General features: G+C 64.7%; 49 protein-coding genes (2 of these 49 cut by a window edge). 43 read left to right on the top strand and 6 right to left on the bottom strand.

Annotated elements, in window-relative coordinates:
- The 3 genes from mltB to FFY45_RS11205 all read left to right on the top strand — a co-directional run.
- Positions 1-477, top strand: partial view of a lytic murein transglycosylase B gene (gene mltB, locus FFY45_RS11215; protein ID WP_176340492.1) — the 3' portion only. Its footprint begins 663 nt before the window's first position; the window shows 477 of its 1140 coding nt (coding positions 664-1140); its start codon lies beyond the left edge, outside the window; its stop codon occupies positions 475-477.
- Positions 474-1874, top strand: a complete 1401-nt coding sequence (locus FFY45_RS11210) for a septal ring lytic transglycosylase RlpA family protein (protein WP_176340491.1) — start codon at positions 474-476, stop codon at positions 1872-1874. Before mltB ends, FFY45_RS11210 begins: the two co-directional genes overlap by 4 nt.
- 286 nt (positions 1875-2160) lie before the next feature.
- A complete protein-coding gene (locus FFY45_RS11205; RefSeq protein WP_074058295.1) occupies positions 2161-3366 on the top strand; it encodes a D-alanyl-D-alanine carboxypeptidase family protein in 1206 nt (401 codons plus the stop codon).
- Positions 3367-3510: 144 nt separating this feature from the next.
- On the opposite strand, the gene FFY45_RS11200 is transcribed toward FFY45_RS11205, so the two are convergent.
- Positions 3511-4572 (bottom strand): lipid A deacylase LpxR family protein, encoded by a 1062-nt coding sequence (locus FFY45_RS11200; protein ID WP_074058294.1) that lies wholly within the window; start codon positions 4570-4572, stop codon positions 3511-3513.
- Positions 4573-4862: 290 nt separating this feature from the next.
- On the opposite strand from FFY45_RS11200, the gene FFY45_RS11195 reads away from it, so the two are divergent.
- The 5 genes from FFY45_RS11195 (at position 4863) to FFY45_RS11175 (ending at position 10395) form a co-directional block, all read left to right on the top strand.
- Positions 4863-5846, top strand: coding sequence for a CsgG/HfaB family protein (locus tag FFY45_RS11195; protein ID WP_176340490.1), 984 nt, complete (start codon positions 4863-4865; stop codon positions 5844-5846).
- A 139-nt stretch (positions 5847-5985) separates the two neighbouring features.
- Entirely contained in the window at positions 5986-6264 is a 279-nt protein-coding gene (locus FFY45_RS11190) for a YbeD family protein (protein ID WP_006449336.1), read from the top strand.
- Positions 6252-6950 carry a lipoyl(octanoyl) transferase LipB gene (gene lipB, locus FFY45_RS11185; protein WP_176340489.1) on the top strand — a complete coding sequence of 233 codons (699 nt, stop codon included), beginning with the start codon at positions 6252-6254 and terminating at the stop codon, positions 6948-6950. Before FFY45_RS11190 ends, lipB begins: the two co-directional genes overlap by 13 nt.
- 15 nt (positions 6951-6965) lie before the next feature.
- Entirely contained in the window at positions 6966-7979 is a 1014-nt protein-coding gene (gene lipA, locus FFY45_RS11180) for a lipoyl synthase (RefSeq protein ID WP_176340488.1), read from the top strand.
- Between the two features lie 256 nt (positions 7980-8235).
- Positions 8236-10395, top strand: a complete 2160-nt coding sequence (locus FFY45_RS11175) for a carboxy terminal-processing peptidase (RefSeq protein WP_176340524.1) — start codon at positions 8236-8238, stop codon at positions 10393-10395.
- Positions 10396-10925: 530 nt separating this feature from the next.
- Here the strand turns inward: FFY45_RS11175 and FFY45_RS11170 are convergent.
- On the bottom strand, positions 10926-11792 hold the full coding sequence (locus FFY45_RS11170; protein WP_176340487.1) for an endonuclease/exonuclease/phosphatase family protein: 867 nt from the start codon (positions 11790-11792) through the stop codon (positions 10926-10928).
- A gap of 170 nt (positions 11793-11962) precedes the next feature.
- Between FFY45_RS11170 and FFY45_RS11165 the strand changes: the two genes are divergently transcribed.
- The 8 genes from FFY45_RS11165 (at position 11963) to gnd (ending at position 20512) form a co-directional block, all read left to right on the top strand.
- Positions 11963-13018, top strand: a complete 1056-nt coding sequence (locus tag FFY45_RS11165) for a bifunctional nicotinamide-nucleotide adenylyltransferase/Nudix hydroxylase (protein WP_176340486.1) — start codon at positions 11963-11965, stop codon at positions 13016-13018.
- Between the two features lie 128 nt (positions 13019-13146).
- Positions 13147-14550, top strand: coding sequence for a nicotinate phosphoribosyltransferase (locus FFY45_RS11160; RefSeq protein ID WP_176340485.1), 1404 nt, complete (start codon positions 13147-13149; stop codon positions 14548-14550).
- Between the two features lie 22 nt (positions 14551-14572).
- Entirely contained in the window at positions 14573-15673 is a 1101-nt protein-coding gene (locus FFY45_RS11155; RefSeq protein ID WP_176340484.1) for a hypothetical protein, read from the top strand.
- Positions 15666-16730 carry a DNA methyltransferase gene (locus FFY45_RS11150; RefSeq protein WP_176340483.1) on the top strand — a complete coding sequence of 355 codons (1065 nt, stop codon included), beginning with the start codon at positions 15666-15668 and terminating at the stop codon, positions 16728-16730. The genes FFY45_RS11155 and FFY45_RS11150 overlap by 8 nt, the downstream gene beginning before the upstream one ends.
- A gap of 74 nt (positions 16731-16804) precedes the next feature.
- Positions 16805-17617, top strand: coding sequence for a DUF2242 domain-containing protein (locus FFY45_RS11145; RefSeq protein WP_176340482.1), 813 nt, complete (start codon positions 16805-16807; stop codon positions 17615-17617).
- A gap of 124 nt (positions 17618-17741) precedes the next feature.
- On the top strand, positions 17742-18122 hold the full coding sequence (locus FFY45_RS11140; protein ID WP_115037735.1) for a glycine zipper 2TM domain-containing protein: 381 nt from the start codon (positions 17742-17744) through the stop codon (positions 18120-18122).
- Positions 18123-18248: 126 nt separating this feature from the next.
- Positions 18249-19550, top strand: a complete 1302-nt coding sequence (locus FFY45_RS11135; protein ID WP_176340481.1) for a hypothetical protein — start codon at positions 18249-18251, stop codon at positions 19548-19550.
- 20 nt (positions 19551-19570) lie between these two features.
- Entirely contained in the window at positions 19571-20512 is a 942-nt protein-coding gene (gene gnd / locus FFY45_RS11130) for a phosphogluconate dehydrogenase (NAD(+)-dependent, decarboxylating) (protein ID WP_176340480.1), read from the top strand.
- Positions 20513-20567: 55 nt separating this feature from the next.
- Here gnd and FFY45_RS11125 read toward each other — a convergent pair whose 3' ends face one another.
- Positions 20568-21638 (bottom strand): oxidoreductase, encoded by a 1071-nt coding sequence (locus tag FFY45_RS11125; RefSeq protein ID WP_176340479.1) that lies wholly within the window; start codon positions 21636-21638, stop codon positions 20568-20570.
- 150 nt (positions 21639-21788) lie between these two features.
- On the opposite strand from FFY45_RS11125, the gene FFY45_RS11120 reads away from it, so the two are divergent.
- The 5 genes from FFY45_RS11120 (at position 21789) to folK (ending at position 26804) form a co-directional block, all read left to right on the top strand.
- Positions 21789-22160 carry a BON domain-containing protein gene (locus tag FFY45_RS11120; protein ID WP_176340478.1) on the top strand — a complete coding sequence of 124 codons (372 nt, stop codon included), beginning with the start codon at positions 21789-21791 and terminating at the stop codon, positions 22158-22160.
- Between the two features lie 280 nt (positions 22161-22440).
- Positions 22441-24252, top strand: coding sequence for a sensor histidine kinase (locus FFY45_RS11115; RefSeq protein ID WP_176340477.1), 1812 nt, complete (start codon positions 22441-22443; stop codon positions 24250-24252).
- Entirely contained in the window at positions 24249-24689 is a 441-nt protein-coding gene (locus FFY45_RS11110) for a response regulator (RefSeq protein ID WP_006452631.1), read from the top strand. The genes FFY45_RS11115 and FFY45_RS11110 overlap by 4 nt, the downstream gene beginning before the upstream one ends.
- A 3-nt stretch (positions 24690-24692) precedes the next feature.
- Positions 24693-26195 (top strand): ATP-binding response regulator, encoded by a 1503-nt coding sequence (locus tag FFY45_RS11105; RefSeq protein WP_176340476.1) that lies wholly within the window; start codon positions 24693-24695, stop codon positions 26193-26195.
- A gap of 93 nt (positions 26196-26288) precedes the next feature.
- Positions 26289-26804, top strand: coding sequence for a 2-amino-4-hydroxy-6-hydroxymethyldihydropteridine diphosphokinase (folK, locus tag FFY45_RS11100; RefSeq protein ID WP_176340475.1), 516 nt, complete (start codon positions 26289-26291; stop codon positions 26802-26804).
- Between the two features lie 172 nt (positions 26805-26976).
- Here the strand turns inward: folK and FFY45_RS11095 are convergent, their stop codons facing one another.
- Complete coding sequence (locus FFY45_RS11095; protein ID WP_176340474.1) at positions 26977-27714, bottom strand: pteridine reductase; 738 nt, start codon at positions 27712-27714, stop codon at positions 26977-26979.
- On the opposite strand from FFY45_RS11095, the gene FFY45_RS11090 reads away from it, so the two are divergent.
- Positions 27713-28966, top strand: coding sequence for a class I SAM-dependent methyltransferase (locus FFY45_RS11090; RefSeq protein ID WP_176340473.1), 1254 nt, complete (start codon positions 27713-27715; stop codon positions 28964-28966). The two genes, FFY45_RS11095 and FFY45_RS11090, sit on opposite strands and share 2 nt — an antisense overlap.
- Positions 28954-29367, top strand: a complete 414-nt coding sequence (locus tag FFY45_RS11085) for a VanZ family protein (RefSeq protein ID WP_176340472.1) — start codon at positions 28954-28956, stop codon at positions 29365-29367. Before FFY45_RS11090 ends, FFY45_RS11085 begins: the two co-directional genes overlap by 13 nt.
- A gap of 239 nt (positions 29368-29606) precedes the next feature.
- On the opposite strand, the gene FFY45_RS11080 is transcribed toward FFY45_RS11085, so the two are convergent.
- Positions 29607-30464 carry a 2OG-Fe(II) oxygenase gene (locus FFY45_RS11080; protein ID WP_176340471.1) on the bottom strand — a complete coding sequence of 286 codons (858 nt, stop codon included), beginning with the start codon at positions 30462-30464 and terminating at the stop codon, positions 29607-29609.
- 187 nt (positions 30465-30651) lie between these two features.
- Here FFY45_RS11080 and FFY45_RS11075 point away from each other — a divergent pair, with 187 nt between their 5' ends.
- From FFY45_RS11075 to gspN, 14 genes are all read left to right on the top strand, one after another.
- The gene (locus FFY45_RS11075) at positions 30652-32130 is read left to right on the top strand and encodes a beta-helix domain-containing protein (protein ID WP_043889440.1); all 1479 of its coding nucleotides are present in this window, start codon (positions 30652-30654) and stop codon (positions 32128-32130) included.
- A 78-nt stretch (positions 32131-32208) separates the two neighbouring features.
- Positions 32209-34872: a TonB-dependent receptor domain-containing protein gene (locus tag FFY45_RS11070; protein ID WP_176340470.1), complete on the top strand. Its 2664-nt coding sequence runs from the start codon at positions 32209-32211 to the stop codon at positions 34870-34872.
- A gap of 159 nt (positions 34873-35031) precedes the next feature.
- Positions 35032-35844 (top strand): type II secretion system protein N, encoded by an 813-nt coding sequence (locus FFY45_RS11065; protein ID WP_176340469.1) that lies wholly within the window; start codon positions 35032-35034, stop codon positions 35842-35844.
- Positions 35841-37913: a type II secretion system secretin GspD gene (gspD, locus tag FFY45_RS11060; RefSeq protein WP_176340468.1), complete on the top strand. Its 2073-nt coding sequence runs from the start codon at positions 35841-35843 to the stop codon at positions 37911-37913. Before FFY45_RS11065 ends, gspD begins: the two co-directional genes overlap by 4 nt.
- Before the next feature lie 4 nt (positions 37914-37917).
- The gene (gene gspE, locus FFY45_RS11055; protein WP_176340467.1) at positions 37918-39405 is read left to right on the top strand and encodes a type II secretion system ATPase GspE; all 1488 of its coding nucleotides are present in this window, start codon (positions 37918-37920) and stop codon (positions 39403-39405) included.
- Complete coding sequence (gene gspF / locus FFY45_RS11050) at positions 39392-40588, top strand: type II secretion system inner membrane protein GspF (RefSeq protein WP_176340466.1); 1197 nt, start codon at positions 39392-39394, stop codon at positions 40586-40588. Before gspE ends, gspF begins: the two co-directional genes overlap by 14 nt.
- A 28-nt stretch (positions 40589-40616) precedes the next feature.
- Positions 40617-41081 carry a type II secretion system major pseudopilin GspG gene (gspG, locus tag FFY45_RS11045; protein ID WP_176340465.1) on the top strand — a complete coding sequence of 155 codons (465 nt, stop codon included), beginning with the start codon at positions 40617-40619 and terminating at the stop codon, positions 41079-41081.
- A 66-nt stretch (positions 41082-41147) separates the two neighbouring features.
- Positions 41148-41606: a GspH/FimT family pseudopilin gene (locus FFY45_RS11040; protein WP_176340464.1), complete on the top strand. Its 459-nt coding sequence runs from the start codon at positions 41148-41150 to the stop codon at positions 41604-41606.
- A complete protein-coding gene (gene gspI / locus FFY45_RS11035) occupies positions 41590-41970 on the top strand; it encodes a type II secretion system minor pseudopilin GspI (protein ID WP_176340463.1) in 381 nt (126 codons plus the stop codon). The genes FFY45_RS11040 and gspI overlap by 17 nt, the downstream gene beginning before the upstream one ends.
- The gene (gene gspJ, locus FFY45_RS11030; RefSeq protein WP_176340462.1) at positions 41967-42590 is read left to right on the top strand and encodes a type II secretion system minor pseudopilin GspJ; all 624 of its coding nucleotides are present in this window, start codon (positions 41967-41969) and stop codon (positions 42588-42590) included. Before gspI ends, gspJ begins: the two co-directional genes overlap by 4 nt.
- Positions 42587-43579, top strand: a complete 993-nt coding sequence (gene gspK / locus FFY45_RS11025) for a type II secretion system minor pseudopilin GspK (RefSeq protein WP_176340461.1) — start codon at positions 42587-42589, stop codon at positions 43577-43579. The genes gspJ and gspK overlap by 4 nt, the downstream gene beginning before the upstream one ends.
- Positions 43576-44664, top strand: coding sequence for a type II secretion system protein GspL (gspL, locus tag FFY45_RS11020; protein ID WP_176340460.1), 1089 nt, complete (start codon positions 43576-43578; stop codon positions 44662-44664). The genes gspK and gspL overlap by 4 nt, the downstream gene beginning before the upstream one ends.
- Positions 44661-45137, top strand: a complete 477-nt coding sequence (locus FFY45_RS11015; protein WP_176340459.1) for a type II secretion system protein M — start codon at positions 44661-44663, stop codon at positions 45135-45137. The genes gspL and FFY45_RS11015 overlap by 4 nt, the downstream gene beginning before the upstream one ends.
- Positions 45138-45169: 32 nt before the next feature.
- On the top strand, positions 45170-45850 hold the full coding sequence (gspN, locus tag FFY45_RS11010; protein ID WP_176340523.1) for a type II secretion system protein N: 681 nt from the start codon (positions 45170-45172) through the stop codon (positions 45848-45850).
- 46 nt (positions 45851-45896) lie between these two features.
- Here the strand turns inward: gspN and FFY45_RS11005 are convergent, their stop codons facing one another.
- A complete protein-coding gene (locus tag FFY45_RS11005) occupies positions 45897-46157 on the bottom strand; it encodes a hypothetical protein (protein ID WP_176340458.1) in 261 nt (86 codons plus the stop codon).
- A gap of 420 nt (positions 46158-46577) precedes the next feature.
- On the opposite strand from FFY45_RS11005, the gene FFY45_RS11000 reads away from it, so the two are divergent.
- The 6 genes from FFY45_RS11000 to FFY45_RS10975 form a co-directional block, all read left to right on the top strand.
- A complete protein-coding gene (locus FFY45_RS11000; RefSeq protein WP_176340457.1) occupies positions 46578-49286 on the top strand; it encodes a TonB-dependent receptor in 2709 nt (902 codons plus the stop codon).
- A gap of 165 nt (positions 49287-49451) precedes the next feature.
- Entirely contained in the window at positions 49452-52346 is a 2895-nt protein-coding gene (gene galA / locus FFY45_RS10995) for a beta-galactosidase GalA (RefSeq protein ID WP_176340456.1), read from the top strand.
- The gene (locus tag FFY45_RS10990) at positions 52343-54754 is read left to right on the top strand and encodes an alpha-N-acetylglucosaminidase (protein WP_176340455.1); all 2412 of its coding nucleotides are present in this window, start codon (positions 52343-52345) and stop codon (positions 54752-54754) included. The genes galA and FFY45_RS10990 overlap by 4 nt, the downstream gene beginning before the upstream one ends.
- Before the next feature lie 121 nt (positions 54755-54875).
- The gene (locus FFY45_RS10985) at positions 54876-56042 is read left to right on the top strand and encodes an acyltransferase family protein (RefSeq protein ID WP_176340454.1); all 1167 of its coding nucleotides are present in this window, start codon (positions 54876-54878) and stop codon (positions 56040-56042) included.
- 257 nt (positions 56043-56299) lie between these two features.
- Entirely contained in the window at positions 56300-57022 is a 723-nt protein-coding gene (locus FFY45_RS10980) for a GntR family transcriptional regulator (RefSeq protein ID WP_172839323.1), read from the top strand.
- Positions 57023-57067: 45 nt separating this feature from the next.
- Positions 57068-57671, top strand: partial view of a sugar MFS transporter gene (locus FFY45_RS10975; protein ID WP_176340453.1) — the 5' end (the start) only. The gene runs 671 nt beyond the window's last position; 604 of the gene's 1275 nt are visible here — the first part of the coding sequence; it begins with the start codon at positions 57068-57070; the stop codon falls past the right edge of the window.

Raw genomic sequence — 57671 nt, 5'->3', positions numbered from 1 at the left:
ACCACGCTGATCGGCAGCTATGCCGGCGCGATGGGCATGGGCCAGTTCATGCCGTCCAGCTACCGCCAGTTCGCGGTGGATGGCGATGCCGACGGCAAGCGCAATCTGTTCACCGACCACAACGACGTGTTCGCCTCGGTCGCCAATTACTTCGTCAAGAAGGGCGGCTGGGTGCGCGGCGGTCAGGTCGCGGTACCGGCCACGCTGGCCGCCGGCCACGAGGAATTCAATCCCACCGATTGGTCGCCGGTGTACACGCTGGCCGATCTGTCCGCGCGTGGTTACCACCCTAATGCGCCCGTAGTGGCCGGCAGCACGGCGACGCCGATCACCCTGGACGATGCCAACGGCAAGCAGTACTGGCTCGGCTTCCAGAATTTCTACGCGATCACCCGGTACAACATTTCCAAGATGTACGCGATGGCCGTGTTCCAGCTGTCCGAGGCCATCGCCGGCAAGGAGTTACCCCCGGCATGAACAGCATGACAGGCCCCAAGTGGCTGATCCCGATGGCGCTGATGCTCGGCCTGGCGGCCTGTAGCAGTGCACCGAAGAAGAGCTCGGGCAGCGCAGGCAGCGGCGCGATCAAGGGCGTCAAGGTCGAAGGCAAGGGGCCGGCGTATGTCGCCACCGGATGCCCGTCGAGCTCGCCGTATGCGGCAGCGAAGGAAGATCCGTCCACGCGTGGCGATTACACCGCCGGCGGCCTGTACAAACCCGGCGTCAAGGACACCACCCCGGACCATGTTCCCAACGTGGCCTGCATTCCCGAGCCGCTGGTCAGCAACGAGCCGCGCTCGGCGGTGGGCAATCGCTCGCCGTATGAAGTGCTGGGCAAGCGCTACGTGGTGATGGACAACCCCGGCGACTATGTCGAACGTGGCACCGCCTCGTATTACGGCAGCAAATTCCACGGCCGGCTGACCTCCAACAAGGAGGTCTACGACATGTACGCCTTCACCGCCGCCCACAAGACCCTGCCGCTGCCCAGCTTTGCGCTGGTGACCAATACCGACACCGGCGACTCGGTCGTGGTGCGCGTCAACGACCGCGGTCCGTTCCACGATGGCCGCGTGATCGATCTGAGCTACGCCGCTGCGGTGAAGCTAGGCATCACCGGCAAGGGCACCGGCAATGTCGAAGTGCGCGGCCTGACCGAAGCCGACAACGGCAATCTGCTGGCCAAGCGCCGCAATGGCGTGGCACCTGTCGCTACCGGCGTTGCCGCAGCGCGGCCGGCCTCGGGCGGCAGCCAGATCGATGGTCTGGTGCAGCGTCTGCCCAACGGCACGGTTGCTCCGCGCGCGGTGGCGGCAAGTTCGGCTGCCGTGCCGGTGGCGACATCGATCGCCGCCGCGCCGGTCACGGCGGCCGGCGAGCGCTGGCGCTACAACGTTGCCGAGTCGCGCCAGCCCGGCAATCCGGACAATTTCGATGCGTGGATGAAGTCGCAGGGCGTGCGTGTTGCGACCGGCAAGCCGGCGGCGGTTGCGCCGCGGCCGGCATCGGCCACGGCATCGACGCCTGCACCTGCCGCACCGGTTGCGGTCGCGGTGGTCAAGCCTGCAGGCAGTGCGCCGCTACGTGCGACCAAGCCCGAACCGGTGCCTGCCAAGGCACCCAGCGTTGCCGAGACCGCACTCGGCGACATTCTGTTGCAGGTCGCCAGCTTCGCCAGTCGCGAAAACGCCAATCGTGCGCTGTCGCAGCTGGCCTCGGCCGGCATCGCCGGTGCCAGTGTCAGCGACATCGTCAGTGGCGGGCGCACCCTGTGGCGCTTGCGCGTCAACGCACGCGACCACGCCAATGCCTCGGAAATCGCCCAGCGCATTGCCGGGCTGGGCTTCGGGCGCCCACAAATCGTCGCCAATTAAGCGTTGCGTCTTAAGCGCAGGGATCAAGGCAGCCGCCCAGTCGTCGACTGGCGCGGCCGGCAGGGTTGGCGCACGGAATCGGCTCGCCCACTCGCTCACTCTGGATGCAGCGTCGTCTGCCTCGCTCGATCCCGACGCGCGCTGCTGCAGGAATTCTCGGCCCCCTCGGTTACGCCAACGCTGAACTCTGCAAGCGTGCATGCCCTGCGGCGCGTCGCCTTGATCGCCATCGCACCTTACAATTTCGCATTACCCAGCCTTCGGGCCCGTCAGGAGTCGTTCTTCAATGAAATTCCGCTTCGCCGCCGCTGTCGTGGCCACGTTCGCCTTCGGCCTGGTCTGCGCCCAGACACCTGCGCCGCAGCCGACTCCCGCAGTGGCTGCTGCGCCGGCCGCCGTGCCGGTTCCGCCTGCACCCGCGCCGGCCGTGTCCAAGTCCTGGATCCTGATGGATTACGCCACCGGGCAGGTGCTGGCCGGTGAAAACATCCACCAGCAGCTGGCGCCGGCCAGCATCACCAAGGTCATGACCTCCTACGTGGTCGCTGCCGAGATCAAGAACGGCAAGGTCAAGCGCGACGACCAGGTCATGATGAGCGAGCGCGCCTGGCGCGAGGGCGGCGCCGGCACCGACGGCAGCTACAGCGGCTTCCCGGTCAACCAGACCGCGCGTCTGGAAGATATGGAAAAGGGCATGGCGATCCAGTCCGGCAACGACGCCGCGATCGCCCTGGCCGAGCATGTCGCCGGCAGCGAAGAAGCCTTCGCCTCGCTGATGAACAGCTACGCCGCCAAGATCGGCATGAAGGATTCTTACTTCGTCAACGCGCACGGTCTGAGCGCCGAAGGCCATCATTCCACCGCCTACGATCTGGCCATGCTGGGCCGCGCGATGGTGCGCGATTACCCGGAGACCTACGCCTACAACAAGATCAAGGAATTCCAGGTCGGCACGATCAAGCAGAACAACCGCAATCTGCTGTTGTGGCGCGACCCGGCGGTGGACGGCATCAAGACCGGCCACACCTCCGAAGCCGGCTATTGCCTGCTGAGCTCGGCCAAGCGCGGTGATCAGCGCCTGGTGGCGGTGGTGATGGGCGATTCGTCCGAGCGCCAGCGTGCCGACGACAGCCTGGCACTGCTCAACTGGGGCTTCCGCTTCTTCGAGACCCACAGCCTGTACGCGCCCGGCAAGGTCGTGACCAAGCAGAAGGTGTGGAAGGGTGAGCAGGACGAAGTGCAGCTGGGCGTGGCCCAACCGCTGCTGGTCAGCCTGCAACGCGGTCGCTACAACGACCTCAAGCCCAGCATGGAAGTGGCCAAGAACCTGCAGGCCCCGATCAAGAAGGGACAGCAGATCGGCACCGTCAAGGTCAGCCTGGACGGCAAGATCATCGCTCAGGCCCCGTTGGTGGCGATCAACGCCGTCGAAGAAGGCGGGTTCTTCAAGCGCCTCTGGGATGCGTTCTGGATGTGGTGGGAATCTGAGTGAGCAAAGAAAAAGCCGGCTTTCACCGGCTTTTTCTTTGCGGGGATTGGGGATTGGAGATTCGGGATTGGCAAAGGCGAGAGCAGGAGCGAAGCACCAGCAGCCCGCTCTTGCGAATCCCCAATCCCAACTCCCCAATCCCAGCCCTCAAAGCATCCGGCTGATCGTGAAACTGCCATACACCGGCGTCTCGCGCTGGGTATCGAATTCGCGGGTGCGGTGATAGCGGGCGATGGCGAATTTCCAGCGGCCGTACATCACCGCCAGGCCGTAACCCACGTCGCCGACGAACGCGCGCTTGTCCACGCTGTGGCTGCTGCGGAAGGTGTTGCCGTCCAGGGTGATGTCGCGCAGCACCCAGCGCGCATCGGTGGTCACGAACAGATGGCCGGACCAGCCGCTGGCACGTCCCAGGCGGCTGGGCGCGGTGTTTTCGCCGGCCGGCCGGGTCGGGGTGCTGCCGAAATCGTCCGGCAGCTTCCAGCCAAAGCGCGCTTCGCCGCCGGCATTCAAGTGCGTGGCCATGTTGCCGACCGCGCCGCCCCAGTGCGAAATGAAATCCCAACCGAAGCCGTCTGCATTGACCGCCGCATCGCCCGGCCAGCGACGCATGCGCTCGTGCACCAGATTGATCAGCGGCTCGTTGTGCAGCTGGTTGTCCCAGCCCTGGAATTTCTCATCGCCCAGCGCATCGTGGATCGCATCCTGCGCTTCCTGCGCAAACGCCCACGGGCCGACCACGCCGATCTGCAACTGAGTCGTGCGCAGGTGTGCATCGTTGCGCGCGTTGTAGCCGAAGCTCGCCAGCAGGATGCCCGCATACGGGCGATCGTCGGGAATCACATCGCGCCGGGTGGAATCGGTCGGCGTGAAGATTCCCTGGCCAATCGAGAACACCATGTTCTGCTGGTCGAACTCGCCCGGATGCAGACGTTCCAGATAACCGTTGACCCAGCGCGCGGTGCGCGGCAGGCAGGGATCGTCGGTGTAGTCGACCAGGTTGGGCGACACCAGCGTCAGCACCGCGCCATTGGAATAGCCCTGGTCCTGATCCTCCCCGCCGAACAGATCGTTGTCGACCCGGAAATTCACCGCCGGTGGGGTCCGTCCCAGCCTGCTGGAATCGCATTGATCAGCCGCCAGGGCCGGCATCGACAGCCCGGTGAGAGAAAGCAGCAGGGCAGCAGACAACGCGCGCGGTCGAAGCATGGAGGGCCTGGAAAGGTAGGAAAGGACGGTGTTCGGCAAAGGTGCCTGCGGCCGCTGCTGCGCCGCGTGAATGTGTGCCGGCATCATGCCCGAGCAATCTTGGGCGGCGGTTGAGGCTGCCGGCACCAGTCCGTTCCATTTACGGCATGCGCAGCCATGAAAAGCTCGCGCGAATAGCATATGATCCGCCCCCGGGGGAACCAGCCCCAAGGAACGGCGGCCTTTCGCAGGCTATTTCATTACCAACGGATCGCGTTTGCCGACGGCAGCGCAGGTGTCAGGGGAACTACATGAGCAAGACGATTTCTGTGAGCGCAGCGCTGTTGTCCAGCGTGTTGGGTATTGCCTTGGCTGGCGTCAGCGCGCCGGCATCGGCCGGGCTGAAGGATGCCTTCAAGGGCTCGGCCCAGGATCAGCGCAAGGACGGCGTCGCACAGATTCCGGTGTGCGCCAAGCCGCTGGGCAGCCTGTCGGTCATCGAGCCGGAAGATGCAGTCAACTGGTGGTCGGGTCAGCAGCTGCCGGCGCCGTCCAAGTTGATCAAGGTGTTCGTCAACAAGTCGCGCTGCTTCACCCTGGTGGACCGTGGCGCGGGCATGGCGGCATCGCAGCGCGAGCGCGAGATGGCGGCGAACGGCGATCTGCGCGCACGTTCCAACGTGGGCAAGGGCCAGATCCGCGCGGCCGATTATGTGATGACGCCGGACCTCATTTCGCAGAATCACAATGCCGGCGGCAGCGCCATTGCCGGCATGCTGGGCGGCCTGGTCGGCGGCAATGCCGGCAACCTGGTCGGTGGCCTGAATCTCAACAAGAAGACCGCCGACGTGGTCCTGACCATCACCGATGTGCGCTCGTCCGAACAGGTTGCCATGGCCGAAGGCAACGCCAAGAAGACCGACCTGGGCTGGGGTGCGCGTGGCAACCTGTTCACTGGCGGCGATTTCGGCGCGGCCGGTGCCGGCGGTTATGCCAATACCGAGATCGGCCAGGTGATCACGCTGGCCTATTTGCAGGCCTATACCGATGTCGTCAGCCAGCTCGGCGGTTTGTCCGGTAATGCGGCGGCTTCCAATTCTCAGCAGGCGGTCACCGTCACGCGTGCAGGGCGTCTGTTGGGCAATGCCAAGGGTTCCGGCGCGGCTGTGCGCACGCTCGAGCCGGGCATGATGCTGTACCCGACCGGCAACAAGGAAGGCGTCATGTGGGAAGTCGAGGACGAGATGGGCAACCGTGGCTGGGTGTCGTCGGCCATGCTGGAACTGTCCAAGTAACTCTTTGGCAAGACGCAGGTCAGGCGTGATGCGTCTGGTCTGACACAACGGGGCTCATGTGGCCCCGTTGTGCTATCTGCGACACGTCAGAGTGGCAGACGGGCTTGGGTTTGCCCGCCAGCGGCCCGATAATGGGCGGATGGAAATCAGCTCCGACAACCCCGATCACGGCTTCCAGTTTCCCGGCACCTTCGAGCTCACCGCCATGGGCGCGGCCGAACGCGGGCTGGAAACCGAACTTCCGCGTCTGCTCGCCGCGACTGGCGTCGAGTTGCTGGAAGAAAGCATCAGCTGGAAGCACTCGTCCACCGGCAAATACGTGTCCATCCGGATCGGCTTTCGCGCAGAGGACCGGGCGCAGTTCGATGCCGCCCATCAGGCGCTGCGCGAACACCCGGAAGTGAAGTGGACGCTGTAGCGGCCGAGCCTGTGCTGGCAGCGGTTCCGATCCTGCCGGCGCAACTGCGCGATCTCGGCCGCCAGGACTACGCGCCGGTGTGGCGTGCGATGCAGCGTTTCACCGATGCGCGCAATGAGCACACTGCCGACGAGGTGTGGGTGGTCGAGCATGCGCCGGTGTTTACGCTGGGCCAGGCCGGCAAGCCCGAGCACGTGTTGGCAGCTGGCGACATCCCGGTGTTGCAGGTCGATCGCGGTGGGCAGGTGACCTATCACGGCCCCGGCCAGTTGGTGGTCTATCCGCTGCTGGACCTGCGCCGGCTCAAGATCGGCGTGCGCGATTACGTGTGCAAGATCGAGCAGGCGCTGATCGACACCCTGGACGAATGGAACATCGTCGCCGCGCGCCGCGAGGGTGCGCCCGGCGTGTACGTGGGCGGGGCCAAGATCGCCGCGCTCGGGATCCGGGTGCGGCGCGGCTGCACCTTCCACGGTCTGTCGTTCAACGTGGCGATGGATCTGGAGCCGTTCCACCGTATCAACCCGTGTGGCTACCAGGGCCTGCAAGTGACCTCGGTGCTAGACTTGGGCGGCCCTTCCGGGATGGACGCCGTCAAGGCGGTGCTGCTCGATCAGCTGGCGCGCCAGTTCGGTCTCGTGTTGCAGCCTGTTTCCGCATTGCCCGACCTTTCGCTTCCGGCCTGAGCGCCCGTTATTGCCATGACCCAGCCTATCGCCCGTTCCATCCCCTTGCAGGTCGTCTCCGGCGACACCGCCGCGCCTGCGCCGCTGCAGACCGGCGTCAAGCAGATCGGTGGCGACAAGATCAATCGCTCGCCGGTGCAGTTCGTCGATGCGCCGGTGCTGCGCAAGCCGTCTTGGATTCGCGTGCGGATTCCGTCCGGCAACGCGGTGCAGAACCTCAAGGCCAAGCTGCGCGAAAACCGCCTGGTCACGGTCTGCGAAGAAGCCAGTTGCCCGAACATCCACGAGTGCTTCAGCCATGGCACCGCCACCTTCATGATCCTGGGCGAGGTGTGCACGCGGCGCTGCTCGTTCTGCGATGTGGCGCACGGCCGGCCAAAGCCGCCCGACGCCAGCGAGCCGGCCAGCCTGGCGACCACCGTGGCCGACATGGGCCTGAAGTACGTGGTGGTGACCAGCGTGGATCGCGACGATCTGCGCGACGGCGGTGCCCAGCATTTCGTGGACTGCATTTCGGCCATCCGGGTCAGTTCGCCCAAGACCCGCATCGAGATCCTGACCCCGGATTTCCGTGGCAAGGGCCGCATGGACCGCGCGCTGGAGATCCTGGCGCTGAGCCCGCCCGACGTGTTCAACCACAACATCGAAACCGTGCCGGACCTGTATCCGAACGTGCGTCCGGGTGCCGATTACCAGTGGTCGCTGACCTTGCTGCAGCGCTTCAAGGCGCAGCACCCGTCCATCGCCACCAAGTCCGGCATCATGCTGGGCCTGGGCGAGACGATGGAGCAGGTGCAGGCCACCTTGCGCGACCTGCGCGCGCACGATGTGGACATGATCACCATCGGCCAGTATCTGCAGCCGACGCCGCACCACCACCCGGTAATGCGCTACTGGACGCCGGAGGAGTACAAGGAGCTGGAAGACTACGGCAATGCGCTGGGCTTCAGCCATGTCGCCTCCGGGCCGATGGTGCGCTCGTCGTATCACGCCGACCGGCAGGCAGCCGGCGCTGGCGTCGCGGCCTGAGGTCAGCACTGGCAGTCGAGCAAGCCACACGGCCCTGCGCTCAGCGCGGGGCCGTGTCGTATCCGGCCCATGCGCAGTCGGCTGCAGGGTACGGTCGCGTTCACAATCCGCTACAGACCCGGCGCTAGGCTGATTCAGCAGCGGATGACAAGGCCAGCAACTTTCGGCACTGTCATGCTGTCTGATCCGTTCACCGCCTTCCTTTCATCGGCCCCGTGCCGAGAGCCATTCGATGACCTACAACGTTTCTACGTCCATGAAGGCCGGCCTGCTGGCGCTGGTGTTGACTACTCCGATGGCCTTGCTCGCACGCGCCGATACGGCGTTGCCGGCCGCAGCCACGCCCGACCAGGCCACCGCGACCAAGCTGGTCTACGGTCTGCTCTCCGACAGCCGCTATGCCTATCGTCCGCGCACGCTGGACGAGGCGATGTCCAAGGACGTCTTCAAGCGCTATCTGGAAACGCTGGACGGCAGCAAACAGTTCTTCACCCAGGCCGACATCGATAGCTTTGCGCCGTTGCAGACGGGCGTTGGCGATGCGTTGCGTGGCGGCAATCTGGAGCCGGCGTTCCAAGTGTTTTCGGTCTACAAGAAGCGCGTCGATCAGCGCGCCAAGTACGCGCGCGATTTGCTCAAGCAGGACTTCGATTTCTCCGGCACCGACAAGTTCGAATACGACCGCAAGGACGTGCCGTGGGCGGCAGACGACAAGCAGCTGGACGTGCTGTGGCGGCAGTCGGTGATGAACGATTGGCTGCGCCTCAAGCTGGCCGGCAAGAAGCCTGACGACATCCGCAAGACGCTGGACAAGCGTTATGTCTCGCTGGCCGACTCGGTCAAGCAGTTGAAGGGCGAGGATGTGTTCCAGTTCTTCGTCAACGCTTACACCAATGCAGTCGATCCGCACACGGATTACTTCACCCCGCGCACCGCCGAGACCTTCAATCAGCAGATGTCGCTGTCGCTGGAAGGCATCGGCGCGCAGCTGCAGAAGCAGGACGACATGGTGGTGATCCGCGAGGTCATCCCGGGCGGTCCGGCGGCGGTGGATGGCACGCTCAAGCCGGGCGATCGCATCGTCGGCGTGGGCCAGGCCAAGAACGGCGCGATCGAAGATGTGATCGGCTGGCGCATCGACGATGTGGTCGCCAAGATCCGCGGCAGCAAGGACACCCAGGTGCGTCTGGAGTACATCCCGGCCGAGTCGGGTATCGATGGCAAGCACCGCACTGTCACCTTGACCCGGCAGAAGGTGCGTCTGGCCGAGCAGGCCGCCAAGGGCGAAACCATCACGTTGCCTGCCAAGGGCAGCGAGCCGGAACGGCGTATCGGCATCATCAAGTTGCCGGGCTTTTATCAGGATTTCGAAGGCCGTCGTCGCAACGCGGCCGACTATGCCTCGGCAACGCGTGACGTCGCCAAGCTGCTGGCCGGCTTCAAGACCGACAAGGTCGACGGCGTGGTGCTGGATCTGCGCAACAACGGCGGCGGTTCGCTGGACGAAGCCATCGAGCTCACCGGCCTGTTCATCCAGCAAGGCCCGGTGGTGCAGGTGCGCGAATCCGGCGGCCGCGTCACCGTCAACGGCGACAGCGATCCCAAGGTGGCATGGGATGGTCCGCTGGGCGTGTTGATCAATCGTGGTTCGGCATCGGCATCGGAGATCTTTGCCGGCGCCATCCAGGACTACGGTCGCGGGTTGGTGATCGGCGAGACCAGCTTCGGCAAGGGCACGGTGCAGAACATCGTTGATCTGGATCGTTGGCCGGCTGCCGAAGGTCAGCGCTATGGTCAGGTCAAGCTGACGATTGCGCAGTTCTTCCGCGTCAGTGGTTCCAGCACCCAGCACAAGGGCGTGGTGCCGGACATCGCATTCCCGGCCAGCGTGGATGCCACCGAGTTCGGTGAGAGCACCTACGACAACGCGCTGCCGTGGACACGCATCGCCGCCGCGCCGCATACCCAGTACGGCAACTTCGCGCCGCTGTTGCCCAAGTTGCAGGGCCTGCATACCGCGCGTATCGCCACCGACAAGGAATTCCAGTGGTGGGAAGAAGACGTCAAGCAGTTCCGCGATGAGAAGGCCAAGAAGTTCATCTCGTTGAACGAAGCCGAGCGCGTTGCCGAGCGTCAGAAGCAGGATCAGCAGCGCAAGGATCGTCAGCAGGTGCGCAAGCAGCTAGGCCTGCCGCTGGACCCGCTTGCCGAGGACAGCGACGACGGCCTGACCGGCAACGAGCGCGACATCGTCAAGGACACTGCACGCGAAAAGGCTGCAGAAAAGCGCCCGGATCCGTTGTTGCACGAATCGGCCGCGATCATTGCCGACGCGCTGGGTCTGCTGTCGCAGGACCAGCCGTTATCGGCGCAGGTGCTGCCGCAGTCGACTGCGCCGGGACGTTGGGCTGATTGATCGTCTTGGGTTGTTTGTAGTGCAAAAAAGCCACCGCATGCGGTGGCTTTTTTTGATGCTGACTAAGAGCGGATGACCTGTGGCTTGGCTGCAGGGCCCTTGCCCGCCCACCCTCGCGGGACACGCTGCAAGTACGTCCTTGTAAGCTCTTACGCGGCATCCATGCCGCGTAAGGTCCCGCGAGGGTGGGCGGACAAGGACCAGTGGAGATGGTCGGTGTGCAGAGTTGCAAGCAAGGCATGACGCGTTGTCTGGATAACTGCGCATCCGATCAGCTTCGCAACGCAACGAAATCACCAGCCGGCTTTCAACATAGCAGCCGAATAACTCTCTGGTGCGGTGTCCTCGCTGCTTGCGGGACCGTGTGGCGGCATGGATGCCGCCACCGAGCCCCCAGGGAGGGGTTCACGGCGTGTCCCGCGAGCGGTGAGGGCACCGAGCCCTCGACGACCTGAGCTTTGATTGTTGATCTGTTGCTTGGCTGCAGGGCCCTGCCCACCTAGCATCGCGGGACACGGGCTGTCGCGAAGTCACTGCGGCCAGGCAAGTTCGGCCAGCACCGGATAGTGGTCTGACGGCAGCACGCCGCCGGGGCGCTGATCCAATGTGGAAAAGCGCGTGGGTGTGAGGCCGCGGAACAGGATCCAGTCGATGCGTCGGGTCGGGTGGGTGGTGAAATCCTGGAAGGTTTTCTCCGGGCCTTGCCGCTTGGTCGCATGTGCCCGTGCATCGCCAAGTACAGCGGTGAGCGTGCGGTAGGTGCCGTTGTCGGGATCGCTGTTGAAGTCGCCGGTCACTACCACCGGAATGTTGGCAGGCAACGTTGCGATGCGTGACAGGATCACGCGTGCGCTGTGCTCGCGCGCTGCTTCGTCCTGGTCGCGGTGAGCGAAGTGGGTGTTGAACAGATAGAAGCGGCGCTTGTCGCTGCGGCGTTCGAACAGCGCCCAGGTGGCCATGCGCGGCAGGTCGGTGTTCCAACTGCTGCTGCCGGGAATTTCAGGCGTTTCGGACAGCCAGAAGTCGCCTGATTCCACCACGCTCAGGACACGGCTGTCGTAGAACACCCCCATGTGTTCGTCGCTGCCATCGGCGCTGCGGCCTTTGCCGAACCAGCGGTAATCGGGTAATTGTGCTGCCAGATACTGCGCCTGTTCTTTCACCAACTCTTGCGTGCCGAAGACGTCGGGGTGCGCTTGTTCAATCAGCGCGACCATCGCCGTGCGGCGTACCTCCCAACGTTTGTCGCCGTCGGTATCCACCGGCACGCGCACGTTGAACGACATCACGCGCAGTGGCGCGGGCGCAGGCGCGGCCAATGCAGGTACTGCGATGCACAGCACTGCGAGTGCAGCGAGCAAGCAACGTGACACAACGCGAAGGGATTGGCGCGGCATACAGGCGAATTCCTGATAAGGACAGGCTGCCAAGTTTAGTCAGCTGCCATGACAGATAGATCACTGTGCATCGCTGCATCGCAGGCTTGACGCCGCCGCACATCGGCGTAGCATTTGCACCAAGCCAACGGATAGACCGCTGGCTGACCACTCAACCGTGAGGGATTCTCATGGCACCGCAGTACGACTATCTCGTGTTTATCGGGCGTTTCGAGCCCTTTCATAACGGCCACGCCGCCGTCGCCCGCCACGCGCTGGGCAAGGCGAACAAGCTCATTGTGTTGATCGGCTCTGCCGACACGCCCCGTACCATTCGCAATCCGTGGACCGTTGCCGAACGCGCGGTGATGATCGAGTCCGCGTTGCCGGGCGAGAGCGACCGGTTGATAGTGCGGCCGTTGCGCGACCATCTTTATAACGAAAGCCTGTGGATCGCCGACGTGCAGCGCCAGGTGGCGGAAGCCGTGCAGGCCGATGGCGGCACGCTCGATGCACGCATCGGCCTGATCGGCATGGACAAGGATGCCAGCAGCTATTACTTGCGTGAGTTTCCGCAGTGGCCGCTGGAAGATGTGCAACACACCGCCACGCTGTCGGCCACCGAGTTGCGCCGCTATCTGTTCGAAGCCGGCGAAATCGGTTTCCACGGTGGCTTGCTGATGTTGCGCGGCAATGTGCCGGCGCCGGTGTACGACATGCTGGAGGCGTTTCGACGCAACTCCCCGAGCTATGCGCAGTTGGTGGCCGAGTACCGCTTCATCGAGCAATACCGCGCCGCGTGGAAGGACGCGCCGTATGCGCCGACCTTCGTCACCACCGATGCGGTGGTCGTGCATTCGGGTCATGTGTTGCTGGTGCGTCGTCGCGCCGAGCCGGGTAAGGGGTTGTGGGCGTTGCCGGGTGGTTTCATCGGCCAGGACGAAGGTCTGCTGGACGGCTGTCTGCGCGAGCTGCGCGAGGAAACCCGGCTCAAGGTGCCGGTGCCGGTGCTCAAGGGGTCATTGCGGGGGCGCCAGGTGTTCGATCATCCCGAGCGCAGCCTGCGTGGACGCACCATCACCCATGCATTCCATTTCGAATTTCCGGCCGGCGAGTTGCCCGCGGTACGCGGCGGCGACGATGCCGACAAGGCGCGCTGGATTCCGATCGCCGAAGTGATGGCGATGGCCCCGCGCTTGTACGAAGACCATCTGCATATTCTTGAATTTTTCCTGGGTCGTGGCTGAGAGCGACACCACCTGCTGTGTGCTGCTGCTGACGATCAAGCAGCCGCTTGCACCGTGTGTCGGCTTGAACCATGACCTCCCGCCGGCGGATAGACCGCTGGTTCACTCGACGCGAAGGAGCTTCCGTCATGCATTACCTCGATAACCTGTTGCTCAACACCGACAGCTACAAGGCCAGCCACTGGCTGCAATACCCGCCCGGTACCGATGCGGCGTTTTTCTATGTGGAATCGCGCGGTGGCGTGTACGACCAGACCGTGTTCTTCGGCCTGCAGTCGATCCTGAAAGAAGCGATCAACCGGCCGGTGACGCACGCCGATATCGACGATGCGAAGGAACTATTGGCCGCGCATGGCGAGCCGTTCAACGAAGCTGGCTGGCGCGATATCGTCGACCGCCTTGGCGGGCAGCTGCCGATCCGCATCCGCGCCGTGCCCGAAGGCGCAGTGGTGCCCACGCACAACGTGTTGATGACCATCGAATCCACCGACGCCAAGGCATTCTGGGTGCCGTCGTATCTGGAAACGCTGCTACTGCGCGTGTGGTACCCGGTGACCGTGGCCACGGTGAGCTGGCAGGTGAAGCAGATCGTGCGCGATTACCTGGAGCGCACGAGCGACGACCCGGAAGGGCAGCTGCCCTTCAAGCTGCATGACTTTGGCGCGCGTGGCGTGTCCAGTCTTGGCTCGGCCGCCCTCGGTGGCGCGGCGCATCTGGTGAACTTTCTCGGCACCGATACCTTGTCGGCGTTGTTGCTGGCACGCGCGCATTACCACACGCCGGTGGCGGGGTTTTCGATTCCCGCCGCCGAGCACAGCACCATCACCAGCTGGGGCCGCGAGCGCGAGGTGGATGCGTATCGCAATATGCTGACCCAGTTCGCGCGCCCCGGCTCGCTGGTCGCAGTGGTGTCGGACAGCTACGACATCTACCGCGCCATTCGCGAGCATTGGGGCACCACCTTGCGCGAAGAGATCATCGCCTCCGGCGCGACGGTGGTGATCCGCCCCGATTCCGGCGACCCAGTGGACGTGGTCGAACAATGCCTGCTGCTGCTGGACGACGCCTTCGGCCATCAACTCAACGGCAAGGGCTACAAGGTGCTCAACCATGTGCGGGTGATCCAGGGCGATGGCATCAATCCGCAATCGCTGCACGCCATTCTCGAACGCATCACTGCCGTCGGGTATGCCGCCGACAACGTCGCCTTCGGCATGGGCGGTGCGTTGCTGCAGAAGGTGGACCGCGACACCCAGAAGTTCGCGCTGAAGTGCTCGGCGGTGCGTGTGGACGGGCAATGGATCGATGTCTACAAGGACCCGATCACCGACAAGGGCAAGCAGAGCAAGCGGGGGCGTCTGACCTTGCTGCGCGACCGCGGCGATGGCAGTTATCGCAGCGCCTTGCTCGACGAAGTGGCCGCCAGCGCCGACAGCGAAGATGCGCTGGTGACGGTGTGGGAAAACGGCGTCATGCAGCAGGAGTGGACCTTGGAGCAGGTGCGCGCGCGTGCCGACGCCGCGCGTCGCTGACGTTCGGCGCGCAGGCAGCGGCATGGACGCTTCCATCGACGAGGCTTCGTTGCTGTCTGCATCGCCACTGTTGGCCGGGCTGCGTGCTGCGGCGCCCAGCCTGCGGCGGCGCGTGCCGCAGCAGAGCGAGACAAGCCGATGGCATGCGCTGCGCATCGGCGAGCGCGCGTATCGGGTGGCGTTGCCGATCACCTTTACGCCGTATGCGTCGGTGCGGCCGTGTTCGGCGCGCTGCGGTTTCTGTTCGGAAAACCTGCGCCGGCACGGCGGCGGCCTGGCCGCAGCGATGTTGCGTCCGGGGCCGGACTATTTCGCACAGTTGAGCGCTGCGTTGCAGCTGCTGCACAAGGTGCCGTTGTCGTATTCCTTGTCCGGGTTGGAGATGACCGACGATGCGGATTGGTTGCAGGCCTTGCTGCACACCTTGTCAACAACGCCCAACGGCCCGCGTGTGGAGCAGCGTGTGCTGTACAGCAATGGTGCCGGGTTTGCGCGTGCGCAGGGTGCGCAGTTGATCGATGCCTTGGTGGACTTCGGCCTGTCGTGGATCGAGCTGTCGCGTCACCACCCGCTGCAGGCGGGCAACGACGCGATCATGCGCTTTCGCCCCGGCGAGCCGATTGCCGATACGGCCACTTTCGCGCATACGGCACGAGGCATTGCGGCGCGCGTGCCGGTGCGACTGGTCTGCATCGTGCAACGCGGTGGTGTGGACAGTGCCGATGCCGTGGCGCAGTACATCGCGTGGGCGCGCAGTTGCGGCGCCAGCCAGGTGATCTTTCGCGAGTTGTCGCGTCTGGACGATGCGTACCGCAGCAATGGCACTTGGCGCCATATCGAGCAGCATCGCATCGGCATGGAAACCTTGTTGGCGCAGTGCATGCAGCAGCCGTGGTGGTCGCGTTGGCAAGCGGACGGCATGACCGAGGGCTATTACTTCTGGAATCTGCGCATGCGCAGCGAAGACAGCCTGGAGGTGGTGTTCGAAAGCGCCGACTACGCGGCCATGCACGCGCGGCATGCCACCGGCGACCTCTACAAGCTGGTGTTCTTCGCCAACGGCCGTTTGTGCGCGGGCTGGGATCCGGATGCCGATCGGCTGTGGGACCCATCCGATGGATGAGCTCGATCAACACAGCTGGTGGACGCCGACGCCGGACGACCCCGCGTGGGCACTGCCCGATGACCTGTGCGCAACCGATCCGCTTGGCGGGCGCGACTGTGGATGGGTCAACCAGATGCGCCCCTTCGTGCGGCATTTCAGTACGCCGGGGGAGCAGGTGTTCGATCCGTTCTGCGGTTTCGGCAGCACGCTGCTGGCTGCGGCGCTGGAAGGGCGCAACGCGCATGGCTTGGAGATCGATCCCGCACGTGCGCACCTGGCGCGCACGCGCTTGCAACGGCATGGTGTGCACGCGCCGGTCGTGGTCGGCACGTTGGCCGACACCGCGCCCGCTGCGGCGATCGATCTGTGTCTGACCAACGTGCCGTATTTCGGTTGCCACTGGCGCGGTGAAGCACTGCCTGGGCAGCTGTATGCCAGTGCCGATTACGCGGGTTATCTGTCCGGCATGCGCGCGGTGTTGCATGCATTGCGAAAGCGGCTGCGGCCGGATGGCTTCGGCGTGGCGATGGTGGAAAACGTCGTTGTTGGTGGGCGGGTGATCCCGCAGGCGTGGGATCTGGTGCGGATCCTCGCCAGCCTGTTCACGCTGCGCGAGGAACGGGTGCTCTGCTACCAACGGCCGGGCGCTGCGCTGACGCATGCCGGCACGCAAAGCAACCGCAGTCACGAGTACGCGTTGATTTTTCAGCATTGCCGTCCGCGGCTGGACCTGCAGCAGGCGGCGCAGTTGCTGCAGGCGGTGCGGGCGCAAGGCCTGCCGGTGGTGGTGCACGGGAGCTACGCGCGTTGGTTGGAGTCGCCGGACTTGGTGCCCCAGGGTCCGGCCGATCTGGACCTGATCCTGCAAGCCGAGCAGCCACTGTGGGACCGCCTCACCGGTTGGCTGCAGGCGCAGGGATTCGCGTTGAGCCTGTGGGGCGAGCCGTGCCGGGTGCCGGTGGCGCTGGCTGCGGTCCGCGCGCACCACTATCTGCGCGCCGAGCGCATCGGCGCAGACGGCAGCTGCCTGCAGCTGGACCTGCAATTGCCGGCGGATGAACCGCCGTTGCCCTGATCCGGCAACGCCACGCCACGCGCACATGGGTTGCGGCTATGCTCGTTGCCGGTTTTGGATGCCGGAAATTTTCTATGTCTTGTTCTTCCCTGATCGCGCGCACTGCGCTGCTTGGCGCGCTGGCAACCCTGGCTGGCTGCGGTGGCAGCAAGGGCGACACGATGCTGATGCGCGAGTCGTTCAACTCCGACGATACCTATTCGCGCAGTGTGGCGGCCACCTCGATGCAGGCTTGCGAGGCCGCGCGGCGCGTGCTGTTGAGCCAGGGCTATGCGGTCACGCGCGCCGATGCCGCGGGCGTGGAAGGCAGCAAGAACTTCCAGCTCAAGGAAGCCGACCAGAGCGAGCAGCTCAATCTGCGCATTTCCTGCGCCACGCAGGAGGGCGGCAAGGCGCAGGTGTTCGTCAGCGCGCTGCAGGATCGTTATGCACTGAAGAAGAGCTCGACCTCGGCCAGCGTGGGTGTTGGCGTGCTCGGCTCGTTGTCGCTGCCGGTGGGCAGCACCGGCGATTCGCTGGTGCGTGTGTCCACCACCACGGTGCAGGACGCGGCTTTCTACAAGCGCTTTTTCGAGCGCTTGAACTCGTATCTGCCCAATGTGACCCAGGCCGTGCCTGCCGCTGCGAGTGCGGCCCCCGCGCCAGTTGCACCGCCACATCCGGCTGCGGCTACACCTGCGGCGGCGGCACCCGTGCCGACCGCAGCGGCTGCAACGCCCGCGACTGCAGTGCCGGCCGCTGCCGCAACGTCTGCTTCCACAACAGTCGAACAGCCGCCGGTTGCGCCGCTACCGGTCGAGGCCCAGGATCCGCCCCCTGCACCTGCACCTGCACCTGCATCCACGCCGATGAACGTGCCGCAGACCGAGCCCGCAACTCAGCCGTGACGTTAGAGTTCACGCTTCGCTCCGGAACCTGAATAGCCGGCTGCGCGCTTCACGTTGCGTTCTCGACCGAGCCGCGAGAGTGCAGCCATGACTCGCCGAGTGGGCGAGAACGACGGAGACCACGATGAAGATGCGCAATTCCCTGCTGGGTATTTCCTTGATCAGCCTGATGGCGACGAGCACCTTCGCGCAGGCCCAGACCCATTCGCGTCAGCACCGTTATACGGAAGCAGACGAAGGCCGCAAGTTCAATGACGGCACGCGCGTGCGCTGCCACAATGTCGAAGTGCAGAAGAATTCGACCGACCCCAATCGCGTCGGCGGCACCGTTGCAGGCGCAGTGGTCGGTGGTCTGCTGGGTAATCAGGTCGGTGGCGGTAACGGCAAGAAGCTGGCAACCGTGGCTGGTGCAGTCGCCGGCGGTGCTGCGGGCCGCACCATCCAGGGCAATCGTCAGCAAGCCAACGGCAACCGTCAGGTCGAGCGCGTCTGCGAACGCCGCTGAAGGTGATGTATTGATTTTCACGAGCCCCGGTCATGCCGGGGCTTTCTACGTTTGAGGGTGCAGCGCCGTGTTGTCGATTCACACCACATCGCAGCGATGAGTTTTTTTCGCACTTGCCGCAACGGAATGTTTGCTTTGGCCTTGTTGGCCGCGCAATTGCTGCAGGTCGCCGTCGCCGCGCCAAGTGAGGCAGCAAACGCTGCAGGGGTGGACTGCGTCGAAGCATTGCTGCGGCGCCTGGGCTGGTACATTCGCAGCGCTGCGGTCAGTGCGCCGGTGATCCAACGTGGAGAACCGTGTACGCGCGGCTCGCTCGCGCAGGCACGCGCCGCCGGCGACCTGCAGCTGACGCTTCCACTAAATTGGAACGCGCAACAGCGCGGCGCATCGCTCAAGGCCTTGCTGGACGATTCCGCCACGCAGTGCGCCTATGCGTTCGAAGTCGGCGCGGCCACGCGGCGTGCAACGACGCAGCTGCAAGACAACCCGCACTATCGGTTTTCGGCCGTGCAACTGGGCTGGATCGGCTTCGGCTGGCGTGGCGCGGCGGCGCAGGGCTGGAGCGGTTTTCGCAGTTTCGGGCGCGGCTATCAGCCGCGTGGCAGCAATGCGCAGGCGCTGGATGCGTTCTACAGCGGCCAGGTGCGTTCCGAATGTGGGGTGGGGCGTCAGGTGGCGCAGCTGGCCACGCAGCGCGAGCTGTACGGCGATGCCGGATTCGATCAGGTGTTTACGCCTGGCGAGTTGTCGATCGGTACCTTTTTGACCTTGCACGACACCGACAGCATCTTGCTGGGTGCGCATGCCGGCGAATTCTTTGCCGACGGCAAGGCCGTCAAGACGGCGCAACTGGGGCGCCAGGCGTTTGTCGGCGCGCCGGGATTCATCGCGCATGTGTTCGACAAGGCGTATCTGGACGATATCCATAACCAGGCCGAAAACTTCGTGGTGGTGGATGTCAGCGATGCGGCGGCGCAGGCGTTGGCGCAGCACGGCGGCTTTGCGCATTACGACGCGCTCAATCGACAGATCTGGGAACTGGCCAAGGACTTGCGCGGGCGGGGCAAGCGCCGCTTCGAGCGTTTGTTGTACGAGCGCGATGCGCAGCTGCGCGCCACGCTCGATGCGCAACAACACGCGCAGCTGCAAACGCTACAAGCGTTACTGGACGATCCGTTCTATCAGGGCTTTCTGGTCTACGTGCATCCCAAGGGCGTCAAGCCGATCGGCTATCACGTGGCGCGACTGCTCGACCGCAATCCGCGCACGCCGTATGCCATCGAGCTGACCTTGCACAATCTGCGCAGCACGTTGTACTGGCGCTGGATCGATTGGCAGCTGCAACAGTGCAGCGCCGGCACCGCTGCGGAACGATCCATTGAGAATTCCGCCACGCCAGCGTACGCCCGGCGTGGCACCCTGCACTGATCAGATCATGAGGAGCGATTATGGAACTGGGTATGGTGGGTTTGGGCCGCATGGGCGCCAACATGGCCGAGCGTCTGGTACACGGCAGGCATCGCGTGCACGGCTACGACCCGGGCGAGGGCGCGCGTAGCAGTGCGCAGGCCAAGGGCATTGTCACTGCCGATGCGCTGGCAGCGTTGGTGTCGGCACTGCCTAGCCCGCGGGTGCTGTGGTTGATGGTGCCGGCAGGCAAGATCGTCGATGACACCCTGGCGCAGCTGCTGCCGTTGTTGCAGGCCGGCGACATCGTCATCGATGGCGGCAATTCGTATTACAAGGATTCGCAACGCCGCGCCGCGCTGTTGCAGGCCAGCGGTGTTTCATTTGTCGATTGCGGCACCAGCGGCGGCGTCTGGGGTCTGCAGGAAGGCTATAGCCTGATGGTGGGCGGCGACGAGGCGGCAGTGACCACGCTGCATCCGGTGCTGGCCACGTTGGCGCCGGCAGCGGACAAGGGCTGGGGACGCGTTGGCCCGAGCGGTGCGGGCCACTTCACCAAGATGGTCCATAACGGGATCGAGTACGGAATGATGCAGGCCTATGCCGAAGGCTTTGCGCTGATGCAGCACAAGACCGATTTCGCACTGGATCTGCACCAGGTCGCCGAGATCTGGCGCGATGGCAGCGTGGTGCGTTCGTGGTTGCTGGATCTCACCGCCGATGCGCTGGCGCACAACCCGAGCATGGCGGGTATCGCCCCGTTCGTGGCCGATTCGGGCGAAGGCCGCTGGACGGTGGCCGAGGCAATCGATCTGGAAGTGTCAGCGCCGATCATCACGCTGTCGCTGATGGAGCGGTTGCGCTCGCGCGACAAGGATTCGTTCACCGACAAATTGCTGGCGGCGATGCGCAACCAGTTCGGTGGGCATGCGGTGATGACCACCACCGCAACACCGCCGACGATCGGCAGCAAGGACGCGTAACGCGTCAGCGAGTGAAGCAGTTTCTGCGCGCCTGCCTTGCGGGCGCGCAGTCGTTTCAGCGGTCGCCAGACGTGGCGCCGGCACCATCCAGCCACTGCACCTGTCCCGACGCGGCACTGCGTTGCGCCAGCTCCAGCAGCTCCATCAATTGCACGGCGTCTGCACCACTGACCGGTGCCGGGCCGGTACCGGCCAATGCATCGCGAAATGCGGCGTAGCAGTTGCGATAGTCGCCGGGCAGGGTGTCGGGTTGATGGGTGTGCACGCGGCCTTCTTCATCGACACGGGTGACGGTGCCGGGCAGCGGGTCGACACCCCAACCGGCGGTGCCCGGGCGACGCCCGGCGCGTAGTTGGTCTTCCTGCGTATCCAGCCCGTGCTTGAGATAACTGCCGCGGGTGCCGTGGACGGCAAAGCGCAGGCTGCTATCGGCCACCAACGAGCCGGCATGCAGAATCACGCGCAGGCGCGGGTAACGCAGGGTCACATGGAAATAATCGTCGCTGCGTGCCTGGCTGCGTTGGCGCTGCAGATCTGCGCTGATCGCTTGCGGGGTGCCGAACAATTGCAGTGCCTGATCGAGCAGATGCGGGCCCAGGTCGTACCACAGCCCGGCGCCGGGGATATCGCTCTCGCGCCAACGGTCGCGCACCTGCGGGCGGTAGCGGTCGAAGTGCGAATGGAATTCCACCACCTCGCCCAGCTGTCCTTCGTCGATCAGCCGGCGCACGGTGAGAAAGTCTGCGTCCCAGCGGCGGTTCTGAAACACGCTGACGATGCGCCCAGCCGCTGCGGCAGCATCCACCACCTCGCGCGCCTGTGCGGCATCCAGTGCGAAGGGTTTGTCGACCAGCACGTGCTTGCCGGCGGCCAGTGCCTGCAAGGCGAACGGCGCATGGGTCTGGTTGGGCGTGGCAAGCACCACCGCATCGAGCGCGGGGTCGGCCAACGCGGTTTCCAGATCGGCAAGCACGGCCACATCAGGGAAGTCGGGCTGCGCTTGTTGCGGCTTGGACGACACCACGCTGTGCAACTGCAAACCCGGCGTGCTGGCAATCAGCGGGGCATGAAAGGTGCGGCCGACATAGCCATAGCCGACGACGGCCAGATTGAACGGTTTAGGCATTGAAAACGGTTCATCGCAACGACTGGGGAAGCGTCCATGGTATTGCACACGCCCGTGTGCGCCAGGTTCACAACCTCTGCATCCGGCAGTCACACCTGCACGACGAACGCCACTGCAGACTGCGGCCACATTCACTGGAAGGGGTATCGGATGAAGAACATGACGCATGCACGCAAGTTGCTGGCTCTGTCGCTGTCGCTCGGCCTGACGCTGGGTGCCTCGCAGGCATTCGCGGCGCCGCAGGAACATGCCGATCACAAGGACCACGCTGCCAGCATGGACGAGTCCAAGAAGCCGGTGACCGACGCCTGGATCACCACCAAGGTGAAAGCCGATCTGCTGGCCACCGACAACGTGTCGGGTACCGACGTCAAGGTCGAGACCAAGAACGGCATCGTGACCTTGACCGGTTCGGTCGCGACCAAGGCCGAGCACGACAAGGCCGTGGCTGTGGCCAAGGGCATCGAAGGCGTCAAGAGCGTCAAGTCGGTGGGTCTGAAGGTTGTTGCTGCGAAGAAGTAATCGCAGCCACAGATGCCGGGCCGTCGCGACGAGGCGGTTGGCCTGAGCACGAAGGCGCACTCTACGGAGTGCGCCTTTTTTGTTGGTGTGTCGCAGGCCAGCCGACAGACGGCGGGCCGCTCTCGCCATTTTCACCTTTGCTGCACTTATGATATATGCCCATTCAGCTATGTCACGGATCGGCGTGACAAATCTGAATCATTAATCTCACCTTGGGTCTGGTCGGGGATAATACCGGCTCGCCTTCGGGTCCTTGCAGCGAGCGGATACAGATCGAGTAATGCAGACAACGGTCCAAGCAGACAGATGGGATCGCTGGCGCCTGCCTTTGCTGGCAGTTGCCGTGTTCCTGATTGTGGTGGTGCCCTCGTTGCTATTGCAGCAGATGGCGCACAACGCCAATCAGGCCGCGGTGTGGGTCTCGCATAGCCAGGACGTGCAGGAGACCGCGCAACGTCTGGAAGCGGCGATGCGCGACACCGAATCGGCGGCGCTGATGCGCTCGCATGGTGTGGTGCGCCCTGCCTTGCTGGAGCGCATGCGGCGTGGCCGGCGTGAAGCGCTGGCGGCGGTACATCAGCTCATCGTGCTGACCAAGGACAACCCGGCTCAGCAAGTACGGATGGGGCGCATCCAGAGCACGATCGAGCGCCGCTTGCTGCTGGCCGAGCGTATCGCGGTGACCACCGATCCGGCGCAGATCCGTGCGTTGATCGACGACATGACCTTGAGCAACCCGATCCGGCTGTTGATCGACGAGTTGCAAAGCGCCGAAAGCAAGTTGCTGGAACTGCGCAGTACGCGCGCCACCAAAGAACGCACGCATTACGCGGTGTTGAGCTGGGCGACGCTGGCCGTGCAGTTGCTGCTGTTGGGCACGGTGATCTGGTTGCTGCAGCGGCAGATCCGTCGCCGCCTGGCGGCCGAGCAGGAATATCTGCGTGCCAATGGCCGCGCCAGTTCGGTGCTGCAGACCGTGCGCGAGCCGATCGTGCTGCTGGATGACAAACAGCGCATCATGCTGCACAACCCGGCCTTCGCCGAGTTGTATGGCCTGGAAGAGCGCGGTAACGAATCGATGTCGCTGGAGGACGTGGGCGAGGGCGTGTGGCGCGATGCGCAGATTCATCAGCGACTTGCCGACGTGCTGCTGCGCGACCGCGAGTTGTGGGATTACGAACATGAGCAGCGCGGCGCCGATGGCGTGCTGCGCACCATGTTGATCAACGCGCGACGCATGCCGTTGCCCGATACCAACGACGAAGACGTGGTACTGATGACGGTGAGCGACATCAGCCTGCAGAAAGCCTCGCAACAGCGCATCCAGGAACTCAACCGGCAGATGGAAGGCAAGGTCGATCAGGTGTCCGAGGTCAACCGCGAGCTGGAAGCCTTCAGCTATTCGGTCTCGCACGATCTGCGCGCACCGTTGCGGCATGTGGCCGGTTTTTCGGACAAGCTGGCGCGTCACCTGGGCGATGCGGCGGACGAAAAATCGCGTCACTACATGGAAGTGATCAGCAGCTCGGCGCGGCGCATGGCGTCGCTGATCGACGATCTGCTGGTGTATTCGCGCCTGGGCCGCAGTGCGCTGCGTCTGCAGGCGGTGGACATGCAATCGCTGGTGTCGGAGACGCGCGCGATCCTGGATTCCAGCGTGCAGAGCGAAAACACCGGCCACCGTGTGGAATGGCACATCGCCCCGCTGCCGGTGCTGGTGGCCGACGAAAACATGATGCGCCAGCTGTGGATGAACTTGCTGGGTAATGCGGTCAAATACAGCGCCAAGCGCGAGGTCGCCAAGATCGAAGTCGGCTACCGGCCGCTGCCGGACGGCGGCCATCAATTCAGTGTGCGCGACAACGGTGCCGGCTTCGATATGGAGTACAGCGCAAAGTTGTTCGGTGTGTTCCAGCGTCTGCACAAGGCCAGCGAATACGCCGGTACCGGCATTGGCCTGGCCAGCGTCAGGCGCGTGTTGACGCGCCACGGCGGCCGGGTCTGGGCCGAGGGTGTCGTCGACGAAGGCGCCACGTTCCATTTTGTGCTTCCCCCTGCGCATGAAGCGCCCAACCAAGAGTTCAATGCATGAGTGCCATCCGTACCATTCTTCTGGCAGAAGACAGCCCGGCCGATGCAGAAATGGCGGTCGACGCCCTGCGTGAAGCCCGCCTGGCCAACCCCATCGTGCACGTCGAAGACGGTGTGGAAACCATGGACTACCTGCTGCGTCGTGGCGCGTTCGCCGATCGCGAGGAAGGCTTGCCGGCGGTGTTGCTGCTGGACATCAAGATGCCGCGGCTGGATGGCCTGGAAGTGCTCAAGCAGGTGCGCGGCGACGAGACGCTCAAGCGCTTGCCGATCGTGATCCTGTCGTCCTCGCGCGAAGAGAGCGACCTTGCCCGCAGCTGGGACCTGGGCGTGAATGCCTATGTGGTCAAGCCGGTGGATGTCGATCAGTTCTTCAATGCAGTCAAGACGCTCGGCACGTTCTGGGCAGTCATCAATCAGGCACCGGAGCTGGACTGAACCATGCTGCAAGAGGGTGGCAAACTGGAGCAGCTGAAGATCCTTCTGGTGGAAGATTCACCGGAAGATGCCGAGCTGTTGTCCGATCAGCTGCTGGATGCCGGCATCGACGCGGCGTTCGAGCGCGTGGACAGCGAACGCTCGCTGCGCAGCGCGCTGGATGAATTCCAGCCGGACATCGTGCTGTCGGATCTGAGCATGCCCGGGTTTTCCGGCCATCAGGCATTGCGTCTGGTGCGCCAGAACGGCGCCACGCCCTTCATCTTCGTCTCCGGCACCATGGGCGAGGAGACGGCGGTCAAGGCGCTGCAGGACGGCGCCAACGACTACATCATCAAGCACAACCCGACCCGCTTGCCGAGTGCGGTGATCCGCGCGATCCGCGAAGCGCGTGCCGACCTGGAACGTCAGCGCGTGGAGAGCGAGCTGATGCGCGCGCAGCGGCTGGAAAGCCTGGCGATGCTGGCGGCCGGCTTGAGTCACGACTTGCGCAATATCCTGCAGCCGTTGTTGATCGTGCCCGACCTGCTGGCCGGGCGCACCGACGACCCGCAGCTGCGTCAGTTGGCCAAGGTGGTGGCCGAGTGCGGCCGGCGCGGGCATGAGATGGCCGAGTCGATGCTGTCGTTCGTGCGCGGCTCCAACAAGCCGCGCGAGCAGGTGTCCGTCGCCAGTCTGTTCCAGGGCGTGCAGATGCTGCTCAGAAGCAGCCTGCCCGATGGCGTGCTCCTGCAGATGGAGACGATCGCCCTGGATCTGACCATCGAGGCCAATTACACCGAACTGCAGCAATGCCTGCTCAACCTGGGCTTGAACGCGATCCAGGCGATGCCGGGTGGCGGCACATTGATTCTGTCGGCCGATCGCCATGACGATGCGCGCGTGCGCATGAGCGTGGCCGACACCGGCGTGGGCATGAGCGATGAAACCCGCGCACGCCTGTTCAGCCCCTTCTTCACCACCAAGGCCGACGGCACCGGGCTGGGGCTGATTTCGTGCAAGCGCATCATCGAAAGCTACGGCGGCAGCATCCTGGTCGACAGCCGGCTGGGCGAGGGCACGCGTTTCGACATGCTGGTGCCGATGCGCTCGAACGCGGTGGCGGTTGCCGACACCGAGCCGCCGCTGCCGCTGGGCCAGGGGCAACGCATCCTGCTGGTGGACGGCGAAGCCACGCGCCTGTCGCTGCTGGGCAATGCACTGTCCAGCCAGGGCTATCAGCCGCAGCTGGCCACCGATGGCGCGGCCGCGCTGCAACTGGTGCAGCCACACGCCATGCCCGACCTGGTGATCATCGACAGCGACATCATTCTGCTCTCAGCCGTCAGCGTGCTATTGAGCATGCAGGAGCTGGGCTATCAGGGCCCGGCGATCGTGCTGGAAGATGTCGGCGCGCCGCTGCAGCGGATGCACTTTCCGGCGGATATCCCGGTGCATGTGCTGCGCAAGCCGCTGGAAATGCGCCGGGTGTTCCGTGCCGTGTCGCACGCGCTCGAAATGGCCTGATCCAGGGGTTTTCGCGCGTTGCGGGCGTGCTTGTTCAAGTGCAATGCGATTGCAACAGTTGACGCCCACGCCGGCCGCATGCGCGAATAACGCATGACCACCGTGCTTCTCAGCCTCGGCAGCAATGTCCAGCCGACCCACTACCTGCGCTTGGCCGTCGACGCCTTGCGCGCACGCTTTGGCCAGCTCGACGTGTCGCCTGCGTACCGCACGCCGGCGGTGGGCTTCGATGGGCCGGACTTCGTCAACAACGCGGTGGTGCTGGACACCGATCTGGATCTGCACGCGCTCGATCATTGGCTGCATGCGCTGGAAGACGCGCACGGCCGCGACCGCAGCGGCCCGCGTTTCAGCGACCGCACGCTGGATGTGGATGTGGTGTTCTTCGGTGATTGCATCATCGAAGGCCCCGGGCATCTGCGTATTCCGCGGCCGGAGCTCAAGCATGCGTTCGTGTTGAAGCCGTTGGCCGATATCGCGCCCGGCTTTGTCGACCCGTTGAGTGGGCAGACGTTGGCGGCGCTATGGCAGGCGCATCCGCAACACGGCACCGCGTTTACGACGGTGGAGCTGGATGCGGCCCCCGTCGCGGCGGCTGTGGCGCAGTAGCGCAGCGCTGCAGTACCGGCAGGGCGTGACTGACAACGCGTGCGGATCGTCGTAGGCAGGCGTGGAAGGAGCCGCCCGGAACCGTCATGGCCGAGTCTGCAGGCAGCGCGTCATCCGCAGCGCACATGGAGCGAGGGTGCGCGGCAGCGCGCCTGGCCGCCTGGACAGTTGCTCAACTGAGCTGGCGGCCACCGTCCACATGCAAGGTATGGCCAGTGACGAAGCTGGCTTCATCGAGCAACCAGCGCACTGCCTCGGCGATCTCTTCGGGCGTGCCGATGCGTGCCAGCGGCGTGCGCGCGAGCAGGGCCTGCTTGGCGTCGGAAGACTTGCCTTCTTCCGGCCACAGAATCGCGCCGGGGGCGACCGCATTGACGCGCACCTGCGGTGCCAGTTCCAGTGCGAGCGAGCGGGTCAGCATTTCCAGCGCGCTCTTGGACGCGCCGTACAGCGGGTGATTGCGCATCGGCTGCTGGGCATGCAGGTCGGTGAGGTTGACGATGGCGCCGCTGTGCTGGCGCAGCTGTGCGGCCGCAGCCTGGGCGATGAAGAACGGCGCGCGCGCGTTGACTGCAAACAACTCGTCCCATTGCGCTGCGGTCGCTTCGCCCAGCTTGGTGGGATAGAACGCCGAGGCGTTGTTGACCACGCCATCCAGGCGGCCGAACGCGGCGATGCAGTCGGCGACCAGTTGCGCCGGTGCCTCCGGCAAGCGCAGATCGGCGTGCAAGGCCAGCGCGCTGCCTGCGCGTTGCGCGCACAACGCGGCTACGCGCGCACTGAGCGCCTCACCGGAGCGGTGCGCATGCAAGGCCACGCGGTAGCCGGCCGCATGCAGGGTGGTGGCGATCTGCGCGCCGATACGGCGGCCTGCGCCGGTGATCAAGACCACCTTGGAACTGTCTGTCATGGCGTACTCGCTGGGCGTTGCAAAGGGCTCGGCTATCCTGTGCATTGTCCCCGCAACTGGTGCCCGCATGCACGCCGACCTTCCCACTCCCGATTCGGACGCCTTGGCGCACAGCGGCCGCCTGGCTGCGCATGTGCGCGCCGAAATCGCCGCTGCCGGTGGTGCGATCCCGTTCTCGCGTTTCATGGAGCTGGCGCTGTATGCGCCGGGTCTTGGCTATTACAGCGCCGGCTCCAGCAAATTTGGCGAGGCAGGCGATTTCGTCACCGCGCCCGAGCTTGGGCCGTTGTTCGCAGCGACCGTGTCCGGTGCGTTGGCGCCGGTGTTGCAGCAACTTGGCCCAAGTGCCCGCGTGCTCGAAGTAGGCGGTGGCAGCGGCGCATTTGCCGAAGTCACGCTCAAGCGCCTGCTCGAGCTCGATGCGCTGCCCGAGCGTTACGCGATTCTGGAGCCCAGTGCAGACTTGCGCGAACGTCAGCGCGAGCGGTTGGGGCGCACGCTGATACCGCCGGTGTTCGATCTGGTCGAGTGGCTGGATGCACCGTTTCCGGACGATTGGGACGGGGTGCTGTTCGCCAACGAAGTGATCGACGCATTGCCCACGCCGCGCTTCGCGCTGCGCGATGGCGAGGTGTATGAGGAAACCGTGGTGCTGGATGCGCAGCAGCAGTTTGCACGTGGCGAGCAGCCGGCCGATGCGTTGCTGGGTGCAGCGGTGCGTCATCTGGAGCGCTACTTGCAGCAGCCGTTTGCCGATGGGTATCGCTCGGAGTTGTTGCCGCAGTTGCCGTACTGGATTCAGGCGGTGGCCGGTGGTCTGAAGCGCGGGGCGATGTTGTTTGTCGACTACGGTTACCCGCGTGGCGAGTTCTATCGTGCACAACGCGAAGACGGCACCTTGCGTGCGTTCTATCGTCATCGCATGCATGAGGATCTGTATCGCTGGCCGGGTCTGCAGGATCTGACCGCGTCGGTAGACTTCACCGCATTGGCCGAGGCCGGCACCGGTGCCGGTTTCGAGTTGGCCGGTTACTGCACGCAATCGAGCTTTCTGTTGGGCAATGGATTAGATGCGCTACTGGCGCAGGCCGATACGCGCACCGATGAGGTGGGGCGCATGCGCTTGCGCGAGCAGATCAAACGCTTGACCTTGCCCAGCGAAATGGGCGAGCGATTCCAGGTGATGGGCTTTGCGCGCGATGTCGATTTTGCGCCGGCATTTCTGGCGGGCGATCTCACATGGCGGCTGTAACGTCTGCGCTGCGTCCGTTTTATCGGCCGTGGTTGTGGGTGGGTTTGTGGGTCGCGGCAATTTTCGTGGTGATTGCGGTGTGCCTGGGGCCACCGCCAGAGTTTCCGGAGCTACCCTCCAACAGCGACAAGGCCGAGCACTTTTTGACGTTCGCGTTGTTGTGTTGGGGTGCGGTGCAATTGTTCGCCACACGTCGGGCGTTGTTGTTTGCGGCGTTCGGGTTGGTGTTGCTGGGGATCGGTATCGAAATTGCGCAAGGTGCGTTGACGACCAATCGCAGTGCTGATCCCTACGATGCGCTGGCCGATACCTTGGGCATCCTTGCCGGGTTGTGTCTTGCGTGGACGCGGCTGCGATTGGTGATGTTGCGGGTGGATCAGCGGGTGTTTGGGTCGCGCTGATTTTTCTGTGTGGTTAGCAGGCGTAGAGCGTAGGGCTGCCAGTTCGTTGCAGGGCCCTTGCCCGCTCACCATCGCGGGACACGCCGCAAGTACGTCCGTGTAGGCTCTTACGCGGCATCCATGCCGCGTAAGGTCCCGCGCTGGTGAGCGGGCAAGGACCGGTCGAGATAGTCGGTGTGCATGTTTTCAAGCAACCAGCAAACTGTCTGGTGCGGTGAGGGCACCGCGCGCTAGACTGACTAGGGCAAACGCACCGCGCGTTCGCGCAGCCACTTGGTTGCGACCCACTTTTCGCCGGCCAGTACCGGTGCGCCGGCATGCAGGCTACGCGTCATTGGATGCGGGCGGTCGTAGCTGAAAAACACGGCGTTGCCTTTGACGGCAGCCACGTCCAGATGTGCATCGGGAAAGCGCGTGGCGCCGCCGCGTTCGGGCGTGTTGAGATACATCACCAGCGATGCGAGGCGTTGACCGCCGGCCTGCAACAACACCGGCGTGCCGGCGGCGGTTGGGTCGAAATAGTCGTAGTGCGGCTGATATTCCGCGCCGGTGGCGTAGCGCAGGACCTGCAATCCTTCGCCGTGGTCTACCGGCCAATCGAGCAGGCGTGCGATGCGCGCTTCGATGCGTTGGCATAACGCGTCCTGGCCCAGTTGCAGACACATGCTGTCACTCGTGCGCGCGGCGTGCACGATCTGCGCGCCGTTGTCGTTATCCACTGTGCGCGAACGTGCCAGGCGTGGTTGTGCCAGTGCGATCAAGGCATCGCATTCGGCATCGGACAAAAAACCACCCAGCACCACCACGCGCGGCAGCAGCAGGCTGACCAGTACACGCACTTGGCGGTCGCCCAGATCCAGCAGCGAGGCATCGTTGTCCTGCAACAGCGCAGGCACGCGCACCGGTAGCGGCAGGCTGTGTGTCACTGCATGTTGCTGGATGTGCTCACGCAGCAATGCTTCTACCGCGTCGATGGCGTCCTGCTCGTTCCAGCCCTGATCCAGTAGCGGTTGTAGCGCTTGCTCGGGCGGCTGGCCGGCCATTGCCTGCGCAATGATCCAGTCGCCCAGGGCGGCGGGAATAGTGGTCGATGTCATCGCCCTACAGTGCATGCCAACGTGTGGCAGCTTTATGTCAAATGTGTCGCGGTAAGACAAATGCAACACATAGCCCCTATAAAAGTGACGGGGATCTTGAACGTGCTCGCCACTGCAGTGCGCGGAACGCCACCAATTCTTGACGACTCCTCTTCATACCGGACCTTTTGACCTGGAGATCAGCCGCATGGCCGTTCGCAACAGCAGCAAGACATTACTGATGACGTTTGGTACCGCACTGGCGCTGTCCGCCTGCGGTGGTGGTGCCGACCGCGTCGCTTCGCCTGGCGAGGGCGCGTTTCCGCCCGCACCGACACCCGCTCCTGCACCGACCCCGGCGCCCACGCCGGCACCGACGCCTGCACCGGCACCGACCGGCCCGGCCGCGGATTGCCCGACTGGTTTTTCCAACGTCGGCACCATCGCCAACAACACGCTGCGTGCCTGCCAGTTGCCGGACACCATTACCGGCAATCTGGTGGTGCCGGCACGTGCAGGCACTGCGTATTCGATCAGTGGCCGCGTCAACGTGGGGACCGACCGCGGCGGCAATGCCATTGCACCGGCCGCCGGCAGCGCGCAGGGCATTTTGACGATCGAGCCGGGCACAACCCTGTACGGCTCGTCGGGTAGCGACTACATCGTGGTCAATCGCGGCTCGCAGATCTTTGCCGAAGGCAGCGCGACCGCACCGATCGTGTTCACCGCGCGTCAGGCGCTGGACGGCACCGTCACGGCCAATACCATCGGCCTGTGGGGCGGCATTGTGGTGTTGGGCCGTGCGGCCATCAACAACTGCCCGGGCACCACCGTGTCAGGTACGCCGGAATGTCAGGCGCAGGTGGAAGGCACCAACGCGTTTTATGGCGGCAACAGCGTCACCGACAACAGCGGCTCCATGCGCTATCTGCGCGTGATGTATTCGGGCTTCGAAATTTCGCCCAACAACGAGCTGCAGGGCATCACCCTGGCCGGTGTGGGTAACGGCACGCGTCTGGATTACGTGCAGATCCACAACAGCTCCGACGACGGCATCGAATGGTTCGGTGGGTCGGTCAACGGCAGCCACGTGGTGATCACCGGTGCCGACGACGATTCGCTGGATACCGATGCCGGTTGGAACGGCGCCTTGCAGTTCGGCATCGTGGTGCAGCGCGCCGGTGGCGGCGACCGCATGAACGAGTGGAGCAGCCTGCGTCGCCAGCCGTATTCGCGTCCGAAGGTGGCCAACTTCACCTACGTGGGCAATGCGCGCGCCGGTGCGGCGATCATGCTCAACCAGGGCACACAGGCCGCGTTCTACAACTCGGTGTTTACGCGTCCGGCGGGTGGCACCGGCGATGGCCTGGTGTGCTTCAACCTGGCCGATGCCGATACCCTGGGCACGTTCAACTCGGTGTTCTTCGCCTGCCCGACCGCCTTCGGTAGCGATGCGCGTGCGGCCACCCAGTTTGCGGCCGGTACCAACAACGTTGCCAACGGTGTGTCCACGTTGCAGAACACCTTCGTCAATGGCGCCAACGAAACTGCCGTGCCGGCGTTCCAGGGCTTGAACGGGGTGAGCAGCTTCTTCCAGCAGGTGAACTACATCGGTGGCGTGCGTGATGCCAACGACACCTGGTGGCAGGGCTGGACCTGCGGTCTGACCGCCGATCGTCCCTGCTGAGGCACAGCGTCACGTGGCGGCCCGATGGTCGCCGCGTGATGCGTCCAGCTTCATCTTTCAGTTGCCAGGGCTCCCACGATGCGAACCTCCGCTGTCGCCCGTCTTTCGCGGACGGGCCTGTCTCTTTCCATTTCCACCTTGTTGTTTTCCGGCGCTGCGCTGGCGCAGTCGACCACCACCGATGCCGATTCCAGCAGCGGCACCAGCAGCACTACCAGCACCACCACCAGTGCGCCCAAGCAACTCGACCAGGTCGTGGTGCGTGGCGAGTACATTCCCGAACCGATGCTGCAGACTTCCGAGGTGGCGTCCTTCATCACCCGCGAGGACATGGAGCGCACCGGCGACAACAGCGCAGCGGTGGCGCTGACGCGTGTCACCGGCCTGAGCCTGTCGCGCGGCAAGTATGTGTATGTGCGCGGCCTGGGCGAGCGCTATTCCTCGGCGTTGTTCAATGGCTCGCCCTTGCCCAGCCCCGAGCCGATGCAGCGCGTGGTGCCGCTGGATCTGTTTCCCAGCGATGTGCTGGCCAGCGTGACCGTGCAAAAAACCTATTCGGCCGATTATCCGGGCGAATTCGGCGGCGGCGTGATCGATCTGCAATCGATGACGGTGCCGGACAAACCGTTTCTCTCGCTCACCGTGGGCGGCGGCGTCAACAGCGTCAGCACCGGCGAAAAAGGCCTGACCTACTACGGCTCCGGCGATGACGAGTGGGGCTATGACGATGGCACGCGCAAGCAGCCTGCCGCGTTGCGCGATGCGATCCAGAGCGGCCGGCGCGTCGACCTGGGCAGCTTCTCGCGCGAGGACATCCGCAGCATCGGCCGCAGCTTGAACAATGCCAACCTGTATGTGCTGCAGGAAAAGGACAGCATCGCCCCGGACGTCAATGTCGGCGGCAGCGCCGGCTACAGCATGGACGTGGGCGAAGCCAAGCTGGGCATCATTGCAGTGGCCAGTTACGACAACGAATGGCGCACGCGCACCGGCAAGCAGCAGGACGGCATCTTTGTCGGCGACACGGTCGAGTTCAATTCCAACTACGACTTCGCCACCACCCGCAACAACGTGCGCACCAACGGCATGCTGGGCCTGGGTTGGGAATACGGCCGCCACACCATCGGCTGGACCACCCTGTATGTGCACGACGCCTTGAAGGTGGCGCGTAGCCGTGCCGGCCGCGATGAGCTGGCCGGGTTCGATGTGCGCGACGACAACACCGAGTGGTACGAGCGCCAGCTGATCAACAACCAGTTGCGCGGTACGCATGCGTTTGGGCAATACGATGACCTGAAGATCGAATGGCGCGCAGCGGTGGCCAACGCCAGCCGCGATGTGCCGTACGAAACCGGCATTCGTTACGAGTTGCTGGATGGCTACTGGGCGCACGATGCCTCGCGCGTGCAGAACTACACCCGCTTCAGCAAGGTCGACGACAAGGTGGCCAGCGGTGGTGTGGATGTGACCTGGCGCCTGCCGATTGAGCACGACCTCACCGTCAAGGGTGGTCTGGCCTATCTGGACAACGACCGCACGGCGTGGAGCCGCGAATTCCGCTTCCTGGCGCTGGACGGCCCGCTGCCGTTCTACAACCAGTTCCAGCGTGTGGATTACCTGATCTCCGATTTCAACCTCAGCAACGATCTGCTGCGCCTGCGCGAAACCACCGGCAGCTTCGGTGCGGCCGCGTACGATGCGACCTTGAAGGTCAAGGCCGCATATTTGCAGGCCGAAGGCGAGATCGTACCGACCCTGCGCGCCACCGTCGGTGTGCGTTATGAGGACGCCACACAGGCGGTGCATCCGTACGACATCTTCAGCGGCACGCGCCAGGACAGCGTGGCACCGTTGGAAAACAGCTATGCGCTGCCATCGGCCACGGTGACCTGGAATTTTGCCGAAAACCAGCAGCTGCGCTTTGGTGCCTCCAAGACCATCGCACGGCCGCAGTTCCGCGAAATGGCACCGCAGCAGTATCTGGATCCGGATATCGACCGCCAGTTCTTCGGCAACCCGTTCCTGGTCGATAGCGAGCTGGTCAATCTGGATGCGCGCTACGAGTGGTTCTTCGAGCCGGGCCAGTACGTCACCGTTGGCGCGTTCTACAAGAGCATCGACAAGCCGATCGAAGCCATCGTCAACGATGCACCCGGTGGCGGCATCGTGCAGAGCTTCATCAATGCGCCCAAAGCCACTTTGTACGGCATTGAGCTGGAAGCCAAGAAGTATCTGGACCTGCCGATCGCGGGTGACTGGTGGGGCGACAACCGGGTGTTCGTGTCCGGCAACTACACGCGCACCAAGTCGGAGGTGAGTGCCAGCGATGGCGACACCGTGCAGCCGTTCGGCTTCACTGCGCCGGTGCAGGCGACCTTGTTCATCCGCGATGGCTCGGCCTTGCAGGGGCAGTCCGACGACATCGCCAACCTGCAGATCGGTGTGGAAAGCGAAAGCACCCACAGCCAGGCCACGTTGATCGCCAACTATGTCGGCGAGCGGGTGTCGGCGCGTGGCCGCCCGGGGCAGCCGGATTACATCGACAAGCCGGGCACCTCGCTGGATCTGGTGATCAAGAAGGGTCTGGTGTGGTCGGGCAATACGCTGTCGCTGAACTTTGCGGCACGCAACCTGCTCAAGACCAAGTATCAGGAATACCAGAGCCTGGGCAGCAACCGGGTGGACCTGTACGAGTACCAGCCTGGCGTGACGTATGACCTGAGTGTGACAGCGCGCTTCTGATCCAACGCGTACAGCTGTCAACGCAAACGCCCGCTGTGCCTCGCATGGCGGGCGTTTTGCGTTTGATGGTGTGTCGCCGTGTGTCGGCATGTGTCATCGGTTTCTTTGAACTGACACATTGCTGCCGCATTCTGTCATCCGACCGCAATCCTGAGACGGATGTCCGCTTTGCAGCGCGTTTTGCCCTCCTTGAAACCCGTGATGACGCTGCGTGGTGTTCGCACTGCGGTGGCCTGCGTGCTGCTTGCGGTGTTGGCACTGCAGTGCGCGCGCTTGCTGTGGGTGTTGATCACACCGATCGGGCCGTTGGGCACTGGCCAGGTCGCCACGGTAGCTAATGCGGATCTGCCCGCACTGCGCCGCGATGTGTTCTACCGCAGCGGGCCCGAGAGCAACAGCGACGGCATCGTGTTGCATGGGGTACGCGCAGGCGGTACGCAAGCGGCTGCGTTTTTGAGCAGTGGCGATGGCAAGCAAGGCGCGTATCGCGTGGGCGATGCCGTGGTGCCTGGCGTGGTGGTGCACGCGATCGCGAGCGATCACGTGTTGCTGCGTGCAAGCAACGGCTTGCGGCGTCTGGCGTTGGTCGAATCCACGGCGGCGTCGTCGAGCGCATCGCCTGCAACGAGCGCGACAACAGCGACAAGCGCGGCACCTGCCGTGATGTCGAATGTCGGCACAGCGGCTGGCACAGTCGCCGCCTCCGTCGACCCGCAACAACTGCTGACGACCGCCGGTTTGCTTGCAAGTACGGATGGCAGCGGCTTCACCGTGATGCCGCGCGGCGATGGCGCACTGTTGCGCCAGGCCGGCCTGGCACCGGGCGATGTGCTGACTCAAATCAATGGCCGCACGCTCGATGCCGAACACCTGCGCGAGCTGCAGGACGAACTGCGCGATGGCCAGGCGGCCACGCTGACCTACCGCCGCGACGGCCAGACCCACACCATGACCTTGAAGCGCCCGCAATGACCGCTGTTCGCCCTGTATGGCTGCTTTCAGCCACGTTGTTGTTCGCACTGCCGGCGGTGCCGATGGTGTCGCTGCATGCCGCCGATGCGCCGGCCGTACGCTTGCAAGATGTGGACCTGCGCGCCTTCATCCAGGATGTGTCGCGTGCCACCGGCATCACCTTCATCGTGGACACGCGCGTGCAGGGCACCGTCAATGTGGCGCGTGCGCAGGCGATGTCGGAAGAGGATTTGCTCGGCATGCTGCTGGCGGTGTTGCGTGCCAATGGCTTGATCGCGGTGTCCAGTGGTCCTTCGACCTATCGCATCATTCCCGACGACACCGCAGCGCAACAGCCTGGCAGCGCAGCCAACGGCAACCTGGGATTTGCCACGCAGGTGTTCACCTTGCAACGCGTGGATGCACGCAGCGCTGCGGAGATTCTCAAGCCCTTGATCGGCCGCGGCGGGGTGATCATGGCGATGCCGCAAGGCAACAGCCTGCTGATTGCCGACTACGCCGACAATCTGCGTCGCGTGCGCGGCCTGGTCGCACAGATCGACACCGACCGCGCGGCGATCGACACGGTGACCTTGCGCAATAGCTCGGCGCAGGAACTGGCGCGCACGCTGACCTCGCTGTTCGGCCAGGCCGGCGAGCGCAGCAATGTGCTGTCGGTGTTGCCGGTGGAAAGCAGCAATTCGCTGATCGTACGCGGCGATCCGGCGCTGGTGCAGCGTGTGGTGCGCACCGCGGTGGATCTGGATGGACGCGCCGAGCGCCGTGGCGATGTCAGCGTGGTGCGTCTGCAACACGCCAGTGCCGAACAATTGCTGCCCGTGTTGCAGCAGCTGGTCGGGCAGACGCCAGGCAATGACGCGCAGCCTGGGCAGGATGCGCGCCCGACTGCCGTGGATGTGGCGGCCGCTGCCGGTGGTGCACAGACGCAGGTGATTGCACCGGCTGCCGGCAAGCGCCCGGTGATCGTGCGTTACCCAGGCTCCAATGCCTTGATCATCAACGCCGACCCGGAAACCCAGCGCGCCTTGATGGACGTGATCCGGCAGCTGGACGTGCATCGCGAGCAGGTCCTGGTCGAAGCGATTGTGGTGGAGATCTCCGACACCGCCGCCAAGCGCCTGGGCGTGCAGCTGCTGCTGGCCGGCCGCAATGGCACGGTGCCGTTGATCGCCACACAATACAGCGGTGCAGCGCCGGGCATCGTGCCGCTGGCCGCTGCGGCTGCCGGCACGCGCAGCAACAATGGCGAAGACGATTCGGTGCTGGAGCAGGCGCGCAATGTGGCCGCGCAATCGTTGCTGGGGTTGAGCGGCGGCTTGATCGGCCTGGCCGGGCAAAGCAACGATGCGGTGTTCGGCATGATCATCGATGCGGTCAAGAGCGATACCGGCTCCAACCTGTTGTCCACACCGTCGATCATGACGCTGGACAACGAGCAGGCGCGCATTCTGGTCGGCCAGGAAGTGCCGATCACCACCGGCGAAGTGCTGGGCACCGCCAACGTCAATCCGTTCCGCACCATCCAGCGCCAGGATGTGGGCGTGCAGCTGGAAGTGCGCCCGCAGATCAATACGGCCGGTGGCATCACGCTGGCGATCAAGCAGGAAGTATCGGCGATCGCCGGGCCGGTCAGCGCGCAGTCCTCGGAGCTGGTGTTCAACAAGCGCCAGATCGAAACCCGCGTGGTGGTGGAAAACGGCGCCATCGTCGCACTCGGTGGCCTGCTCGATCAGAACGACCGCCAGACCGTGGAAAAGGTACCGCTGCTGGGCGATGTGCCCGGCCTGGGCGCGCTGTTCCGGCATAAATCGCGCAATCGCGACAAGACCAATCTGATGGTGTTCATTCGCCCGACCATCATCCGCGATGCGGCCGATGCGCAGCGCATGACCGCACCGCGCTACAACTATCTGCGCGATCGCCAGTTGGCCGATGGCGACCCGGAAGCCGCGCTCGATGCACTGGTGCGCGACTATCTGCGTGCACAGCCGCCGCAGTTGCCGGCCGCGCCATCGTCGGTGGCGCCAGCACCGACGCCTGCGCCCAGCGCACGCCCCGTGCAGCGCTGATGCCATGAGCAGTGCGCGCGCCAGCATTTCGTATGCGTTCGCCAAGCGTCACGGCGTGGTGCTGCTCGGCAGCGACAGCGCTGCGCAGATCGGCCTGCGCGAAGGTGGCGATGTGCAGGCCTTGATCGAGTTGCGGCGCACGCTGGGTGTGCCACTGCAGGTACGCACCTTGGCGCCGTCGGTGTTCGACCGGCATGTGTCGGAGATCTACGCCGATGCCGGCATGGAGCAGGGCGTGCAGGTGGAGGCGCTGGATCTGCACGGCAGCCTGGATTCGTTGATCGACGATATCCCCACCGCCGATCTGCTCGACAGCCAGGACGATGCGCCGATCATCCGCTTGATCAACGGCATCATCGCCGAGGCTGCACGCCTGGGCGCCTCGGATGTGCATCTGGAATCCTACGAATCGCGCTTGCGCGTGCGGCTGCGCGTGGATGGCGTGATGCGCGAAGCGGCGACCTTGCCCGGACGCATCGCCCCGCTGCTGGTGTCGCGCGTCAAGGTGATGGCACGCCTGGATATCGCCGAAAAACGCATTCCGCAAGATGGCCGCGTGTCGTTGGTGATGGGTGCCAAAGCGTTGGATGTACGTGTCTCCACGCTGCCTACGCGCAGCAGCGAGCGCGTGGTGCTGCGAATCCTGGACAAGGAGCAGGGCACGCTGTCGTTGGCACAGTTGGGCATGCCGCCGGCGGTGATGCACACGGTGCAGCGCGCCTTGCAGGTGCCCAACGGCATCGTGCTGGTCACTGGCCCGACCGGTTCGGGCAAGACCACCACGCTGTATGCGGCGCTGAGCCTGCTCAACGATGGTTCGCGCAATATCCTCACGGTGGAAGACCCAGTGGAATACGCCATTGATGGTGTCGGCCAGACCCAGGTCAACGCACGTGTCGGCATGACCTTTGCGGCCGGCCTGCGCGCGATCCTGCGGCAGGACCCGGACGTGGTGATGATCGGCGAGATCCGCGATACCGAGACCGCGCAGATTGCCGTGCAGGCCAGTTTGACCGGCCACCTGGTGCTGTCCACCGTGCACACCAACGATGCGGTGGGCGCGGTCACGCGCCTGCGCGATATGGGCATCGAACCGTTTCTGCTCGCATCGAGCCTGCGATTGATTCTGGCGCAGCGGCTGGTGCGGCGCCTGTGCACGCAGTGCCGCGCACCGCGCCCGCTGGATGCCGGCACGCGCCAGATGTTGGATGCCACGGACGCGGCAACGATCTACAGCGCGGTGGGCTGCACAGCCTGCCATCACAGCGGTTATGCCGGGCGCGTGGGCATTTACGAAGCCATCGCGGTGGACGATGCAATGCGCCGCCTGATCGGCGACAACGCCGACGAAGATGCATTAGCGGCGGTGGCCTTCGCACGCGCGCCGCGCCTGGGCGATGCCGCGCGCGCGGCGGTGCTGCAAGGTCTCACCACACTGGAGGAAGCGCTGCGCGTCACCCGCCAGCAGGACGATGCACATGCCACGGTTTGATTACACCGTGCTCGATCTGCACGGGTACAGCCGCCAGGGCGTGATCACTGCCGACAACGCGCAAAGTGCGCGTGCGCAGCTGGAGCAGCGGCAGTGGGTGCCGGTGCGCGTGGAGGTGGCTGCTGCAACCAGCAGCGTGCGCCCGGCGCGTTTCAGCGGCAAGGATCTGGTGCTGTTCACCCGCCAGCTCGCCACGCTGGTGGAGACCGCGCCGTTGGAAGAAGCGCTGCGCACCATCGGCACCCAGTCCGAACGCCGCGGCGTGCGCCGGGTCACCAGCCAGACGCACGGGCTGGTGGTCGAAGGCTTCCGTCTGTCCGATGCGATGACACGCCAGGGCAACGCGTTTCCGCCGCTGTATCGCGCGATGGTGGCCGCGGGCGAAAGCGCCGGTGCGTTGCCGCAGGTGCTAGAGCGGTTGGCGGATCTGTTGGAGCGCCAAGCGCAGGTGCGCAGCAAGTTGCAGTCTGCGTTGGTCTATCCGGCGGCGTTGGCGTTGACCGCCGGTGCGGTGGTGATCGTGCTGATGACCTTCGTGGTGCCCAAGGTGGTGGACCAGTTCGATTCGATGGGGCGTGCGTTGCCGTTGCTGACGCGCATGGTGATTGGCGTCTCCAACTTTCTGTTGCATGCGGGCATTCCGCTACTGATTGCGTTGGTCATTGCGGTGATCGCGGCGCTGCGGTTGCTCAAGCGCCCGGAGCTGCGCCTGGCGGCCGACCGCGCGTTGCTGCGTGCGCCCTTGCTCGGCCGGTTGATCCGCGATCTGCATGCCGCACGCATGGCGCGCACCCTGGCCATCATGGTCAACAGCGGGCTGCCGTTGATGGAAGGCTTGATGATCGCCGCGCGCACCGTCGACAACCGCGCGTTGCGGCTGGCCACCGACAACATGGTCACCGCGATTCGTGAGGGCGGCAGCCTGGCCGCGGCGATGAAGCGGGCGGGCGTGTTTCCACCGACGCTGTTGTACATGGCCTCCAGCGGCGAAAACAGCGGGCGCCTGGCGCCGATGCTGGAACGCGCTGCCGATTATCTGGAGCGCGAATTCGAGTCGTTCACCACCGCGGCGATGAGCCTGCTGGAGCCGGCCATCATCGTGCTGCTCGGCGGCGTAGTGGCGGTGATCGTGCTGTCGATCCTGCTGCCCATTCTGCAATTCAACACCCTCGCGCTTGGTTGAGCGCGGCCGCCTATCCTTGGAGATCCTCATGCAGTCCATCCATCCTCGCGTACGCATCGGCTCGCTCACATCGCACGGGCGCATGCGCGGCTTCACCCTGGTCGAGTTGATGGTGGTGATCGTCATCATCGGCCTGCTCGCCACCGTGGTGATGATCAACGTGATGCCCAGCCAGGACCGCGCCATGGTCGAAAAAGCGCGTGCCGACGTGGCGGTGCTGGAGCAGGCGCTGGAAACCTATCGGCTGGACAACCTCGGCTACCCGAGCACCGAACAGGGCTTGCAGGCCCTGCTCAACCCGCCGAGCGGATTGACCCGGCCCGAGCGGTATCGGCAGGGTGGCTATATCCGCCGCCTGCCGGAAGATCCGTGGGGCCACGCGTATCAGTACCGTCGCCCGGGCCGCAGTGGTGGCTTCGATGTGTATTCGTTCGGCGCCGATGGCGTGGAAGGTGGCGACGCCGACACTGCCGATATCGGCAACTGGCGCTGAGCCGCACCCGTGCTCGCGCAAATGGCCATTGCAAGGCAACGCACGGCAAGCACGCCGCGCGCGCGCATGTCGCTTGCGCATGCGCGCGGCTTCACCTTGCTCGAACTGCTCGCGGTGCTGGTGATCACCGCACTCGCCAGCACCTTGGTGGTGATGACCTTGCCCGATACACGGCGCGATCTGCACGACCAGGCCGACGCGTTGGCCAGCGCCCTGCTGCATGCACGCGACGAGGCGATCCTGAGCCTGCGCATGGTCGAGGTGACTGTCGATGCGGGCGGTTATGCGTTTCGACGCCAGGCGCAGCAGCATTGGGTGCCACTGGATGAGAAACCCTTTACCGCACTGCGTTGGCCAGCTGGCGTGCAGACCGCGTTGCCGGTTGGGGGCACGCAAGTGAGCGTGCGTTTCGATCCTACCGGTGCGGCCACGCCGCAACGCATCGCGCTGGCTGACGGTCAACAGCAGGTGCAGGTACTGGTGGATGCAGCCGGCGTGGTACGGGTCGATGCGCCACAACGGTAATCGCCAGGACAGCGCTGGATTCTCGCTGCTCGAACTGATGGTCGCGCTGGCGATCTTCGGTATGGCCGTGGTTGGCTTGCTGAATTTGTCCGGCGAAAGCACGCGCACTGCGGTGGTGCTGGAAGAACGTGCGTTGGCTGCGGTAGTTGCAGAGAATCAGGCAATCGAAGCGATGCTCGCGCCCACGGCCGCAGCGCTGGCGCCGGCGAATGGGCAAGAGGCACTGGGCGGACGCACATGGGACTGGCAGCGCAAGTCGATGCCGGCCGGCGGCGCAGGCATGGTGCGGATCCAGGTGCAGGTGCGGGCCGCAGCGCAGGCGCAGGAAATCGCCAGCCTCAGCGTCTTGCGGAGCGCCGAATGATTCGCGCACGTCGTGCCACAGTGTGTACCCGTGGCAGTGCGGGCTTCACCTTGATCGAGCTGCTGGTCGCACTGGCCGTGTTCGCACTGGTGGCGGTCGCGGCGGTGGTGGTGATGCGGCAGAGCATCGATCAGCGCGATGCGGTGCGTGCGCGCCTGCAGCAGATTCGTGAGTTTCAACTTGCCCATGGTCTGCTGCGTAGCGATCTGCAGCAGGCCGCTGTGCGGCGCACGCGCAACAGCGAGGGCGGCGCTGCACGCACCGCGTTCGTCGCAAGCCCGCCGGGTGCGCCCGGGCCCTTGTTCGGGTTTGTGCGGCGCGGTTGGAGCAATCCGGATCAGGCGCCGCGTGCGTCGTTGCAGTATGTGGAGTACCGCGTGGTCGATGGACGCCTGGAGCGCAGTGCACGCCCCGCACTCGATGGCGCAGTTGCCGGCACGCCGCAGGTGGTGCTGCGTGGCGTGCGCTCGGCGGTGGTGGGGTTTCACTATCGCGCGCAGTGGAGCGATGGCTGGAGCGGCGGGCTCGAGGCACTGCCGGATGCGATCTCGCTGGAGCTGGACCTGGAGCAATGGGGCCGCGTGCGTCAGCTGTTCGTGCTGCCGGAGGGACGCGGATGAAAGCCTTGAACGCAGTGACGCAGCAACGCGGCGTCGCACTGCTGACGGTGTTGTTGCTGGTCGCGGTGATGACGCTGCTGATGGTGGCGGTGCTGGACGATCTGCGCTTCGGTCTGCGTCGTAGCGGCAATGGCGAGGCGATGACGCAGGCGCAGTGGTACGCGCTGGGCACCGAAACCATTGCGCTGCAACGTCTGCAGGCATTGGCCAGGCGCGACCCGATGCGCACCACGCTGGAGGGCGGCTGGAACGATCAACCGATCACCTTCCCGCTGGACGACGGCGCGGTGAGCGTGCGTCTGCGCGACCGCGGCGGCTGTTTCAATCTCAACAGTGTGGTCGCCGGCGCTCCCGAGCAATGGCAACGCAACGACGACGGCACACGCCAATACATCGCGTTGCTGCTGGTGCTCGGCATCGCGCCGCAACAGGCGCAGGCCTTGAGCGATGCGCTGGTGGACTGGATCGACAGCGACAGCCAACCCGGTGCGCAGGGCGCTGAAGACGATCGTTACCTGCAATCGGCAGTGCCGTTGCGCACCGGGGCGACCTTGCTGGCGGGCATCAGCGAGCTGCGCGCCATCGCCGGCTATACGCCGCAGGTGATCGCGCAATTGCGGCCATATGTGTGTGCATTGCCGGAGGGGCGCTTGTCGCCGATCAATATCAATACGCTCAGCCTGGAAGATGCGCCGGTGTTGGTAGCGCTGACCGAAGGCGCATTGGAGCTGCCAGCTGCGCGACGCGTCATTGCCGCGCGGCCGGCCGGAGGATGGCGCGACGCCAAGACGTTCCTGAGCCAGCCTGCGCTGATGCAGGCCGAGCCTTCCAACGCAGTGTTGGAACAATTCGAACTACGCACCAGCTATTTCTCCCTCTACAGCCAGGTCGACCACGCCGGCGCGCAGGTCATGCTGGATGCCTTGTTGCAGCAAGATCCTGCGGGGCGTGTGCGGCTGGTGGCACGCCAATGGAGTTCCGACGAATGAGTACCACCTTGTTGTTGCTGCCGGCCGATGCCACCGCGCAAGCCATTGTCGTGCGCGTCGATGCGCATGGCCAGGTGCTGCCACAGCGCGCAGCCAGCGCGCCATTTGAATCATCCGCACGTAGCGTGCTGGTGGTGCCGGGCGTGGATGTGCAGTTGCGCTGGCTGACATTGCCGGGCCGCAGCACCGCGCAATCGATAGCCGCCGCACGCCTGCAACTGGCCGAGCATCTGGCCGTGGAGACGCAGACCTTGCATGTGGTGATCGCCGAGACTGCCGAAGCCGATGGCACGCGCCTGGTGGCTGCGGTGGAGAGCGCGGTGATGCAGCAGTGGTTGGCGCGCGCAGCGCAGCTAGGCGTCACCCCCTATGCCGTAGTGCCCGATTGCCTGTTGCTGGGGCCCGGTGCCGACGGTGCGGCGGCAGTGATGGACTGGGATGGCCGTTGGCTGATCCGCAGCGCAGGCCTGGCCTGCAGCCTGGAGCCCGAGGTTGCACGCATGCTGCTGGGCGAGCGCGCACCGGTACAGCCACCAATGTCCGATCCTGCGCTGACGATCGCCTGCTTTGCCCGATGCGCCACACACGCGCCGATCAATCTGCTGCAGCAGGCATTCGCTGCAAAGCAGGCCATTGCGCAGATGGTCACGCCGCGTCGTCTTGCAGCGTTGGCCGCGCTGGTGTTGCTGTCGCCACTGCTGCTGATGCTGGCGCAGACACTGCGCTACGAGATCGGTGCGCGCATGCTGCAATCGCGCGCCGCCGCGCAGTTGGGCGTGCACGACGCAGCGGCGGTGCCGGCAGCGCTGCAGGCTCGCCGGCATGCTGGCGCAGCGGTCGATACCCTGGCGATGCAGCTCGGCACCTTGTTCGCCGCAGTCGATGCCATTCCCGCTGCTGAACTGGATCAGCTCGACTATCAATCCGCACAGCCGTTGCGGGCCACACTGCTGCATACCGATGCCGCCAGCGTGCAGCAACTTTCCGCGCGGCTGGCAGAGGCAGGATGGAGGTTGCAACCAGGCACCAGCCAGAGCGAGGACGATCGCCTGCGCACGCCATTCGTGCTGGAGCCAGTGCAATGAGTGCAGGTCTGCAACGCGGCCATCAATGGTGGCAGACGCGTGCGCCGCGCGAGCGGGTGATGCTGGGTGTGATGTGCGTCGCAGTGGCCGCGTTCGTCGGTTGGTATGCGCTTTACCTGCCGCTGCGGCACTGGCGTGTACAGGCGCAGGCGCGTTACGCAGATGCGGCGCAGCTGGTACTGGATGCATCCGCGCAGGCATCGGCAACCAAGCGCACCGCCGCAGCGGGCACAGCGGAGCTGGCCGAGATCATCGCAAGCAGCGCACGCGATGCCGGTGTCGGCATCACCTCGCAACAGCGCAGCGCTGCGGGCGGGGTGGACGTGCAGATCGATGCGGTGAGCGCCACCACCTTGTTCGCCTGGCTGGAACGGCTGCGGCAAGCGCATGGCCTGGCACCGACGCAGCTGAGCATCGTGCGCGACCAGGGCCAACTGCGGGTACGCTGCGGGTTTGCGGAGCCCACACCGTGACGCGCACGCGTTGGATCCTGGTATTTGCACTGATGCTGTTGGTCGCGCTGCTGGCATGGCTGCCACTGCGCCTGGTGCTGCCACGCGAAGGGCTGCCGTTTTCGGTGCTGGACGTGGAAGGGCCGGTGTGGGCCGGCACGTTGCGGCAGGTGCAATGGCAAGGCATCGCATTCGGCGATGTCGCGGTGCGGCCACGCGTCTGGCTGTTGTTGCGTGGCGAGCGCCAGGTGCACCTGCAGACCACGCAGCTGCAAGTGCTGCTGGTGGATGGCACGCAACACGGCATTCGCGATGCGCAGGGGCAGTTGTTGGTACGCCAGCCTGCGGGGATGACCTTGATCGATCTGGCATTGGAACTGCAGCAGGTCGATCTGCTATTCGATGCCACCCGCTGCGTGCACGCACGCGGGCGGGTCAGCCTGCAACTGCTGCCGAGTGGGGCGGGCGAGCTGCCGGGTTTGCCGCCGCTACGGTTATCCGGGCAACCGGTGTGCGTGGACGACACGGCGGTGCTGACACTGCTGCCGGACGCCGCGCTGCCTGCAGGCGTGCAGGCAGCGCGGCTGCAACTGTGGCGCGACGGACGCTGGCAGCTGCAGTCACGCGTCGATCCCGGTCAGGACGCGGTGCTGGGCGTGGGCCTGCAACTGCTGGGCTTTGCCGCCACGCCGGAGCGCACGTTGTTGCGCATCGATCAGGGGCAGTTGCGCTGAGCGCGGCTTCGCAGCTTACGCACCGGGTGATCGGTCTTCTGCACCATTAGCGTGCATGCGTGATGGCCTGTGGCTTCGTCCAGGCCGACTTGACGGCGCGCATAGCTAGCCTGCTGACAACGTTGTCGGCGTAGCGCCGCCTGTAGTCATTGCTGCCGTCAGCTGGTTGCGTTGGTGAGATATCGACACCGCTTTCGACACGCAGGAACGCCTGAATATGGACTGTGACGCAGCTTCCAGCGAATGCGGTGCGTCTGGCACATTTCGCCTGGAACAAAAATTGGTCTGGTAATGGCGAATTGGTCATTGACTGGTCCTGTGACAACGATACCCGGGATGCACCCGAATGATCCTGAGCGCACCCATAAAAACCCTTGAATAAAGGATATGGCTCCAGTCACGAGGAGCGATCAAACACTTTCGACAGTGACTGTTGACAGAATCTTTTAAAGACCATAAGAATCAAATCCACTGAATTGGTATTTGCCAGTCAGGGCCGTTGATCAGCAATGGCACGCGATGTCCGTCCTGGGAGGGAGGCGGCATCGGCACCCACGGGGGGCCGTACGGGGTGTGTCTCAAACAACAGATCGCAGGCGGTTCCGGATGTCCGGGACTGGGGGCCTGTGCGCGTGTGGGTGGGTTGCCCAACGCCGGGATCTGTCATCGCTGATCGATCGGAATGCCAGTCGCGTCGTCGTCCAGCCATTCCACCTCAGGATCTCCCATGTCACCTGTCTCGCGTGCCTCGTTGCGTTGTTGTTCGCCTTCCTCGCTGTCCATCGCCATCGCGCTGTCGCTGCTTGCCTGCGGCGCCAGCGCGCAGGCGCAGGAGTCGCCGCCTGCAGACGCTGCGCAGATTTCCCAGCTCGATACGGTCAAGGTCACCAGCTCTTACCAGAAGAGCCTGATCACCGCGATGGACAACAAGCGCGACGACGTGCGCATGACCGATGGCATCTCGGCGCAGGACATCGGCAAGTTCCCCGCCGAAAACATCGCCGAGGCGATCCAGCGCATTCCCGGTGTGCAGATTTCCACCATCAACGGGCGCGGTTCCACCATCAGCGTGCGTGGCCTGGGCCCGCAGTATTCGGCCACCACCATCAACGGTCAGGTGATCAAGAGCGCCGATTTCACCGATGGTTTCCGTTACGACATCATCCAGCCGGAAGTGGCCGCCGGTATCGAGGTGATCAAGTCGCCGTCGGCCGACATGGATGCCGGTGGGTTGTCCGGCACGGTCAACATCAACACCACCAAACCGCTGGACTACAAGCAGACCAAGCTGCTGTTTTCGGCCAAGGCGCAATACGCCGAATTTGCCGGCGGTGCGCCCACGCCCAAGGGCGTGCTGACCTATATCGACCAGTTCAAATTCGGTGGTGGCGATCTGGGCGTGTTCCTCAGCGCCGGCTATCAGAAGCTCAAGGATCGCGCCGATTATCTGTGGATCGACCGCTGGTATACGCAGCAAACCGACGCCGGCACCTTGTACATTCCGCGGCGCCCGCGCTATCGCTCGATCGAGCGCGAAACCACCCGCAAGATGTTCAACGGCGGGCTGCAGTGGAAGCCCAGCGATCAGCTGGAAATGAACCTCACCGCGCTGTATTCGCAGGACAAGACCGCCAACGACATGAACCAGTTGGTGTACTCGTTCGAGCGCAGCCCGCTGACCGTGCTGCAGACCAACGGGCTCACTGCCACGCAAGTGTCGGCGTCGGACTACTGGCTGGAAAACAACCGCCAGATCGAACAGCACGATCTGTCCACACGGCTGCTGACCTACGACTTCAAGTGGAAGGGCGATGCCTGGACCTTGAGTGGCGCGGCCAATTACACCGAAGGCAAGACCGACGAAAACGAGCGCGCGGCGATCCTGGGCCGCAAACCGACCTCGACGTTGCTGGACACCTCGAATTCGGATGCGATTTCGCTGATCACCGATGCCGACGCCACCGATGCCAGCGCCTGGGACAAGACCAATCTGGTGCGTAGCGAATATCCCAATGGCGGCATCCAGTCGCTCAGCAACAAGGAATGGTCGTTGCAACTGGATGCCGAGCGTTATCTGGATATGGGTGCGTTGAACGCGGTGCGCTTCGGTGCCAAATACCGCCGCGAAACCTTCGACCGCGATGTGCGCCGGCGCGATTTTCTGTATTTGCTCAGGACCGGTGCCGTATCGGGCTTCGACATGTTCCCGGAACTGTCGGCCGCCAACAGCACGGTGAGCAACTTCCTCGACGGACAACTCGCCTCGCAGGACAGCTGGGTCACCCCGGACATCGCGGCCTACGCGCGCTCGCTGGCGGCTGCCGGCATCACCGTGCCGGTGCTGTTCGCACCGCAGAGCAGCTACAGCATCGAGAACGACATTTCATCGGCCTATGCGATGGCGCGCATCGATACCGACATCGGCAGCATGCGTCTGCGTGGCAACGTGGGCATGCGGTATGAAAACACCAAACGCACCACCGACACCTACCTCACCCAGGCGCAGGCGGCCAGCGACGACGCCAACGTGGTGATCGGCACCGCGCGTGCGCCGTATGACTATTCCAACTGGTTGCCCAGTCTGAATCTGGTGCTGGACATGCGCGAGGACCTGCTGCTGCGCTTTGCCGCCGCCAAGGTGCTGGTGCGGCCGATCCTGGACAGCAACACCGCCATCGCTTCGACCATTTCCACCGGCACCAATACCGGCGGCACGACCACGTTCATCGTCACCCAGGGCCAGACCGATCTGAAGGCGCTGACCGCCGACCAGGCCGACCTGAGCCTGGAGTGGTATTACGGCAACGGTGGCGCGCTGACCGTTGCCGGCTTCTGGAAGAACATCAAGAACGGCACCTTCAACAGCATCGTCTGCCCGGGCGCGTTCAACGGCACCGCACTGTCCAGCAATGCGGCCGGCGACTGCGTGGACGGCGGCGGCAACATCTACGAGATCACCGCCACCACCAACGACCCGAGCAAGGTCAAGATTCGCGGTTACGAGCTGGGCTGGACGCAATCGCTGGATGCCTGGCTGCCGATCGATGGCTTCGGTGTGACCTCCAACTTCACCCGGGTGATTCCGCAGCGCGATACGGCATTCCAGATCCGCAATCTGTCCGAGCAGACCTGGAACGCCACCGCATACTGGGAAAGCCAGCATTATTCGGCGCGCGTCTCGCTCAACCATCGCAGTGAGTACGAGCAGGACAGCAGCGACAGCTTCTTCGCGCGCGAAGGCCACACCATGAAGGCGCGCACGCAGCTGGATGCGGTGCTCGGGTATCAGGTCAACGACAAGCTCAGCTTCCAGCTGGGTGGTTTGAATCTCACCAACCGCACCGAAGAGGCCTACAAGGACATCACCAGCCGTTGGCAGATGACTGGCGTCACCGGTCGCAGCTACTACCTGTCGATGCAGTGGGACATGCTTTGATGGCGGGGGAGGGAGCGCAGCGCCAGCGTGCGCAGCTGCATGCTGCAGCACCCATTGAATGCAATGCTGCAGCTGCTGTTGCGGCGCACTCCAAAGATGCTGCGAGATTTGCTGCTCCGCGTCTGTCGCGGGGCACACATACAACGCTGTTGATCAGGCACTGCCATGCGCAGACGTGACTTCCTCGCAGGCAGCGTCTGCGCCTCGTCGTTGCTTGGGGTTCCGGCGCTGACTCCTGGCATGGCGAGCGCTGCAACTGCACGCGCTGGCGTTACCGGAAAGCCGCGTCCCATGCCGCCGCCATCGGTCAAAGATGGCAGTGGCCAATGGCTGGATCTGGACGAAGGCTGGCGTTTCCACGCCGGCGATCTGCCGTTCCCGCGTCTGCTTGCGCAGGACGAGACCTACGACAACGCCAAGGCCGGCCGGGCCTGGGGTGCGGCGGCGCCGGACTTCGACGACACCGGTTGGCGGCAGCTGCAACTGCCGCACGATTTTGTGGTGGAGCAGCCGGTGCGCGCCGACGCCAATATCGCGCAAGGCTATCGCCCGCGCGGTATCGCCTGGTACCGGCGCACGCTGCGGCTCGAAGAGTCCGCGCGCGGCCAGGCGGTGGAGTTGCGTCTGGACGGCATCGCCAGCCATGCCACCGTATGGGTCAACGGCATGCTGATGGCGCGCAGCTGGAGTGGCTACAACGGGTTGGTGATCGACCTCACGCCGGTCGCGCGCTACGGCAACGCCTTGAACAGCATCGCCATCCGCGTCGATGCCGAAGCCATGGACGGTTGGTGGTACGAAGGCGGCGGCATCTACCGGCACACCTGGCTGGTGTTGCGGACGCCGTTGCACATCGCCGGCGATGGCCTGGCAGCGGTGCCGCACGAAGGCCCGGGCGATGTCTGGCAGGTGCCGGTGGAGCTGGAGCTGGTCAACAGTGGCGAGCAGCCTGCCGAGGCCTGGGTAGATGTCGAACTACGCGATGCACGTGGTGTTCTGATGACGCATGGAGAGACGCAACTACGCGTCGCTGCATTCGGCACTGCGCAGGCAAAAGCGAGCGTATCGGTCGCGCAGCCGCAGCGCTGGAGCGTGGATGCGCCGGTGCTGTATCGCGTGGTGGCCAGCGTGCGCGGCGAAGACGGCCGCAGCGATCATGCCGAGTGCGAGATCGGTTTTCGCAGCCTGCGCTTCGATGCCGACCAAGGCTTTTTTCTCAATGGCCGCGCGCTCAAGATCAAGGGCGTGTGCCTGCATCAGGACCATGCCGGCGTTGGTTTGGCGCTGCCCGATGCCTTGCATGCGTTTCGCCTGCGTCGGTTGAAGTCGATGGGCTGCAACGCCATTCGCCTGCATCACGCGGTGGCGCCGGAACTGCTGCAGGCCTGCGACCGGCTGGGCATGCTGGTGATGGCCGAGAACCGCCTGTTCAATCCCGCACCCGAGTATGTGGCGCTGTTGCAAACGATGGTGCGGCGCCAGCGCAACCATCCCAGCGTGTTTTTGTGGTCGCTGCTTAACGAAGAGCCACTGCAGGGCACCGCCACCGGCTACGCCATCATGGCGCGCGCCGCCGGCGCCGTGCGTGCGCTCGACGACACCCGCCCGATCACCGCCGGCATGAACGATGGCATGTTCGCCACGCGCGGCGCGGCCGATGTGGTGGACGTGCTCGGCTTCAACTATCGCCAGTACAACTACGACCGCGTGCATGCCGCGCGCCCGCGCACGCCAATGTTGTCCAGCGAAGACACCAGTGCCTTTCAGACCCGCGGTGCGTGGTTCACCGATTTGAATGCACACGTGGTGGCCGAAGACGACAGCCTGGCCGCCGACTGGGGCAATACCCATCGCCGCGCCTGGCAGCTGATTGCCGAACGCCCATTCGTCGCCGGCAGTTTCGTGTGGACAGGGTTCGATTATCGCGGCGAACCCACGCCGTTCGAATGGCCGTCGGTGGGCTCGTTCTTCGGCATCCTGGACCAGTGCGGATTTCCCAAGGGAGCGTATTGGTTGCGCCGCGCGTTGTGGATCGACGATGCGCCGGTGCTGCATCTGTTGCCGCACTGGAACTGGCCGGGCCGCGAAGGCCAGCCGATCAAGGTGATGGCGTTCTGCAATGCCGCGCAGGTGGAGCTGTGGCTCAACGGCCGCTCGCTGGGAAAACAGGCGGTGGATCGCGCACAGATGAATCAATGGCAGGTGCAGTACGCGCCAGGCGTCCTCGAAGCGGTGGCTTGGCGCGATGGTCGCGAGGTGGCGCGCACGCGCGTGGAAACCACCAGCGCAGCGGTTGCGCTACGACTCACGCCCGACCGCCCCCAGCTACGCGGCGATGGTCGCGATGCTCAACCGGTGACCTTGGAGGCGGTGGATACGCAAGGCCGCCACGTGCCCGATTGCAATGCAACGCTGACACTGCACATCAGCGGCGGCCGGTTGCTGGGCGTGGGCAATGGCGACCCGAATGCGCACGCACCCGATCAGGCCAAGCAGGTGGCCTTGTTCAACGGGCTGGCGCAGGCCATCGTGCAGGCCGGCCGCGGTGCCGGCGTACTGCGCCTGCAGGCGCGTGCATCAGGACTGCAAGATGCGGTGGCCGAGATCGCCTGCACGGCGGTGACGCTACCGGCGTCTGTGGCAGTGGCCGCGCCGGTGATGGTGGTCGAAAGCTGGCGCCACACTGCCGCCTTCGCGCAGCCACCGGCACCGGATCTGTCGCGCCGCCCCAACGACAACAACAGCTGGAGCAATACGCTGCCCGGTACGCTGGAAACCGCACCCGAGCGCGCCGGCTACGTGTTGTACCGCGCCCAGTTCACGCCGTGGCAAGGCGTGCAGACTCACGGCGGCATGCTCGATCTGGGCCGCCTCAGCGGCCCGGCGCAGGTATTTCTGGATGGCCACGCGGTGGCACAGGCAGCGGCCGGCAAGCCGATCAAACTGACGCTTGCGCCCGCGACCGGTGTGCGCACGCTGGCGGTAATCATGCAGGTCGCTGCCGATCAGCCGTTTGGATTCCACGACGTCGTCACCGTGCATTATCGGAACTCGCCATGATCGCTTCATCGTTTTTCCCCTCGTCGTATGCGCGCCTGTTCGCCGGCGCATTGCTGAGCGCGTTGCTCGCCATTCCAGTCAGCGTGCTGGCCGCACCGCCCGCACAAGCGGTGGTGCAACGCCTGATCGGCGCGCGCGCGGCCCAGTTCGAGATGACCGTGGCACCGCGCGGCGACGGCGCAGACTGGTATCGCATCGACGCCGGTGGCGACACGGTGCGCATTGCCGGCTCCTCGCAGGTGGCATTGGCGCGCGGCGCCTACGCCTATCTGGGCCAGGCCGGTGCGGCCTCGATGAGTTGGGAAGGCGACCGCGTGGCACTGCCGGCGCAATGGCCTGCCTACAGCAGCGGCCAGGTGCGCACGCCGTTTGCGCATCGTGCCTATCTCAATACCTGCACCTACGGCTACACAACGCCGTTCTGGGACTGGCCGCGCTGGCAGCGCGAGATCGACTGGATGGCGTTGCACGGCATCGACATGCCGCTGGCGATGGAAGGGCAGGAAGCGATCTGGCAAGCGCTGTGGCGCGAGTTCGATGTGGGCGATGATGCATTGGCGGAGTATTTCTCCGGCCCGGCGTTCACCCCGTGGCAGCGCATGGGCAATATCGAAGGCTATCGCGCGCCGTTGCCGCAACAGTGGATCGACAGCAAACGCGTCCTGCAGACGCAGATCCTCACACGCATGCGCGAGCTGGGCATGCAACCGGTGCTGCCGGCATTTGCCGGCTATGTGCCCAAGGCGTTCGCGCAGGCACATCCGCATGCGCGCATCTACCGCATGCGCGCCTGGGAGGGGTTTCACGAAACCTATTGGCTGGATCCGCGCGATCCGTTGTTCGCCAAAGTCGCGCGCCGATTTCTTGAGCTGTACACGCAGACCTACGGCGCAGGCGAGTTCTATCTGGCCGATGCCTTCAACGAAATGCTGCCGCCAGTGGCCGACGACGGCAGCGACGTGGCCGCCGCCAAGTATGGCGACAGCATCGCCAACTCCGACGCCGCACGTGCCAAGGCAGTACCGCCAACGCAACGCGATGCGCGCCTGGCCGAGTACGGACAGGCGCTGTATCGCTCCATCGCCCAGGTCAATCCGCAGGCCACCTGGGTGATGCAGGGCTGGCTGTTCGGTGCCGACCGCGAGTTTTGGCAACCGCAGGCGATCGCCGCGTTTCTGGGCAGGGTGCCGGACGCGCGGTTGATGGTGCTGGACATCGGCAACGACCGGTATCCCGGCACCTGGAAGGCCTCGCAGGCCTTCGACAACAAACAATGGATCTACGGCTACGTGCACAATTACGGCGCCAGCAATCCGCTGTACGGCGACTTTGCGTTTTATCGACAGGATCTGCAGGCCTTGCTGGCCGATCCGGACAAACGCAATCTGAGCGGATTCGGCGTGTTTCCCGAAGGCTTGCACAGCAACTCGGTGGTCTACGAGTACCTCTACGCGCTGGCCTGGGAAGGTCCGCAGCAGTCCTGGTCGCAGTGGCTCACGCAGTACACGCGCGCCCGCTACGGACACAGCGATGCGGCGTTGCTGCAGGCCTGGACGGATCTGGAAGCAGGCATTTACCAGACCCGCTATTGGTCGCCGCGCTGGTGGAACAAGCGGGCCGGCGCGTATCTGTTGTTCAAGCGGCCGACTGCCGACATCGTCGGCTTCGACGATCGCCCCGGCGATCCGCAACGCCTGCGCCGCGCCATCGACGCGCTACTGCAGCAAGCCGACCGCTACGCCGATGCACCGCTGTACCGCTACGACCTGATCGAAGACGCGCGGCATTACCTCAGCCTGCACGCCGACCGCCAATTGCAAGCGGTGGTGCAGGCCTACGCCGCCGGTGATTTCGCACGCGGCGATGCGCTGTTGGCGCGCACGACGCGATTGGTGCAAGGACTCGACGCACTGGTCGGCGGCCAACACGAAACCCTCGCCGACTGGACCGGCCAGGCGGCCGCTGCCGCGGGCGACGATGCCGCGTTGCGTCGCGTGTATGTCGGCAACGCACGTGCGCAGGTCAGCGTCTGGGGCGGCGACGGCAATCTTGCCGATTATGCGTCCAAGGCGTGGCAAGGCATGTACGCGGAGTTCTATCTGCAGCGCTGGACGCGCTTTCTGAGCGCCTACCGTGCTGCACACAAGGCGGGCACGCCGTTCGACGAAGCGGCCTTCAACAAACAGCTTGCAGCGTGGGAGCGTCAATGGGCCGAGCAGGGCACGGTGCCGAAGCGCCAGCCACCACGCGATCCACTGACCTCGCTGCGCACGTTGCTGTCGCAGGTGGATGCGCACGACGATGTGCCGAGCGCTCTGCAAAGCGACATGCAAGGCGAGGTGCAAGGAATTGCGCACGGCGCCATGCACGGCACCACGCACGGAACTTTCCAAGGCGCCGCCCAATGAGCGGATCCGTCTTGCGCTTCGTCGGCATGCATGACCGCTGCAGTCGCGACGCACTCACGCAAGCCATCGGCATCAAACGCACACCTCGCACACACCTGCAGTGCCTGGGCAAGGAACTGCAATGAGCGAACAAATATCGGCTGCTGCAGCTATCACTGCAACGTCAAAGCCAAAGCGCGAACGCTTTCTATCGCTGGACGTCTTCCGTGGCCTGACCATCTTCCTGATGATCCTGGTCAACACCGCCGGGCCGGGTGCGCAGGCGTATGCGCAGCTGACCCACGCGGCCTGGTTCGGCTTCACGCTCGCCGATCTGGTGTTTCCCTCGTTCCTGTTCGCAGTCGGCAGCGCGATGAGCTTCGCGCTGGCGACAGACACGCCGCATCGGCCGTTTCTCGGCCGCGTGGGTAAACGCGCCGCGCTGATTTTCCTATGCGGCGTGCTGATGTACTGGTTTCCGTTCTTCCATCTGCAGCCCGGTGGGGGATGGGCATTTACCGCGATCGATCAACTCCGCTTGACCGGCGTGCTGCAACGCATCGGCTTGTGCTATCTGCTTGCCGCGTTGCTGGTGCGCTATCTGCCGCCACGCGGCATCGCGCCGGCCTGCGTGGCGCTGCTGCTGGGCTACTGGGCGGCGTTGTACGTCTTCGGCCAGCCCGGCGCCGAGTTGAGCAAGACCGGCAATGCCGGCACCCGGCTGGATCTGTGGCTGTACGGGCGCGCGCACCTGTACCGCAAAGACAACGGCTTCGACCCGGAAGGCCTGCTCGGCACGCTGCCGGCCACGGTCAACGTGCTGGCCGGCTATCTGACCGGGCGCTTCCTGCAGCGCCGCGGCAAGACCGCTGCAGCCACGCGCACGCTGCTGCTGGCCGGCGTGGGCCTGGTGCTGCTCGCGCTGCTCTGGAACCCCGCCTGGCCGCTGTCGAAAAAGCTATGGAGCGGGTCGTTCGTCGCCTGCACCGTGGGCCTGGATCTGCTGGCGCTGGGCGTGCTGGTCTACCTGCTGGAGCTGCGCGGCTGGATCGGCGGCAGCGGCTTTTTCACCGTGCTGGGGCGCAACCCGCTGGCGATCTATCTGTTCTCCGAATTGTTCATGGTGGTGCTGCGCCTGCTTCCGGCCGGCAGCTCCGACCTGGACCTGTACGCCTGGGCTGGTATCCGCGTGTTCCAGACCACCGCGCCGGGGCCGCTCGGCTCGCTGCTCTGCGCACTGAGTTACACGCTGCTGTGCTGGGGCGTGGGCTGGTGGATGGATCGGCGGCGCTGGTATCTGCGGTTGTGAGGCCACGGCGCGTCAAGTGATGGTATGGCTGCCGATGCTTGCAGGTTGTCGTCGCCAGGTCCTGCTAGCACCGGCCGCCGCGTGACGCGCGGAACCTTGCGATTCGCAGGTCAGTGCGAGCTGTCGCCGGGATCGGCACCGCACAGATGCGCTGCGGCCAAATTGGTACTATATTGGACCTAACGAATCCAAGTCGGTCCGGAGGACAAGCAATGGCCAAACCCAAGGCGGCACCCCGGAACGACACCGATCCCCGGGTGGACGATCTGGCGTTGGACGCGTCCGCGCCGACCCCGTTGTACCTGCAACTGGCCGGCAAGCTCACCGACGCCATCCGCGGCGGTGAGTGGAAGGCCGGCGAGGCGCTGCCCGCCGAGCGCCAGCTGTGCGAGCGTCTGCAGATTTCGCGGGTGACCCTGCGCCAGGCGGTGGACGTGCTGGTCGAACAAGGCCTGGTCTCGCGCCGTCAGGGCGCCGGCACCTTCGTCACCGCGCAGATCCAGCATCAGCTCAGCGGCCTGACCAGTTTCAGCGAGACGCTGCGCATCAAGGGTTACGAGCCGGGCACGCGCTGGCTGGAGCGGCGCCTGCGCCCGGCGCATGGCGAAGAAATCCTGCGGCTCGGTCTGTCGCCGGATGCGGCAGTAGCCTCGCTGACACGCTTGCGCAGCGCCGACGACCGCGTCATGGCCTACGAGCACGCGGTGCTGCCGCAACGCATCGTCGCCGACCCGCAGCAGATCGGCGATTCGCTCTACAGCTATCTGGATGCGCAAGGCACGCCGGTGGTGCGCGCGTTGCAGTATTTCCGCGCGATCAATCTGCCTGCGCGGCTGGCCGAACACCTGCGCATGAAGACCGGCGAGGCGATCCTGCATGTGGTGCGCGTGGGTTATGCCCGCGACGGCAGCGCGATCGAATTGACCGACACCTATTGCCACAACGACTTCTACGATTTCGTCGCCGAACTGCGCCGCTGATTCCACCCGGCGTCCCCCAACGACAACCTCAGAGCCAGCCGATCCATGACTACTGCCAGGCCCGCAAATCCCGTTGTCTCGATCGCCATCGTCGGCGTGCTGTTTTTCATCATTGGCTTTTTCACCTGGATCAACGGGCCACTGATCACCTTCGTGCGGCTGGCGTTCGACCTCAACGAGGTCAACGCGTTTCTGGTGCTGATGGTGTTCTACCTGTCGTATTTCTTCCTGGCGCTGCCGGCGTCGTGGATCCTCAAACGCACCGGCATGAAGAAAGGCCTGGCGCTGAGCCTGGTGGTGATGGCGGTGGGTGCGGCGGCGTTCGGCCAGTTCGCCACCCAGCGCTGGTATCCGGGTGCGTTGGGCGGCCTGTTCGTGATCGGTAGCGGCCTGGCGCTGCTGCAGACCGCGATCAACCCGTACATCAGCATCCTCGGGCCGATCGAAAGCGCGGCCCGGCGTATCGCACTGATGGGGATCTGCAACAAGATCGCCGGCATCCTGGCGCCGATCCTGATCGGCTCGCTGGTGCTGCACGGCATCGGCGATCTGTCCGAGCAGGTGGCCAGTGCCAATGCCGCGACCAAGGAAACCTTGCTCACTGCGTTTGCCGCCAAGATTCACGCACCGTACCTGGTGATGTCCGGCG

The sequence above is a fragment of the Xanthomonas hortorum genome, from assembly GCF_011305375.1.
GTDB classification, from domain to species: domain Bacteria; phylum Pseudomonadota; class Gammaproteobacteria; order Xanthomonadales; family Xanthomonadaceae; genus Xanthomonas; species Xanthomonas hortorum_E.
Note: the sequence above shows the minus strand (reverse complement) of the source record. Positions and strands in the feature narration are given on the sequence as shown.

Bases quoted from the DNA above. Each gene is read 5' to 3' on its own strand.
- gspJ (WP_176340462.1), top strand. From the start codon at position 41,967: ATGATTCGCGCACGTCGTGCCACAGTGTGTACCCGTGGCAGTGCGGGC.
- FFY45_RS11040 (WP_176340464.1), top strand. From the start codon at position 41,148: ATGTCGCTTGCGCATGCGCGCGGCTTCACCTTGCTCGAACTGCTCGCG.
- FFY45_RS11175 (WP_176340524.1), top strand. From the start codon at position 8,236: ATGAAGGCCGGCCTGCTGGCGCTGGTGTTGACTACTCCGATGGCCTTG.
- lipA (WP_176340488.1), top strand. From the start codon at position 6,966: ATGACCCAGCCTATCGCCCGTTCCATCCCCTTGCAGGTCGTCTCCGGC.
- FFY45_RS11005 (WP_176340458.1), bottom strand. From the start codon at position 46,157: ATGACCAATTCGCCATTACCAGACCAATTTTTGTTCCAGGCGAAATGT.
- FFY45_RS11000 (WP_176340457.1), top strand. From the start codon at position 46,578: ATGTCACCTGTCTCGCGTGCCTCGTTGCGTTGTTGTTCGCCTTCCTCG.
- FFY45_RS10990 (WP_176340455.1), top strand. From the start codon at position 52,343: ATGATCGCTTCATCGTTTTTCCCCTCGTCGTATGCGCGCCTGTTCGCC.
- FFY45_RS11085 (WP_176340472.1), top strand. From the start codon at position 28,954: ATGGCGGCTGTAACGTCTGCGCTGCGTCCGTTTTATCGGCCGTGGTTG.
- FFY45_RS11165 (WP_176340486.1), top strand. From the start codon at position 11,963: ATGGCACCGCAGTACGACTATCTCGTGTTTATCGGGCGTTTCGAGCCC.
- gspE (WP_176340467.1), top strand. From the start codon at position 37,918: ATGAGCAGTGCGCGCGCCAGCATTTCGTATGCGTTCGCCAAGCGTCAC.
- gspD (WP_176340468.1), top strand. From the start codon at position 35,841: ATGACCGCTGTTCGCCCTGTATGGCTGCTTTCAGCCACGTTGTTGTTC.
- FFY45_RS11080 (WP_176340471.1), bottom strand. From the start codon at position 30,464: ATGACATCGACCACTATTCCCGCCGCCCTGGGCGACTGGATCATTGCG.
- FFY45_RS11190 (WP_006449336.1), top strand. From the start codon at position 5,986: ATGGAAATCAGCTCCGACAACCCCGATCACGGCTTCCAGTTTCCCGGC.
- FFY45_RS11120 (WP_176340478.1), top strand. From the start codon at position 21,789: ATGAAGAACATGACGCATGCACGCAAGTTGCTGGCTCTGTCGCTGTCG.
- FFY45_RS11200 (WP_074058294.1), bottom strand. From the start codon at position 4,572: ATGCTTCGACCGCGCGCGTTGTCTGCTGCCCTGCTGCTTTCTCTCACC.
- FFY45_RS11115 (WP_176340477.1), top strand. From the start codon at position 22,441: ATGCAGACAACGGTCCAAGCAGACAGATGGGATCGCTGGCGCCTGCCT.
- gspI (WP_176340463.1), top strand. From the start codon at position 41,590: ATGCGCCACAACGGTAATCGCCAGGACAGCGCTGGATTCTCGCTGCTC.
- FFY45_RS11075 (WP_043889440.1), top strand. From the start codon at position 30,652: ATGGCCGTTCGCAACAGCAGCAAGACATTACTGATGACGTTTGGTACC.
- FFY45_RS10985 (WP_176340454.1), top strand. From the start codon at position 54,876: ATGAGCGAACAAATATCGGCTGCTGCAGCTATCACTGCAACGTCAAAG.
- FFY45_RS11070 (WP_176340470.1), top strand. From the start codon at position 32,209: ATGCGAACCTCCGCTGTCGCCCGTCTTTCGCGGACGGGCCTGTCTCTT.
- gspF (WP_176340466.1), top strand. From the start codon at position 39,392: ATGCCACGGTTTGATTACACCGTGCTCGATCTGCACGGGTACAGCCGC.
- gspK (WP_176340461.1), top strand. From the start codon at position 42,587: ATGAAAGCCTTGAACGCAGTGACGCAGCAACGCGGCGTCGCACTGCTG.
- FFY45_RS11155 (WP_176340484.1), top strand. From the start codon at position 14,573: ATGGACGCTTCCATCGACGAGGCTTCGTTGCTGTCTGCATCGCCACTG.
- FFY45_RS11110 (WP_006452631.1), top strand. From the start codon at position 24,249: ATGAGTGCCATCCGTACCATTCTTCTGGCAGAAGACAGCCCGGCCGAT.
- FFY45_RS11210 (WP_176340491.1), top strand. From the start codon at position 474: ATGAACAGCATGACAGGCCCCAAGTGGCTGATCCCGATGGCGCTGATG.
- FFY45_RS11195 (WP_176340490.1), top strand. From the start codon at position 4,863: ATGAGCAAGACGATTTCTGTGAGCGCAGCGCTGTTGTCCAGCGTGTTG.
- FFY45_RS11125 (WP_176340479.1), bottom strand. From the start codon at position 21,638: ATGCCTAAACCGTTCAATCTGGCCGTCGTCGGCTATGGCTATGTCGGC.
- FFY45_RS11140 (WP_115037735.1), top strand. From the start codon at position 17,742: ATGAAGATGCGCAATTCCCTGCTGGGTATTTCCTTGATCAGCCTGATG.
- gspN (WP_176340523.1), top strand. From the start codon at position 45,170: ATGCTGTTGGTCGCGCTGCTGGCATGGCTGCCACTGCGCCTGGTGCTG.
- gspG (WP_176340465.1), top strand. From the start codon at position 40,617: ATGCAGTCCATCCATCCTCGCGTACGCATCGGCTCGCTCACATCGCAC.
- FFY45_RS11145 (WP_176340482.1), top strand. From the start codon at position 16,805: ATGTCTTGTTCTTCCCTGATCGCGCGCACTGCGCTGCTTGGCGCGCTG.
- FFY45_RS11090 (WP_176340473.1), top strand. From the start codon at position 27,713: ATGGCGTACTCGCTGGGCGTTGCAAAGGGCTCGGCTATCCTGTGCATT.
- FFY45_RS11205 (WP_074058295.1), top strand. From the start codon at position 2,161: ATGAAATTCCGCTTCGCCGCCGCTGTCGTGGCCACGTTCGCCTTCGGC.
- gnd (WP_176340480.1), top strand. From the start codon at position 19,571: ATGGAACTGGGTATGGTGGGTTTGGGCCGCATGGGCGCCAACATGGCC.
- FFY45_RS11015 (WP_176340459.1), top strand. From the start codon at position 44,661: ATGAGTGCAGGTCTGCAACGCGGCCATCAATGGTGGCAGACGCGTGCG.
- FFY45_RS11150 (WP_176340483.1), top strand. From the start codon at position 15,666: ATGGATGAGCTCGATCAACACAGCTGGTGGACGCCGACGCCGGACGAC.
- FFY45_RS11160 (WP_176340485.1), top strand. From the start codon at position 13,147: ATGCATTACCTCGATAACCTGTTGCTCAACACCGACAGCTACAAGGCC.
- FFY45_RS11065 (WP_176340469.1), top strand. From the start codon at position 35,032: ATGTCCGCTTTGCAGCGCGTTTTGCCCTCCTTGAAACCCGTGATGACG.
- FFY45_RS11170 (WP_176340487.1), bottom strand. From the start codon at position 11,792: ATGCCGCGCCAATCCCTTCGCGTTGTGTCACGTTGCTTGCTCGCTGCA.
- folK (WP_176340475.1), top strand. From the start codon at position 26,289: ATGACCACCGTGCTTCTCAGCCTCGGCAGCAATGTCCAGCCGACCCAC.
- FFY45_RS11095 (WP_176340474.1), bottom strand. From the start codon at position 27,714: ATGACAGACAGTTCCAAGGTGGTCTTGATCACCGGCGCAGGCCGCCGT.
- FFY45_RS11135 (WP_176340481.1), top strand. From the start codon at position 18,249: ATGTTTGCTTTGGCCTTGTTGGCCGCGCAATTGCTGCAGGTCGCCGTC.
- galA (WP_176340456.1), top strand. From the start codon at position 49,452: ATGCGCAGACGTGACTTCCTCGCAGGCAGCGTCTGCGCCTCGTCGTTG.
- gspL (WP_176340460.1), top strand. From the start codon at position 43,576: ATGAGTACCACCTTGTTGTTGCTGCCGGCCGATGCCACCGCGCAAGCC.
- FFY45_RS11105 (WP_176340476.1), top strand. From the start codon at position 24,693: ATGCTGCAAGAGGGTGGCAAACTGGAGCAGCTGAAGATCCTTCTGGTG.